The organism is Steroidobacter sp., assembly GCF_036406195.1.
In the GTDB taxonomy this organism is placed as follows: Bacteria; Pseudomonadota; Gammaproteobacteria; order Steroidobacterales; family Steroidobacteraceae; genus Steroidobacter.
Genome location: NZ_DASWVW010000016.1, coordinates 344,624 through 402,294 on the forward strand (window position 1 = coordinate 344,624; position 57,671 = coordinate 402,294).

Sequence of the window (57,671 nt, forward strand, 5' to 3'; positions counted from 1 at the left end):
CCAATCCGCTCACCAATCTGTCGCGCTCCACGCTGCAACTCTCCGGCGGCAATCCGACCCTGACTCCGGAGATCGGCGATGCGTTCACGATCGGCGCGGTGTTTTCACCTTCCTGGATGAGCGGGCTGCGCCTGTCATTCGACTACTACAACATCGAGATCGAGGATGCGATCACGGCGCTGAGTGGCCAGCAGATCGTCGATGGCTGCTTGCGGCGCGGACAGTCGAACCTCTGCCCGGCAATCACCTTCGATGGTGATGTCATCATGCGTGTCGAGGCGACGTTGATCAACGCCGCTCGGGTGAAGACCTCGGGCTTTGATGTCGAAGCGGTCTACACCGTGCCGCTCGGGGCCGGAGATTTCAGCCTGCGCGGCCTCGTCACCCACGTCGATGAGCTTTCGGTCACCAACGACGGCGACACGGTCGACTATGCGGGGCAGGTGGGAACGAGCAGCGCGCTGGGGCCAGCGAGCGGCGCGCCGGAATGGCGCGCGACCCTGAGCACAGCGTACCGCACCGATCGGTTCGCAGTCGGCGCGCAGGCTCGATATATCGACGGTGGAATTCGCAACGCTGCATGGATCGAGGGTGTCGATATCGACAGCAACACCATCAGCAGCCGCACCTATGTAGATCTCAACGGTAGCGTCAACTTGAACGAGAACTTCGAGATCTACGCGGTCATCGACAATGTGTTCAACCGGACACCGCCGCTGACGCCCAACTCCATCACCGCGCCGAGTTATGCCTCCTCGGCTTTCTATGACCGCATCGGCCGCTTTTACGCGATGGGGGCGCGCTTCAAGTTCTAGCTGTTCGGCTCGAAGCGCATCGCAGCCGCTTCGTTCGCACGCCGGCTTACTCGTGATCGATCGATTGCTCGTTCGGGAGGCCGGAGCGCGAGGCCGGGTCGAGGCACCGGCGCATCCAGTTTGATGCGGCAGCTCGACGCCAGTACAGTATCAGCCCTGCTGATCAACTGGAGCCAGCCGATGCAGGAGCCCGTGAGCCGCCCGAACCAGCGCATCCTTGCCGATCGATCCGTGTCCGAGATCGGGCTCGGTTGCATGAATGTCAGCCATGCCTATGGCATTCCGCTGGAGCCGGCCCAGGCCAGGCAGCTCTTCCATGCGGCGCTGGATCTTGGCATCGATCATTTCGACACTGCGGCGCTGTACGGTTTCGGGCGCAATGAGGAACTGATCGGCGACACTCTGCACACCGTTCGCCAGCGACTGTTCCTGGCCAGCAAATGCGGCATGACCGGTGTCGACGGCAAGCGCGTCATCGACGGCCGGCCCGAGACGTTGAAGCAGACCTGCAAGGAATCCCTGCGGCGCCTGCGCACCGACGTCATCGATCTGTATTACCTGCATCGCTGGGACAAGCGTGTGCCGATCGAGGATAGCGTCGGTGCGCTCGCCGATCTGGTTCGTGAAGGGCACATTCGCTCCATTGGCCTATCGGAAGTCTCCGCTCAAACGCTGCGCACGGCGCATGGCGTGCATCCGATCGCAGCTGTCCAGAGCGAATACTCTCTGTGGACGCGCAACCCGGAGATTGCTCTGCTCACCACTTGCCGCGAGCTTGGCGTCGCGCTCGTCGCTTTCTCGCCGTTAGGGCGTGGGTTCCTGGCGAATGGCATCCCGGACCCGCGGGATTTCGTGGAGAAGGACATTCGCCGCACCATGCCGCGCTTCAACCCGCCGCACTTCGGGCGCAATCGCCAATTGCTCGATCAGCTCAATCGAATTGCCTGGGAGGCAGGCTGCACGGCAGCGCAGCTGTCCATCGCCTGGCTGCTGGCGAAGGCACCATTTGTGCTGCCGATCGTCGGTACGACGTCGATCGCTCATCTCGAAGAGGACATCGCTGCGTCAAAGGTTCGGCTATCGACCGACACGATCGACAAGCTGGAACAGCTGATCAACGAAGACACGGTCAGCGGCGCACGGTATCCCGCGGAAACGCTGGCGGAGATCGACACGGAAGAGACACTGCACAATTGAGCTTGTCAGCCGACTGGCATCGCTGAGCCCGCGACAGGTCCTCACAGAGATGCGGCAACCGACGCGATCAGCTCCCGGAACCATTGTTGTGCCGGGTGCGAGTTGCCGCGTCGATGCCAGATCAGATCGAACACGACTTCGGGCAGCTCGATCGGTGGCGGCAGCATCACCAGCTTCCGGCTGGCGGGTGAATTCAGCGCCACCCGTTTCATGAGGGTGGCCGTCATCCGCGTCCGGGCAATGATCGCCGGAACGGCGAACATTTGTGGGAGCGTCAACGCCAGCGAGCGTCGCTTGCCCGTTCGCGCGAGGGCCTGATCCACCAAGCCGTATCGTTCTCCTTCAGGAGAGACGAGTACGTGCGGCAACGCCAGCCACGTTTTCATGTTCAAGCCACGTCTGGCCGCGGGATGATTGCTGGCGATGACGGTGACGAATTCATCTCTGAGGATGGGGCGGGTGAAGATCCGGCCGTCCATATGCATCGGCGGCACGCCGACCGCCGCATCGATCGTTCCAGCATCCAGTAAATCCACTGCGTGGTCGCGATCAGTGAAGGCATGCACGCTCAACGATGCGCCGGGCGCCTTTTGCCCGAGCGCTTCCAGCAGCGCAGGCAGCAGTACGAAAGCAGGGTAGTCGGACAGGCCGATGGTGAAGGTCTGCGATGCCTCTGCCGGCACGAACTCCGGCTTCTTTACCAGAGTGTGCTCTATCTGGCGAAGGGCCCGAGACAGCGGCTCGGCCATATCCCTCGCGCGAGGCGTGGGCACCAAGCCAGCGGCGCTGCGCAGAAACAATGGATCGCCGAACAGCTTGCGTAGCCGCGACAGCGCGGCGCTCATCGCCGGCTGGCTGATCCCGACACGGGCAGCGGCGCGCGTCACGTTTCGTTCGCTCACCAGCGCGTCGAACGCGACCAGCAGGTTCAGATCGATGCCATGAAAATCCATGCTGTGAATATCCACTCATTCGTCATATTTGTTGGATCGATTGTACGGGGAGTCCAGAATTTCGCCATCCAGGGGTTCCAGCAGATCGGCCAGTTCCCTGCGTCGCACTCCTGAAGCTCGAGACACATCATGAAGACAGCCCTCATTCATGCCTTTGGCGGACCGGAGCAGGTGACTCTCGGCAACGCGGATGAACCTTTGCTTCAGCCTCACGAAGTGCTGGTCCGGGTCGCGGCGGCGAGCGTCAATCCTTTGGATGTGAAGATCGTCGCTAGCTACATGCAGCAGGTCTTTCCGGTCGAGTTTCCGTATGCAGTGGGCACGGACTTCAGCGGAGTGGTTGCGGCCATTGGCAATCAAGTCACGAATGTAAAGATGGGTGACCGCGTTGTCGGCCGGAGCTCGCCGGTCCGCGGTGGCGCGTTTGCCCAAGGCGTGGTGATTCCAGCGGTGGATTTGTGCGCTCCTGCTGCGAATATGAGCTTCGAGCAGGCAGCAGCGCTACCGACGGCGTTTGGCACGGCGTGGCAGGCGCTGTTCGATGTCGGAGGTTTGCAATCCGGACAGCGGGTGCTCATTCATGCCGGCGCGGGCGGCGTTGGCAGCTTCGCCATCCAACTGGCCCGTCGTGCGGGAGCGCACGTCATTGCCACCGCATCTGCTGCGAATCTCGATCTCGTGAAGGAGCTGGGCGCGCACGAAGCGATCGACTATCGCGTGCAAGGCTTCTCGCACCTGAGCGGCATCGAGCTGGTGCTGGACACGATCGGCGGCGAGACATTGGAGAAGTCGTGGGCGGTGCTGCGGCCCGGCGGGCGCATTGCCACGCTGGCGGATTTCGCGATCCAGGGGCAAGACGGCAAGACGGGCGAGTTCGTGTTCTTCAAGAGTGCGACCGCTGCGCTTCCGGAAGCCATGAAGATGTTCGAGGCGGGTCAGCTGCAGGTCGTCGTCGATTCGAGCTTCGCGCTGGAGGAGGTGCGTGCGGCGCTGGAGAAAGTGGCTACCGGGCACGCACGCGGCAAGGTGCTGATCCGCGCGAATCACTTGGATTGACATCGTTCACTGCACCCACCGAGCTGGCACGTCGGCAGGGCCGAGGCGGGCAGCAACGCCCAAGCCTTGTTCGCACATCTGTTGGAGTGCGAGTTGGCCTTACTCGCTGCTACTTTCCAAAATCCGCTCGTTGCGCCGCTGAGTCTCCGGCCAGTCCTCGTTCGCACGCATGATCAGATAAGCGTGGATGGCGTCGGCATCGGCTTCGCTCAGCGACTCCGAGAAGTTTCCCATGCCCATGCCGATGTAAGCGCCGCGTAGCACGATGTCTTTGAAGATCTGGTGGGTTCCGGGTGCCATGTGGCGCAGGTCGCGGATCACGCCGCCGGCGACCGCCTGCTGTCCATGACAGTTGGAGCAATGCGCCTGGTAAAGCTGGCCGCCGAGCCGGACTTGATCTGCAGTGGCCGTGGGTGGCGGCGGTGCTGCGATCGGTGTTGCGGGGGGCAGAGGAGGGAGCTCGAGTTTGGCGTCCAACTTGAACGCGAGCAGGCGCGCATCGGAGCGATGCATGTTCCTGCCGGCGCGAAACTCGCGCATCGCTGCGCCGCCGCCCCAGCCCGCATTCACGGCAATGTACTGTTCGCCATTCACGGTGTAGGTGATGGGGCCGGCAATCGGCACGTTCTGCACCGGCATTTCCCAGAGCTTGTCGCCGTTGTCGGCGCGATAGATCACCAGCTTCATGCCGACGAGACTGCCCTGCACGACCAGGTTCCCGGCCGTTGCGAGCACGCCGCCGTTGCCTGGCCGACCATACTCCACGCGCCACTTTTCTTTCTGCGTGACTGGATCCCATGCGGTGAGCCAGCCTTTCTCACGTTGGGCCGCGAGCTTCAGCAGCTCCCGGCGCTTCTCGTTCATCGGCCCGCCCCAACCGTTGGTGTTGCGCAGCTGCCGTGGTTTGTTCACGTCGAACGCCGGATCGCGCGAGTACACCAGCCAGGTTTCCTGCACTGGAAAATAGGCAAGCCCCGTGAGCGGGCTGTACGCCATCGGATTCCAGTTGTGTCCGCCGGCCGCACCAGGCGTCAGCAACACCGGCTCGTCAGTGTAGAACGAGTGAGGCTTGATCGCGGGGCGGCCAGTCTTCAGGTCGATATGCGAGGCCCATTCGTTGGGCACATATTTCTCGGCCGAGATGAGCTCGCCGGTGATGCGATCGAGCACATAGAAAAAGCCGTTCTTCGGTGCCTGCATCAGCACCTTGCGTTCCGCGCCGTCGATTTTCAGGTTGGCCAGAATCATCGGCTGCGTGGCTGTGTAGTCCCACTGCTCGCCAGGGACTTGCTGGTAGTGCCACACGTATTCGCCGGTGTCGGCGCGCAGCGCGACGATCGACGCGAGGAACAAATTGTCGCCACCGCCCGGGCTGCGATACGCCTGCACCCACGGCGAGCCGTTGCCGGTGCCTATATATATGAGATCCAGCTCCGGGTCGTAGACGATCGAATCCCACACGGTGCCGCCGCCGCCGAGCTTCCACCACTCACCGGTCCAGGTCTTCGCGGCCATTTCCATCGCGGGCGATTCGAAGCCGAGCTTCGGATCGCCGGGAACGGTGAAGAAGCGCCACAGCTGCTGGCCCGTCTCGGCATCGTAAGCGGTGACATAGCCACGTGCGCCGTAGTCGGCGCCGCCATTGCCGATCAGCACTTTGCCATCGAATACGCGCGGCGCGCCGGTGATCGAGTAGGCCCAGCTCTTGTCGAATGTTTCCTGCGACCAGACCGGTTTGCCGGTCGCTGCATCGAGTGCGATCAGGCGGCCATCGATGGTGGCGATGATGATCTTGCCGTTCCATGCGGCGAGGCCGCGGCTCACGACATCGCAACAGGCGACCGCGCCGCGCTGGCGGTCGACTTCCGGATCGAAGCGCCACAACTCTTTGCCGGTGGCGCCATCGAGAGCGATCGTGATGTTCCAGGAGCTGGTCGTGTAAAGCACGCCATCGATGGCCAGTGGCGTACCTTCGACGCCGCGGTGGGTGCTGAGGTCGTAGTACCAGGCCAGTCCGAGCCGGCCGACATTGCCGTCATTGATCTGGGTCAATGGACTGAAGCGTTGCTCGCCGTAGTCGCGACCAACGGCCATCCAGTCTCCCGGATGCTGGTCCGTTTGCAGCAGGCGCTCATGATTGACCTGCGCGGGCTGCGTTGGCTTGCTGGCGGTGCTGACGTTCTCCTTCGAGCAGCCGCTGGTGATCAGCGCAAGTGCCGCGCTCAGCAGCGCCAGCTTCGATGTCGCGGGACGACGCTGCGTGTGGCGTCGAGAATCATCGTCAAATGAACGCATGAAATCTCCAGAGGCCGCCACCCCCTGGGCCGCCCTGAGAGCCATGATCGCACATCGGGTATACAGGTTCGTTTATTCACTCTATTCGAGTGATTGCGGCACAGCCGACCCGGCCGGACATTCACCTCATGCCGCAGTTTCGAGGCGCATGGGTGGTTCCGCAAGCATAGGCTGAGCCGCGGGCGAAGCCTGATGGAGATTGAACGCGGAAATCGCCTCCAGTGCGCGACTCGACTGCTGCTTGAGTGCGGCGGCAATCTCGATCACTTGCTGGGCCAGCGCAGCGTCTTCCTGAGTGAGCCGGTCCATGTCGGCAACTGCGACGTTGACCTGCCCGATACCGGCCGATTGCTCGCGGCTGGCGGACATCATTTCTCCCATGATGTCGCTGACCCGCTGCACCGATGTGACTACTTCCTCCATCGTCGTGCCGGCGTCCGCGGCCAGGCGCGAGCCGCTCTCGACACGTTGCAGAGAGTCGTCGATCAGCACTTTTATTTCCTTCGATGCCGTGGCCGAGCGCTGCGCAAGTGCACGCACTTCCTGCGCCACGACCGCGAACCCGCGGCCGTTATCACCGGCTCTTGCGGCTTCCACGGCGGCATTCAACGCGAGCAGGTTGGTCTGAAAGGCAATGGAATCGATGATGCTCAGAATGTCTCCGATCCGGCGCGATGCCACCGCAATGTCTTGCATGGTATCTACGACCTGCTGCACCACATCTCGCCCGCGCTGTGTCACTTGCGAAGCCCGCTGGGTGAGCTGGTTGGCTTGCGTGGCATTGTTCGCATTCTCTTGAACGGTGGCGGTCAGCTCTGACATCGATTTCGCCGTTTCCTCGAGTCCGGACGCGTGACTGCTGGCGCGCCTGGAGAGCTCTTCGTTGGCATGCGCGATCTGGTTGGCGCCGTCGATCACGGCGCCCACGCCCATGCGTGTGTCTTTCAGCACGCCGATCAGCTTGGCGTTCATCTGGTTCATCAGCCGGATGACCCGATTGGTTTCGTGATCGCTGCTGGGGGCGAAAAGGCTGTTGATCTCGCCGCCGATGATTTTCACTGCGGTGTCGCAAGCGTCACGCAATGGCTTGGAGATGGTGCGGGCGACGTACGAGGCATTGCCCATGGTGAGCAGGCAGGCCGCTATGGCCGGCAGCCATGCAAGCTCGGCGTACTGACCACCCCATGCTGAGAGACTCGCGGTTGCGCAGATCGCCGTGACCAATCCCAGGGAGATCAGGTACGAGCCGGTCGCGATCGAAATGCGCGTAGCCGACTTGAGGCGTCCTAGAATTCGCGTGTCGAGAACCTCACCTTCGCGCAGGCGGATATGCGCCGCTCTGCCCAATCGCATGTTGTTATATAGCGCGGCCGCCTCGGCAATTTCCTGGGTGCTGGGTTTGACGCGTACCGACATGTAGCCGACGATGCGTCCGCCTTCGAGCATCGGCGTCACGTTGGCACGGACCCAGTAGAAGCCGCCGTACTTGCGACGATTCTTGACCAGCGCGGTCCATGCCTTGCCTGCACGGATGGTACGCCACAGGTCCTCGAATGCAGCCGGCGGCATGTCCGGGTGCCGCACGATGTTCTGGGGCTGACCGAGGCATTCCTCGAGCGAGAACTGACTGCTGTCCAGGAAGGCCTGGTTGGCGTAGACGATGCATCCCCGTGTATCGGTGCGGGTGATGATCACCTCTCCCGGAGGAAGGATGTATTCTTCGTTGGTAACGGGTCCGTTGTCTCGCATGGCTCGCCACACTCACTCGGCACTTCTTTTTCTGTTGACAGAGCCACGGTGCATGCCAATGCACAGTGACCCACCCCAGAACCGTTGGCCAGTTCCCGTGTCCTACGCAATATGTCTTACGGCATTGCGGCAGCTACCTTGAGAAAAATCATTCAACAATGTGATTTTCGTCATGATGATCGGGGGGTAAGCCGGCCGGCTCGGAGACGCAAGCAATATTTCCAAGGAATACTTTCGATGTCCTTGGCCGAATGTTTCCTGACGGCAGCTGCTGCGTTGCGACATCCGTCCAGCCAGGCACGGTCGTCGCAAGTGGGGTTCAGCTTTCCTGCCCACCCGTTCGTTTCTGTCGGGTCCTATAGGCCTTCGGCGACATGCCGGTTCGCTGGGTGAAGAAGCGGGAGAAGTACGCCGGATCGGCAAACCCGCACGCTTCGGCGATCAAGCCGACGCTCATGCCGGTATAGAGCAGCGAGCGCTTGGCTTCCAGCAGTCGGCGCGCGTTGAGCAGGGCGAGCGGTGAGCTGGCCGTGCTTCGGACGCACGCTTGCCGCAGCCGTTCAGAGCTGACGCACAGGCGCTTGGCATAGTCGGCGACCTGCATCGGGGCGCGGAAGTTTGCTTCGATCAGCGCCCGGTACTTGGCGGCAAGCACAGAGTCGGCGCCTGTCCTGCGCTGCTTGTCGGGCCGCAGCTGCAGCTTGCGCCGGAGTGCTGCAACCAGAATGCTCATCAATAACGCTTCGGCTACGGTCCGTCGCCCTGGCAGGTTGCTGCGGAACTCTTGCATCAGTGACGCGAAGTTCGTCACCAGCATCGCAGTGGTATCCGATTGCAGTGCTATGGCGTCAGGCTCCGTCAGCACGGGCCGCAACTCGGCATGCTGATCAGCGATGCGCTCGATCAAGGCGCCAGAGGCGGTGAGGATCCAGCCATTCGTTGTGGGCTTGAAATCGAAGCCGTGCACACAGGCCAGCGGTACCGACAGCAGCGTGTTTTTGTTGAATCGTTTCAAGTCGCCTTCGGCGTAGAAGGTCCCGCCACCGCGAGTGACCAGCAGGAAGTGATGCAGGTCCTGGTGCGCGTGCGGCCGGATTTTCCAATCGTGCAGGCGGCTGCGCTCGGCGATGGATTCGACGTGCAGGAAGCGCTCGTCGACGTCGTGCGTCGCCTCGCCATAGAGAAAGTATTGAGGAATCTCGCGTCGCGCCACGGTGCGCTCCCAAACCACCCCTGACCATGCTATCCCGTGCCGGGTCTCGGTGGGTTGGGAAATGTCCAAGAAGTCGTGTCATTTCTCCATCGTCACCCGAGGGCCCGGCGCGGCATCTTGTCCGTGTCTTCGGGGGGTGGGTATGCGGACACAGGTTGCGATCATCGGGGCGGGCCCGGCGGGGCTGCTGCTCGGCCAACTCTTGCACAAAGCGGGGATCGAGGCCGTCATCCTCGAACAGCGCACGCCGGAATATGTGTTGGGGCGTATCCGTGCCGGCGTGCTCGAGCAGGGCACGGTCGACATTCTCGATCTGGCCGGAGTCGCCGAGCGATTGCACTCGCAGGCTTTGATCCACGGCGGCGTCGAGCTCGCGGCCAACGGCCAACGGCTGCGCATCCCGCTGACGGATCTGGCCGGCAAAGCCGTTACCGTCTATGGCCAGACCGAAGTCACACGTGATTTGATGGATGCTCGTGCCGCCAGCGGCGCGCCGACCATTTACGAAGTGGAATCAGTCGAACTGCACGATGTCACTGCCGCGCGGCCCGGGGTGACGTTCGTTCACGAGGGCAGCAAGCAGCGGTTGGATTGCGACTTCATCGCCGGCTGCGACGGCTATCACGGGGTGAGTCGACGCTCCATTCCTGCCGAGGCTCTGTCGGTTTTCGAGCGCAGCTATCCATTCGGCTGGCTCGGCGTGCTGGCCGACGTGCCGCCGGCGTGGGACGAGCTGATCTATGCCGACTCCGAACGGGGCTTTGCGTTGGCGAGCATGCGCTCGGCGACCCGGGTGCGCTGTTACGTGCAGTGCTCGCTCGACGACAAGGTCGAGCAATGGAGCGACGAGCGCTTCTGGAACGAATTCCAGCAGCGCATCGGGGCAGACGTGGCCGCTCGCATGGTCACGGGAAATGTGCTGGAAAAAAGCATCGCGCCGCTGCGCAGCTTTGTGGCCGAGCCCATGCGCTACGGCCAGTTGTTCCTCGCCGGGGATGCCGCGCACATCGTGCCGCCGACCGGCGCCAAGGGACTCAACCTTGCGGCCAGCGATGTGTTCTATTTGTATGAGTCATTCAACAGTTACTATAAGAACGGCTCGCGCGCGGCGCTCGATCAGTATTCGCAGCGGGCACTTCGGCGGGTATGGCAGTCAGTGCGCTTCTCCTGGTGGATGACCTCGCTGCTGCACCGGTTCCCCGATGAAGATCCGTTTTGCGGACGGATTCACGGTAGCGAGCTGGAGTATCTGTTCAACTCGAGCGCCGCTCAGCGGGCCCTGGCCGAGAACTACGTCGGCCTGCCGCTTTAGCCGGCCCCTGACTCCTCATCCCTTGCAAGATCAATAGGGAAGTCCCCGGGAGCAGTTCAGGAGATATCCCATACGCAGCGCACCACGACTGGCATAGGCTTGCCAGCCGGGAGGCGTTCCCTGGTCTCGGGCCGGATCGCAGCAAACCAAGTCGAAGTGCGTAATCCGGGGGACGGGTGGGCTCATTCGAACGCGAGTTGTCGTCGCAGCCAGATCAAACTGCGGGCAACCGCTTACTAAGAACAATAATAGTGGACCTCGCGGGGTTCTCACTGCTCGCGTTGGGAATCGTGGTTTGCCTCGGCTGGGCCATCGGCGACACCACGCTGATCCAGTTGCGGCCGAACTGGGTGCCGCTGAAGTTCAATGCCGCCGTGGGATTGGGGGTAATCGGCGCGGGCGTCGTATTGCTGGTGCATGGAGCGCGCCGCTCGGCACGGGCTTGTGCGCTATTCGTGTTCGTGATCGGCGCCGCCTCGGTTGCTCAATACCTTCTGCAGATCGACCTGCACATCGATGAGGTATTCGTACGAGCGTACATCGTCGAGCCCGGTTCTGTGCCGGGGCGGATGTCGCCTGTCACGGCCCCGCTGCTTGCCGCCTGCGGTGTCGGACTGTTCATCATCAGCTTCCCGCAATCGAAGGCTCGTTCGACGCTGGTCGGGCTCATTGCCTCCCTAGTGTCCGGCATCTCGGTCACCGCCCTGATTGGCTACGCGACACAGACGCCGGCGGCCTACCTGTGGGGCGCCTTGGCCGGCGTTGCCATGCATGCCGCTGGAGCGCTGGTTGTCGCGGCCGGCGCGCTCGGCGTTCTTGCATTCCGTCCCGAAGATAAGCTGCTGCCGCACTGGGCGCCGTGGGCGGCGCTCATTTGGGGGCTTGCGTGCACTGGATCGCTCGGCGGCGCCCTGTTTCAGCATCTCGCCGACACGCCCGACTCGATGACGCCGGAGCTGACGATCCTGATCGGTTCCGTGCTCTCGATTCTGATGGCGTGGGCATTGCATTCCCGTCACCGGCTGGCCGGTGCATTGGCGGCGAGCGCCCGCTCCGAAGAAATGATGCGAGGAATTCTGCGGGCGGCTCCGGACGCGATGCTGATCGTCGACGCGCACGGGTGCGTCGTGCTGGTCAACGACATGACCGAAAAGCAGTTCGGCTACACACGCGAGGAACTGCTCGGTGAGTCGGTGGAGCTGCTGATGCCCATGAATATACGCCAGTCGCATGCCGCACTTCGCGAGGAGTTTTTGGTCGCGCCGAGCGCGCGGTTCATGGGCGAGGGCCGGGAGCTTCTCGCCCAGCGGCGCGACGGCACGCAGATTCCAGTAGAGATTGCGTTGAGCCCGGTGAGCTTCCTGGGCAGCCGCTATACCGTCGCGGCCGTGCGCGACATCACGCTTCGTCGCGAGACTGAGCAGCGACTGCGCGAGTCACTACAGGAGAAGGAACTGCTGCTGAAGGAAATCCACCATCGCGTCAAGAACAATCTGCAGGTGGTGGCGAGCATGCTGGCGCTGCAGGCCGACCAAGCCACGGAGCAGGCTCAAGCTCCGCTGGAGGACTGTCGCCAGCGAGTCATGAGCATGGCACTGGTGCACGAGAAGCTGTACGGCGCGAAGGATCTGCAGCGTATCGAGCTTGGCGAGCTGGCGCGCGAGATCGCGACGATGCTGATCAGCGAAGGGGTCGGTCCCTTGATCCGGGCCGAGTTCAACGTGGAGCCCATCGCGATCGACATCGAGCGCGCCGTGCCGGCGAGCTTGATCATGAACGAGTTGATGACGAACTCGCTGAAGCACGCCTTCAAAGGCCGCAGCTCCGGTCTGCTGCGGGTTGCCGTGCGCCGCTGCGGCAACGACGAGGTGTGCATAGAAGTGGCCGACGACGGGGTCGGCGGCGTTCAGGCGGACAGTTTTCGTACCGGTAAGACGCTGGGCATGACCATCGTGCGCAATCTGGCGAAGCAGCTGGATGCGCGGCTGGCGGTTGGCAGCGGGCCGGGCGCGACCATATCAATCACTTTTCCAATCGATCGAGGGCAGGAGCAATGACGGCGCCGAGCATACTCGTGGTCGAGGACGAGAGCCTGGTCGCGGAAGAGTTGTCCATGCGGCTGAGACAACTCGGCTACGATGTAGGCGGCGTCGTCGACAACGCGGCCGACGCCTTTTCATATGTCAGCGTCGTCAGACCGGACCTCGCGGTGGTGGACATCCACATCAAAGGAAATCTCACCGGTATCGATGTGGCGCGACGCTTCCGCACCGATTTCGATGTGCCGGTGGTATTCCTGACGGCGCATGCGGACTCGGCAACGCTCAAGGATGCGACCTCCACCGAGCCATTCGGCTACATCGTAAAGCCTTTCGACAAGCGCTCGCTGGCGGCCACTCTCGAAACCGCCGTCCGCCGCCGCCGGGCCGAGCAGAAGCTGGCCAAGATGGAGCGCTGGCTGGCCGCGACCATGAACAGCATCGGCGATGCAGTCATCACGATCGACAGTGAGCTGCGCGTGAGCTTCTTCAATCCGGTCGCCGAGCGGCTGTCCGGGTGGACGCAGGCGGATGCCATCGGCAAGCCGGCCACCGAGGTGTTCAATATACGTCTCACGTCGGGAGCGACGTTCGCCAGTATCATCGAGCAGGCCATGCGGGAAGGCATCGTGCTGAATATCGACGAGGCGACGCTTACCCGGCGTGACGGCAGCACCACGTCGATCGATGATTCCGTCGCGCCGATCCGCGATGAGAGCGGCCGCATGACGGGCCTGGTCATCGTGTTTCGCGACGCCAGCGTGCGCAAGATGCACGAGCAGCAGATTCGACAGTTGAATGGCCAGCTGGAGGAAAAGGTTCGCCTGCGCACCGCGCAGCTCGAGGCGCTGAACGACGATATGAGCTCGTTCGCGCATAGCATCGCTCACGACCTGCGTGCTCCGTTGCGTGCAATCAATGCCTTTGCCAGCCGGATCGTGAGCGAGCACAGCAGCGGCCTGTCGGGCGAGGGGCAGCGGCTGCTGCAAGTCGTGACGACTCAGGCGATGCACATGTCGACGATGGTCGATGATTATCTGCGGCTGTCGGGACTGACGCGCGTCGGACTCGCGCACGAACAAATCGATATGACGGAGCTCGCGAAAGAGGCCTGGGCTGTCGCCATCACGGGCGTGCCAGAGTCGCCTGCGCTGCATCTCCAATCGCTGCCGCCTACCTACGGCGACCGTGGGCTGTTACGACAGGTATGGGCCAATGCGTTGTCGAACGCCGTGAAGTTCACTCGCGATGCCGTCTCCCCGGAGGTTCGTATCACCGGGCGCGAGGATGACAAGGTGGTGCGCTATTGCATCGAGGACAATGGCATCGGCTTCGACCCCGCGCACGGCGGCAAATTGTTCCGGGTGTTCGAGCGCCTGCATGGTCAGGATGGCTACGAAGGCAACGGCGTCGGTTTGTGCATCATGCAGCGGATCGTTCATCGGCACGAGGGCGAAATCACGATCGATGGGCAGCCCGGGAAGGGGGCGCGATTGGAGTTCTGGTTGCCGCGACGGCGGTGATGGGCGCTGCGGACGTTCAGTTGCTCTTTGAGCGCTTTGACGACTGCCGCTTGTCGGCTACATGCGGCCCTGCGGCCCAGGTACGATCGCGTTGAGCTCGATCTGATTGGCCTGAAGCAGCTGTCTGGCGCCCTTGCCGATGGGCTCGAACAGAACAGCGGCATTGTTCACGGTGGCGCCCTCTGCACGCAGCGCCTGGGCCAACTCCAACATCTTTCTGCCTCCCGTGGTGCTGTCGTCTATGAGGATTCCGGTCCGATTCTTGAGCGACATGTGCAAGGGATAGTCGAGTATCAGGTGGCTGCGATTATTGCCGGTGGGATCGTTCCCTTTGTCGCAAACCCCGAGCACCAGTGGTTTGCGGGCAAGGACCGCAAACTCGTAACCCAGCAAGGGCGCACCCTCTTTCGGAGTGGCTACAAAATCAAAGGCAAGCAATTCTTCAGCCTCGAGATGGGTGAACAGGATCCTGGCGTACTGCCGTGCCACCTCGGGGTCGGTCGTGCTGCCAATCACATCAATGAAGGCTTCGGCGGCAAAGGTCCGGCGCTGACCTACGTCGATTTTCGCATTCAAGGTGTGTTGTATCAGCATCTCCTTCAGGCGGCTCTTGTACTCCGGTTCCTCGCCTAGTGCCGAACGGATCCTGCGCATGAACCCGTTCGGGGTGGATGGCTTGTCGGCATCCCAGGTCACCTTGACTCCAAGGCTTTTTAGGGCCCGAAGCGTGGCGTCGAGACGATTCCGGGCGAACCACTTTGCGGCCCATGGAGGGAGCAAGCCAACCGCATCCAGAATGAAGATCAAACTGGAAAATGACAGCAGACACAGGATGGCGCCGCTGATCAGTACGCCAAACATATTGTTGAAGTCGATGGTCATTTCTCTGAGGTCCAAGGTTCGGTCAGTAGATGAGACTTCTCAGTGCTCGTACCCGCGACGAAGCCGCGACCGGCGCCGGGAATCGTAGTTCCATGATGCCCTTCATTCTTGCAGAAGGTGCGCCGTGCTGTTTGCAAAGACCCGCCCATATTCTGCAAGTGCGGAGCGCATCGAGTTTGCATCCGCGTGCTCGGACACCTGGAGGCGTTGAGAAATTGGCGATGAGGGTTCGCTTGAACCGCCGCCAGGTACGAATATGTCACCCACCACTGCATCGATGCCGTGGCTGCGCATCAGGGAACCGTACAAACCTGCATCCAGGATGGTAACTCCCGGCAGCACCGGCTTCACGTACAGACAGGAACGGATGCCTGATGCTTCGCAAGCCAAGAATGACTTGAAGCGTCGTTCCGGAGGTGTCGTGCCGCGTTCGAACTTCACCCATTGAGTTATGGTGGCCGAGCTCAAATAAGCTACGACCTGCCGCCGCCAATCCGGACTCTCGATGATAGGAAGTAGATCGTCTTGGCGAATTTCCCGCTTGGTCGCGAATTGAATCCAATTGTCGAACGCCAGCAGGCTCTGGATCAATCGGATGGTCTTCGGGCGTGTTGCCGAGTCCCAGCACTCCGAGAAACAGCCGATCGAAAGGACGGTGCCATCACGCCCCCTGACGAACCGACCATCCGCCTCGAGCTGATCCAATATGTCTTCAGGTGAGCGGGCTGTGCTCGAGACGGGCCGTTTTCCGAGTTGCAACCCTTCCGTGGGAAGGTAGCAGTAGCTGCAAGAGGAACTGCAACCAAGCTCGAGGTTCAAGAACAGGCGAGAGCGGTCGCCGCTTATGAACAGGTCCTCATGGGGTCTTTGCATGAACAAAGGCTAGTAATTCCTCGTGAATATCTGCGGGCGTGCGCAGTATCCCGTCCGCACCGATGCAGTGAATGACTTTCCAATTCGCCGCTGTCGTAGCGAGAGACCGGAACTGTTCCAAGGCGGCCTGCAGGTGATCCTTGGATTCCTCCTGGAGGTCATGGGTCTTATCGGTATAGGAGCGCTTTTCCTTTAATTTGACCAGCGATTGCGATGAAGCAACCGAGGAGTCGAGAAGGAACACGATATCCGGCTTGGGGAGTCGAAAAATCTCATACTCGACATGTTGTATCCACTGGGCCAGGCTGGCGCGGTCCGCGGGGGCAACCCTGGCGCTTTGGTGCGCGACGTTCGAGGGGGTGTAGCGATCGCATATCACGGTCTTGCCCGCGGCCAGTGCGGCGGCCAGTTTGTCGCGTGCCTCAAACCGATCGAGCGCATATAGAAGTGCCGAGAACTTGGGGTTCACTTCGGACAAGTTGCCATAGTCGCCGTGCAGATAGCGTCCGACCTCCGCCCCAAAGAACGACGTTTCATATTGCGGAAACCGAAACAGCTCGGTGGCGATGCCAGCCTTCGTAAGCGCATCGACCAGAAGCTGGCTCTGAGTCCCTTTGCCGCTTCCGTCAATCCCCTCCAATGCGATCAGTCGACCTCGAGTCATCGTCTTGCTTGCTCTTGAAAATTGACTGTTGCCGCAGGCGAGTGTCCGCGGCAGTGAGTGGCTATTGTGACAGAGGCCGGGGGCAGGGCACGAATGCAGTGCGCCGGTACCCGAGTAGACGAACGGCAGAGGGGTGGGTTGTCGCGGGCTCGAGCCGATATTCGACTGCAGCCGCGATCAGTCGCTGCGTTGTCAGGCGAAATTTCGATAAATCAAATAGTTAACGACAGAGACCCAGCAGGGTCGGCCAGTTTGTCTGCATCCGGTCATCGCTTCATAAGCAAGCGGCCCGAGGATTGCTCCTCGGGCCGCCGTATCGAAGTCACTGCGATCAGCAGCTCAGAACTGATTCATCGTGTTGTGGATGCCGCCCGCCTTGAGGGCCGCTTCGCCAGCGAAGTACTCCTTGTGGTCATCGCCGATGTCCGAGCCGGACATGTTCTGGTGCTTGACGCAGGCAATGCCCTCGCGAATTTCCTTGCGCTGGACACCGGCAACGTAAGCCAGCATGCCGTCTTCGCCGAAATAGCCCTTGGCCAGATTGTCCGTGGACAATGCAGCCGTGTGATAGGTCGGCAACGTGATCAGGTGATGGAAAATGCCGGCATCGCGGGACGCATCGCGCTGGAAGCTTTGAATGCGGCGATCGGCTTCCTTCGCCAGCTCGGTGCCGTCGTAGTCGGCGCTCATGAGCTTGGTGCGGTCGTAGGCCGAGACATCGATGCCGTCCTTGCTCCAGGCATCGAAGACCTGCTGACGGAAATTCAGCGTCCAGTTGAACGACGGGCTGTTGTTGTAAACCAGCTTGGCATTCGGCACGACCGCGCGAATGCGATCCACCATGCCCTTGATCTGGCCGATGTGGGGCTTCTCGGTCTCGATCCACAGCAGGTCGGCGCCGTGTTGCAGGCTGGTGATGCAGTCGAGCACGCAGCGATCTTCGCCGGTGCCGCTGCGGAACTGGAACAGGTTGCTGGGCAGGCGCTTGGGGCGTAGCAGCTTGCCACCGCGATTGATGATGACGTCGCCATTTTTCATGGTGTCCGGCGTCACCTCTTCGCAATCCAGGAAGCTGTTGTACTGATCGCCCAGGTCGCCGGGCTCGCGCGTGTAGGCAATCTGTTTGGTCAGGCCGGCACCCAGGGAATCCGTGCGAGCAACGATGACGCCGTCATCCACGCCCAGCTCCATGAACGCGTAGCGCACGGCGCGAATCTTGGCGAGAAAGTCTTCGTGCGGCACGGTGACCTTGCCGTCCTGATGGCCGCACTGCTTTTCATCCGACACCTGGTTCTCGATCTGAATGCAGCAGGCGCCCGCTTCGATCATTTTCTTGGCCAGCAGGTAGGTTGCTTCGGCGTTGCCGAAGCCCGCATCGATGTCCGCGATGATCGGCACCACGTGAGTTTCGAAATTGTCGATGCGGCTCAGCACCTGCTTTTCCCTGGCCGCATCTTTCGCGCTGCGCGCCGCGTCGAGCTCCCGAAACAGACCGCCGAGCTCACGGGCATCCGCCTGGCGCAGGAAGGTGTACAGCTCCTCGATCAGCGACGAGACGGCTGTTTTTTCGTGCATCGACTGATCCGGCAGCGGGCCGAATTCCGAGCGCAACGCGGCGACCATCCAGCCGGACAGGTACAGGTAGCGACGCTTGGTCGAGCCGTGGTGCTTCTTGATGGCGATCAGCTTCTGCTGACCGATGAAGCCATGCCAGCAGCCCAGCGATTGGGTGTACTGGCTGGCATCCTTGTCATAGGCGGCCATGTCCTCACGCATGAGCTTCGCGGTATAGCGCGCGATATCCAGACCCGTTTTGAAACGGTTCTGCAGACGCATCCGCGCGACATATTCTGGGCTGATAGCGCTCCAGCTCGGACCATTCTGGGCGATGACCGCCCCGGCTTGATCCGCGGTGTTTGCATAGTTGGACACAGACCTACTCCTATCTACATGACGGACCTGGCAGCACCGGTCCCACGAGCGGGTTCCGAGCTGGCCACGGAGGAGGCAACGATAGCCGGCGGCGATCCCGACGTAAAATATATGATTAATTCTATATCGATACGTTAAATGTATCGATCAAGGGGCCGCTTGCCCTGGCGCACAGCTGCAGGGGCGTAAGGGAGGGCGTCGCGTATCCCTGCTGAGCAGGGCAGAGCGAGGAAGAAAGCAGCAGGCAGGGAGCTACACGCCGGTGGGACCGCGCGATTCCGGACTGCCGCGCAATGCTGCTTGCGCGGCGAATATGTGTGATCGCATGACGGAGGCAGCCCATTGCGGATCGCGCGCTTCGAGTGCGCTCACGATTTCGAGGTGATGTGAAGCACTCCGCAGCAGGTGCTGTGGCTCGTACCTGTTGAACGTCTTGAGCATCATCGGTACTTCGAGGAGCGCGGGCAGCAGCGCGGCGAGGCGCGAGTTGCCCGAGAAATCCTGTAGCGTTTGATGGAATGCGCTGTTCAATTTGCCAATTCGCTCGATGTAACCCTCCGCGCGCGTGGCGGACTCGTGATACTGCTCCTCGGCCAGACGGCGCAGCTGCGTGATCCCTTCGCGAGTGATGTGCTCGCAGGCACTCGATGCGCCATAGGGTTCGAGCAGAGCGCGCAGCTCGAAGACGTTGCGTGTGTCTGCGTCGGTCCATGGCGTGACGACGGCGCCGACGTTCGGCAGTACTTTGAGAAATCCTTCCGCCTGAAGACGGCGCAGTGCCTCTCGCACCGGCGTGCGACTGACGCCCAGTGAATCCGCGATCTCCTGCTCGGTGATGCGCGAGGACGAGCCATAACTGCCGCGGACAATTCCGTCCCGCACCATCGCGTACGCCCGATCAACTGCCTGTGCCATAGGTGCAGCCTGCGTGGATTCTATGCACCATAATAGTGCTAAGTAACCAAGATTGTACGCGATATACCTCAAGGGTGCCCATATAACGCCAACTATTGCGTTTCAAACAACAAATTGCATACGATTTGTCATGGACGCTGGCATAGAAATCTTAGAAGTCGGTCCACGCGATGGGTTGCAGATCGACCCGGTGATCCTGCCGACGGACACCAAGATCGAGCTCATCTCTCGCCTGCTCGCCGCAGGGCTCAAGCGCATCGAGGTCGCCAGTTTCGTCAATCCCCGCAAGGTGCCGCAGATGGCGGATGCGGAGCAGGTGCTCGCTGGCCTGACCCGGCCCGAGGGCGTGCACTTCACCGGACTGGTCCTCAATCGCCGAGGTTTCGATCGCGCCGCCGCCGCCGGCTGCAACGAGATCGGCATGGTCGTGGTCGCGAGCGATACGTTCAGCGTGCGTAACCAGGGTGTGAGTACTGAGGAGTCGATCCTCGGATGGCTCGGCGTGGCGCGCGCTGCGCAAGAGCAGGGTATTCGCGCGCAGGTCACGATCTCGGCCGCATTCGGATGTCCGTTCGAAGGCGAGGTGCCGCTGGCTCGCGTGCTGGAGATCGCGACACGCTGTGCGGAAGTCGAGCCTTTCGAAATCTGTTTCGCCGACACGATCGGAGTCGCCGTGCCGAGCCAGGTCACCGAGTTGCTGACACAGGCTCGCGCGCGTCTGCCCGGTACACGCTTGCGCTGTCACTTTCACAATACGCGCAACACCGGAATCGCCAATGCCTGGGCAGCGGTAGAGTGCGGCGTGTCGGCGCTGGATGCGAGTGTCGGCGGCATCGGCGGCTGTCCGTTCGCGCCCGCGGCGACCGGCAACATCGCAACCGAAGATCTCATCTATATGCTCGATCGCAGCGGCGTCGCCACCGGCGTCTCGCTTGCAGGGCTCATCGAAACGACGAAGTGGCTGCAACGGCAACTCGGGCGCGAGGCGCCGGGCATGTTGCACAAGGCCGGCGATTTTCCCAAGAGAGCACTCCAGTGACATACCGATTAGGCGTCGATGTCGGCGGCACATTCACCGATCTGCTTCTGGTAGACGAGGCGAGCGGCGAGACGTGGTCCGCAAAGGTGCCGAGCACGCCGGCGGATCAATCGATCGGAGTGCTCGAGGGTCTCGAGCGCGTCTGCGCCAACGCAGGAATCTCGCCGACGCAGATCGATCACGTCATGCACGGCACGACGGTTGCGACGAATACCGTGCTGACCGGGACCGGAGCGAAGTGCGGATTGGTTACGACGCGCGGATATAGACAAGTGCTGCAGATCGCGCGCTCTTACGTGCCGGGCGGCCTCGGTGGCTGGGTGATCTACAACAAGAGCCTGCCGATGGCGCCGCTGTCTTGCACGATCGAGGCGCATGAGCGCATCAGCGCCCAAGGTGAAGTTGTCGAGGAGTTGAACGAAGCGAAGCTGCGAGAGGACCTGCGCAGTCTGCGTAGCAAGAATATCGAGGCATTGACGGTCTCGCTGATCAATGCGTTCGCGAACGATGCGCACGAGCAGCGGGTGGCACAGATCGCGCACGAGGAGTTGCCGGGAATTCCGGTGTCCCTGTCGTCACAGGTCGTGCCGGAGATGCAGGAATACGAGCGAACGGTGACCACCGTCGCGAACTCGTATGTGCGACCGAAGGTCGCGAAGTACGTGCGCAACTTGACGGCGAAGCTTGCTGAGCGAACCAAGTCGGTCAAATTGCACATCCTGCGCTCCGACGGCGGCCTCGCGTCAGCAGCGTCGTCCGAAGAGTTTCCAGTCAATCTGCTGATGTCGGGGCCGGCGGGCGGCGTCACCGGTGCGCTGTGGATCGCCTCGCAGGCGGGGTTTCCGAACCTGCTGACGCTCGACGTCGGTGGCACGTCGACCGACGTCGCACTGATCCAGAACGGAGAGCCTCGGCTGCGGCGTGAGACGACAGTCGGCGATGTCACCGTGCGCGCCTCGTCGGTCGACATTCGCACAGTGGGTGCCGGCGGTGGCTCCATTGCGCACGTGCCCGAGCTGACGAAGGCGCTGCGTGTCGGGCCGCAGAGCGCAGGCGCCGATCCGGGACCGGCCGCGTACAACAGAGGTGGCCAGGAGCCGACCGTTACCGACGCGAACGTCGTGCTCGGTTACCTGCCGGAGATGCAGCGACTCGGTGGCGACATGGTTCTCGATCGCAAGCTCGCTGCAAAGGCAGTGCAGAAGGTTGCCGATGCGCTGGGGCTGTCGCTGCAGCAGGCGGCGCTCGGCATTTACAACATCGTCAACGAGAACATGACCGGCGCACTGCGCTTGGTCTCGGTCGAACAGGGCTACGATCCGCGTGACTATGCCTTGATTGCCTTCGGTGGTGCCGGGCCGCTGCACGCGAATGCACTCTCGCGTCTGCTCGGGTCGTGGCCCGCCATCATTCCACCGGGTCCGGGCGTGTTGTGCGCGCTCGGCGATTCGACCACGGCCGTGCGTGACGAACGCTCGCGCACCTTCGTGCGTACCTTCAAGTCGATCACAGCGAATGAGGTCGCGCAGATCCTGCGCGACCTCGCCACCGATGCGTCGCAGGGCTTGAAGCAGGAGGGCGTCCCGGATGCCGACATGCGCACGAGCTACCAGGTGGAGGTGCGCTATCGCGGCCAGGGTTTGCGGCTCAGCGTCGATGTGGACCTCGAAGATCTGGAGCGGCGAGGCCTGATCGCGATCAGCGAGAAGTTCGATGCCGAGCACAAGCGTCTGTTCACGTTCACGCTGGAGCTTGATCACGAGCTCGTGACGCTGCGTGCCGCCGTGCGTGGCAAAACCATCGAGATCGAGCGGCGCGCAGTCAACGGTGGCGGCGAGGATCCGAAAGGCGCGGAGGTCGGGACGCAGGCCGTGTACATGGATGGCGAAGATCTGACCGCCATCGTGTACGACCGCACGAAGCTCGAAGCCGGTAACGTCATCCCGGGTCCTGCGATCGTCATGGAGATGGACTCGACGACGGTCATCCTGCCGGCGCATCGCGGCGTCGTCGATGCCCACGGCAACATCCTCATCTACCCCGACTCGCATCCAGTGCTGTAAGGCGAGCGTCGCTCGACAACCATCCAGGAACACCGCCATGCCTGCCCAGCTCGTCCAGCGCAATAACCAGCCCTACAAAAAAGTCCCCGTCGACACGGTGACCATCGACATCATCGAAAGCGCGCTCCGCAACGCGCGCTTCGAGATGGACACGGTGCTGTTCCGCACGGCCATGTCGCCGGGCATTCGCGAGCAGCACGATGAGTTTCCGATGATTGCGAACGTCGAAGGCAAGATGGTCGTCGGCCAGTTCGGCTCGTTCATTCACGGCTTTCTGCAGGGCTACGACGGCACGATCGAAGAGGGCGATATTTTCTTCACGAGCGATCCGTACTCGGTGAACGGCGCGATCTCGCACGCCAACGACTGGTTGATGCTGATGCCGATCTTCCGCGAGGGCCGCCTGCTCGCGTGGACGGCGATGTTCGGTCACATGACGGACGTGGGCGGCAAGGTCCCGGGCAGCTTGCCGACCGACGCGCGCCAGATCTACGAAGAAGGCATATGCGTTCCGCCAGTGAAGATCTACAAAGGCGGCGAATTGCAGCAGGATGTATTGCGCATCATCTTGCACAACTGCCGGCTGCCGCATTGGAATCTCTCCGACTTCAACGCGATCGTCGCGGCGCTGCGCACGGCCTCGCAGCGTTGCTTGCAGATCTCGCAACGCTTCGGCGACGACATCTTCTATTCCGCGCTGGATGCGATGCTCGAGCGGAACAAGCGCGCGATGCGCGAGCTCATCCGGCGCACTGTCCCGGAAAAGAAACAGCACTTCGAGGACTACATCTGCGACGACGGCCGCGGCATGGGGCCGTACAAGATTGCATGCGCGATGTGGCGCGAAGGCGATAAGTGCATCTTCGATTTCGCGGGTACCGATCCGCAGTCGATCTCCTCGATCAACTTCCTGTTGAACGAAGAGATGTTCAAGATGTTCGCGGGCGTGTACATGATCATGGTGTTCGACCCGCAGATCCTGTTCAACGACGGGTTCTACGATCTGATGGAGGTGCGCATCCCGGCGGCCACGCTGCTGAAGCCGCTCAAGCCCGCCGCGCTGTCGTGCCGCACGCACGCGCTCGGGCGCATCTTCGACGTTCTCGGCGGCCTGCTGGGGCAGGGCAGTCCCGATTTCCTGTGCGCGGCCGGATTCTCCGACAGCCCGCACTTCATGTACTCGGGCTACGACAAGAACGGCGAGTGGTATCAGCTGTACCAGATCACGTTCGGAGGCATTCCCGGCAAGCCCTTCGGCGACGGGCCGGACGGTCATTCGCTGTGGCCCTCGTTCACCAACGTGCCGAACGAGTTTCTGGAAAGTTACTTTCCGCTGCGGATCGAAACGTACGAGACGATCGCCGACAGCGGCGGCCCCGGCAAATTCCGCGGCGGCAACGGTTTGCGCATCGGCTATCGGTTCCTGGAGCCCGGCGAGATCTCGATTCACGACGACCGCTGGCTCACCTATCCCTGGGGTGTGAACGGCGGACTGCCGGGCCAGCGCAGCAAGAAGACGCTGGTGCGGCGGGACGGCTCGCAGGAGTTGCTGCCGTCGAAGGTCGATCGCATCAAGGTCGACGCAGGCGATCTGCTCTTGTCGGATACGTGGGGCGGCGGTGGCTGCGGCGATCCGTTGGAGCGCGACCCTTCGCTCGTGAAGTTCGACGTTGAGGCCGGTTTGGTGACGCGTGCAGGCGCCCGTCGTTATGGCGTCGTTCTGAACGATGACGACAGCGTCGATGAAGCTGCGACCGTGGCCTTGCGTCAGCGCATGGCGTCCGAGCGCGGGCCGAAGCAGCTGTTCGACCGGGGATTCGAGTCTATCGACGAATTGAAGTCGCGCTGCAAGGCAGAGACGGGGCTTGAACCGCCGCAGCAACCACAGTTCGTCCATTGGACGCAGCGTGGTGCCGTATGACCGAGGAACGTTTCAAGAACGGCCCGCTCTCCGATCTGCGCGTCATAGAGCTAGGAACGTTGCTCGCGGGTCCGTTCTGCGGCCAGCTGCTCGGCGACATGGGCGCTGAAGTCATCAAGATCGAGCCGCCGGAGCAGGGCGATCCGCTGCGGGTATGGGGGCGCGAGAAGGCGCACGGCAAGTCGCTGTGGTGGCCGGTCGTCGCTCGCAACAAGAAATCCATCACGCTCGATCTGCGCCGCCCCGAAGGGCAGCAGGTGTTGCACGAGCTGGTCGCGAAGACCGACTTTCTGCTCGAGAACTTTCGTCCGGGCACGCTGGAGAAATGGGGCTGCGGCTACGACGTGCTCGCGAAGATCAATCCGCGGCTGATCATGATTCGAGTCTCGGGTTATGGACAGAGCGGCCCGTACTCGCGTCGCGCCGGCTTCGGAGCGATCGGCGAAGCCATGGGCGGCCTTCGCTATGTCTGCGGGGATCCGAGCACTCCGCCGTCGCGCATGGGCATCAGTATTGGCGATTCGCTTGCAGCAACATTCGCGTGTCTTGGTGCGCTGTCGGCGTTGCATCACCGTGACGTGACGGGCAAAGGCCAGGTCGTAGACTCCGCGATCTATGAAGCCGTGCTCAGCATGATGGAGTCGCTCATCACCGAGTACGACAAGACCGGGTACATCCGCGAGCGCACCGGTGCGGTCCTGCCGAACATCGCGCCGTCCAATGTCTATCCAACGAGCGATGGCTCGATGGTGTTGATTGCCGCGAACCAGGACACGGTGTTCCAGCGACTGACGCAGGCGATGGGACAGCCGCAGCTTGCGCAGCAGCCGGAGTTCGCGACGCACGTTGCTCGCGGCGAGCGGCAAAAGCAGATCGACGGGATCATCGGCGATTGGACACGCACCAAGACCTGCGCCGAAGTGCTGCGGCTGATGGAGGAGTTCGGCGTTCCTGCGGGCCTGATCTATCGGGCGCCGGAGATGCTCGAGGACCCGCATTTTCGAGCCCGCGAGGCCATCATCTCGGTGCCGCATCCGGATTTTGGCGAGCTGAAGATGCAGAACGTCGCGCCGAAGCTGTCGCTCACGCCCGGTCGTGTGCGCTCACCGAGCCCGGGTCTTGGTCAGCACAACGACGAGATATATCGCGGACTGCTCGGCATGACCGCAGATCGTTACGCGCAATTGCAGGCAACGAAGGTCATATGACTACGCATCCCGGCGGCCCGGTCGACGCACGAGGCTACGGCGGAAGTCTCCAGCCGGGCGTGCATCCCGCGTTGCTGGTGATCGACTTCGTCCAGGCGTATACGCAGCCGGACTCGCCGCTTTACGCCGGACCCGATATCGAAGGCACGCGCCAGGCCTGCCAAGACCTGCTTGCGCTGTGTCGGAGCGCGGTCGTTCCCATCGTGCACACGAACGTCGCCTACCACGATGGCGGGCGCGACGGTGGCGTGTTCTTCCGCAAGGTGCCTGCGCTGAGGATTTTCGAGCGCGGCGCGCGATCGCCACTCGCCGAGTTCGCACCGGGCCTGAGTCCGGAGCACGGCGAAGTCGTCATCACCAAGCAATACGCCAGCGCTTTCTTCGGAACCACGCTTGCTTCCACGCTGACCGCACTGGGTGTCGATACGTTGCTGATCGCGGGTGTATCCACGAGCGGCTGCGTGCGTGCGACTGCAGTGGATTGCTGCCAGCACGGCTTCGTTCCGCTCGTGGTGCGCGATGCTGTCGGCGACCGTGGCGCCGGACCGCACGAAGCGAATCTCTTCGATCTGCAGACCAAGTACGCCGAGGTCGTAACGCTCGACCACGTGCGTACTTATCTTGCTGGGCTCAACAAAACATAAGGGGAGGCTTTTATGAAGCGCCGTGCACTGCTGACACTGTCCTTGGCGACTACACTGGGAATGGGCCATGCCGATGCGCAGGAATCGGCCACCACCCTGGAGGAAATCGTCGTCACCGCGCGGCAGCGTGCGGAGAAGATCGAGGATGTGCCCGCGACGATCCAGGCATTTACGGCCCGCGATATCCAGATTGCGGGCATCGAGAGACCGACTGACTTCATCGCGCTCACGCCTGGACTGGCCCAGGTGCAGACTGCGGAGGTCGGCGATCTGCAGCTCAGCATTCGCGGCCTGAATACCGGGCGCGATGCCGAAACGAATTTCGCGCTGGTCGTCGATGGCGTGTTGCAGACAAATCCCACTGCCTTCAACCAGGAGCTCGCCAACGTTCAGCAGATCGAGGTGCTGAAGGGGCCGCAGGGCGCCACCTACGGGCGCAACGCGGTCGCGGGCGCGATCATCATCACGACGCAGAGGCCCGAGAAGGACTTTGGCGGTAGCGTCGACTTGGGTTATGGCAACAACGACACACGCAAGGCGCGCGTATATCTCACTGGCGGCAGCGATGCGGCCCAGGTCGGCGTAAGCGCCTTCTATCGAGAGACCGACGGCTTCTTCGAGAACTCGTTCCTGGGCTGCGACGATTGCGTCGACTACTTCAAGGAATACGGCGTGACGCCGCGGCTGATCGTGCCGATGGGCGACAACGGCGAGCTGGACGTCAAGGCGAAATACTCGAAGCTCGAAGGAGGCGCGATCAACTTCAACGCGACCTTCGCGCTGCCGTTCTTTGCGACGTTCACGGGCAATCCGGACTTCTTCCAGGACGTGAACGATCACCATTTCAAATACATCAACAACATCGTGCCGAAGAACGAGCAGGAGAACAAACAGATTTCGGTGAAAGGCGAGTGGAACCTCGACGTGGGTACGCTGACGGCGTGGGTTGCATACAACGATCAGACCAACTTCTTCATCACGGACGGTGCGAGCGCAGCCTTCGGGCTGTACGCGCGCACGGCTGAATGCCAGGCCGACATCGCTGCTCAAGTCGGCGGCCCGCTGCCGTCGCCGACGTTCTACGCAGGTGCGGACTCCGTGCTGCCGCCGTATGGACCGTCGCGTTGTGACGGCTATCAGTATCAGCAGCGCGATCAGGAAGACGCCTCGGTCGAGATCCGCTTGGCTTCGCCGGCAAACCAGGCGTTTCGCTGGCTGGCGGGTGCGTACTACGCGGACATCGATCGACGCGTGGTCGTCGCGCAAGGTGGTGATCTAGGCATCGGCCTCATCGAGCAACCCTTCGTGCCTGGCACCGGACCGAATCCGACGGATCTGCTCTACGACGACGACCTGAACAGCAAAGTATCGGCGGTGTTCGGCCAGATTGCTTACGACGTGGCGCCCGGGGCCGAGCTCGCGCTGGGGTTGCGCTACGACCGGGAGGAGCGCTCCGTCGACAACAATGTGCCGACAGGCGCGCAAGCGTTTGCGCAGACGCCGCTGTTCGGGCCGGGGCCGACCGCGCCATACATCAATCCTGCGTACACCGTGAATCCCGCGCTCGCGACGAGCGGCATTCCGAGTCGCGACAAGACGTTCAGTCAACTGCAGCCGAAACTCTCGTTCAATTGGAAGTTCGCCGAAGACTGGGCTGCGTTCGCGTCGTACGGTTACGGATTCCGTAGCGGCGGCTTCAATTCGACGGGCAGCAACGCGACGATTCAAACATTCCTCGGCGGCCTGCGCTTCGTCGATGGGGCCGGCAATGTAACGACGACCCCGGCACTGGTCACGGAGGGAATCAATTACGACGAATATAAGAAAGAAGTGGCGAAGGCGGCGGAGATCGGCTTGAAGGCGGAGTTGCTCGATCGCAGCCTGTCGCTGAATCTGGCCGCGTATCACACCAAGGTCGAAGACATGCAGATCTTCAACTTCCTGGTCGGTCCGTTCGGCCTGCTGCGTGTCGTGATGAATGTCGACGAGGCGACACTGCAGGGCGTGGAGGGGAATGTGCGCTGGCGTGCGAATCAGTACGTGAACTTGTTCGCGGGCTTTGGCTTGCTCGACAGCGAGATCGACCGGTATAACGGGCGCCCATACACAAAAGGCAACCGCGTCCCTTACGCGCCCGACTACACGGCGACGGCAGGCGTGGATTTCACCGTGCCGATGGGCAACTCGGGAATCTCGTTCATCGCGCGTCTGGACGCGAGCTTCACTGGTGAGACTTGGTTCAGCGCCGTGCAGGAAGAATCCGTCGTCACGCAGTTCGGCGTGCCGGGCGACTACTCGAAGACGAGTCGCGATGCTTTCACCGTGTTGAATGCACGCGCCGGAATTTCCACTGACCAGTGGCAGGTGATGGCCTGGGCCCGCAACCTGACCGACGAGGACTATCTGGCGGAGGTGATTCCCGCACCGGAGTTCGGCGGCGGGTTCGCTCACCAGGCGCCTGGTCGGGGGTTCGGACTGGATCTCAAGTATTCGTTCGGGCGCTGATCCCCGGACAGTCCAGAGAATCGAACGCCAGCCATTGAAGGCAGGATTGGAGTGGCACCGGTGCCTGTGCACCGGTGCCACTCGACGGCGCAAACTGCGGCTCGGTATCCCAATCATTCCGGGACGCGCGGGATCGGACTGTCCGCCGATGCTGCTACTGTGATCATTGCCGATGATGGGCCCGGCATCTCTGCGCATGCCGCTGCGTCCTTGTTCGAGCGATTCCGCCGCGGTCCCAATGCTTCTGGCCCCGGCGCAGGGCTCGCAATCGCGAAGTGCATCATGGAGCGACAAGGTGGACACCTGTCGCTCGACACGAAAGCGGCCCGCGGGGCGTGTTTCGTGATGGAGTTTCGGGTGGCTGAAAATCCCGGTGATGCGCGCCAGCGGCTGCGTGCTGTCATCCCTCTATGAGTTTGCGCTGTCGCGCCTGGGCGAGCGCGGCGTAGCGACTATTGACGCCGAGCTTGCCAAAAATGTTTTTCACGTTCCACTTGACCGTGTTGGGCGAGAGGTTGAGCGTCAGGGCGATGCGTTTGGTGGACATCGATTGATCGAGCATGCTCAGAACCTGCAGCTCACGCGGTGTAAGTCGCGTGTCGTCAGGTGAGTTCGTGTCGTCCCGCGTGCCTCCGCCGCCTCCGTCCGCAGATCTCGAGACAGCCACGATGTGCCGGGCGAAAGAGGCGACAGATTCTGGCAGGTCCTTCGTGCGAGAAATCTCGTCGATCTGGCGCAGCAGCGCCGGGCCGTGATCGATGAATGTTCGTAACATGCCGAGGCGCGCGCCAGCGGCGAGAGCGCTACGCAAGCTGGCGTGGGCAGCGTCGGTGTTTCCGGAGGCGGCATGAATGCGTGCCGCCAGCAGATCGCAATCCGCCAGCCGACCTGCGCGACGAAATCGCTCATACCATTCTCGCGCGATCACGCAGTGAGCCAGTGCCTCCTCATGCCGGCGCTCCGCCAGGCTCACGCTTGCGCGGGCTCTGGCAGCAATCGCAACGGTTTCGCAATCGGAGTGCGATGTTTCAGCTTGCCGGCGGACATGCTCCGCTAGCGCATCGCGCGCGGCGATGGCACCCGGCACGTTGCCAATCTGCAGTTCGAGCTCGACACGCAACCCCAGCACTGCCGCAGTCGCCCGGGCGAAACCCGCCGCGGCAAAGTGCGCATGTTGTGACTTCAGGAAGTCCATGGCGTGTCCGCGTTCGCCCTGCAAGGCATCCAGCCGCGCCTCGCAGAGCGTCGCCTGGATTGCAGTTTCGGGTGTCGAACGCCTGAGCATGTCCATGCGGTTGGCCAGCAGCTCGCGGGCACCTTCGATGCAGTTTGTTTCATAGCGCGCGGCCGCAAGCAGCGCCGCACAGATGCTGGCGGAGATAGAACGGCGGCCGTGCGCTGCTTCTGCTCGGGCGAGGAGATCGTCGCCGAAGCTGATCGTGGCGGCGCAATCGCCGCTGTACCAGTGCGCCATCAGCAGCACGGTCTCGGCGATCAGCATCATCTCGTCCGAGCGCTCATGCTGTGCGACTGGATGAGTCGAGAAAAGCTGCCAGGCCTGGTCGAACCGCCCCCGAGCAACCAGGCCGAGCAGCATGGCCGTCAGACGCGTCTGCCGCATCATTCGTTCGGTCAGCAGATTTTCGGGGATGCGATTTACGTCTTCGAGCAGATCCGCCGTGTCGTCACGCTGTGTCTTGACGATGGCGCGCACCAACTCGACGCGAGCTGCCAGCGCGGGATTCTCGATTGTCGCGCTGTGCGGCACGCGGTCGAGAATCTCGCGTGCTTGCTCGGTTCTGCCGGTCAAAGCATGGGCGAGCGCACCGAACACTGGCAGCAGCGGATGCGGAATCTGCAGCTGAGCCGGAATCTGTTCGAGCCAGCGCACGAGCGGGCCAAGGTGGCTGAGGCGGGTTTGCTCCAGTGCCAGGCGTTCGACCAGTTCGATCGCGGAGTAGGGGCGCCCGGACAGGGTACCGTGACGCAGCACTTCCGGCAGCAGGTCCTTGTCCGCGAACCAGCGGCAGGCGCGCTCATGAATCTGCGCGACAACGTCGGCGCCTCGACGTGCGAGGCGCTCGGCGAGTACGTCGGAGAACAGCGGATGAAATCGGAACCACGGTTCGCTGTCGTCAGTGTCCACGGGGAAGAGAAAGAGATTCGCACGTTCGATCTCTTCGATCGCCGTGGCGGCGTCGCTCCTGCCGGTCACATGGCTGGCAAGCGGCGCACAGAAGCGACGAAACAATGCGAGCGGTTCCATGAACTCCACCAGTGCCGGCGACAGCTGCGTCAGCACGTCTTCGGCGAGATAGCTGCGCAGATCGCGCGCCTGTAGTACCAGCTTGCGCAGATCCACGGCGTGCGGCGATCTGCCATTCAGAGCGATCGTCACGAGCTGCAGGGTTGCGGGCCAACCTTCCGTCACGTCGTGAATCAATCGCGCCTCGTCGGTGGAGAGTTTCCTCGCCAGATTGCGCTCGAGAAAATTCATCGACTCGTGAAAGTCGAACGGCAGATCGGTGCACTCGATCTCACCGAGCTGTTCCATGACGCGCGATCGGCTCAATCTCAGGGCGGGTGTGGCGCGAGCGGCAATGATCAGGTGGACGTTGTCCGTCCCCATGTCGAGAAGGCGTTGCACGAGTTGATGCGCGCGTGGGTCTTCGACGTGATGGAAGTCGTCGATGATCAGATAGAGCTCGCGCGACGCATTTCTCGCCTCGTTGATCAGAGCGCGGATGACGGCTTCGTTGCCCGCTTCGGAATCATCGAGCATCGAATCCTCGGCGTGCGCGGCAAGTCCCAGTTCCTGGGCCGCCACCAGCAGATAACTGCGAAAGGCCGGTAACAGTCGCTCGTCCGGGCTGAGCGATAGCCAGGCGACGTCGTGGCCTTCCTTGAGGAGTTCCTGGCGCCACTGGGCGAGCAGGATGGTCTTGCCGAATCCCGCGCTGCCGGTGACCAATACCAGCCGTCGCTGCCGAAGCATGCGTAGGCGCTCCAGGAGCTGGCGCCGAGGCACGATCCGCGCTCCGATACGCGGTGGCGCCAGCTTCGTCGCGAAGAGAAGAGTGTTCAGCGTCACTTTGTTCGCTTGGCTCGATTCCCCGTACCCACACCCTACCCCGCAGGTAGGGGGAGGCACAATTCACCCGCAGCTATGCTGCCACCAAAGTCAGCTGAAGGGGAGCAGCATTGTCACTGGTCATAGAACAACGAGGCCCCGTGGGTTGGTTGCGCCTCGATCGTGCCGACGCGATGAATGCATTGAACGCCGGCATATTGCGCCCGGCGATCGACCAGCTGCACGGCTGGGGAGGCGATGCGAGCGTGCGCGTCGTGGCAATCACTGGAACGGGCCGAGCCTTCTGCGCCGGCGCGGATCTCAGGGAGATCCTGCAGCCCGCGGCGGCCGACGGCAAAGATCTGCTCGATCTCGGTACGCAGTTCTATGCGGCGTTACGAAACTTTCGCAAGCCGCTCATTGGTGCCGTCAACGGGGTGGCGTTGGCGGGCGGACTGGAGATTCTGCTCGCTTGCGATCTCGTGATCGCCGCCGAGAGCGCCCGGTTTGGCGACGCGCACGCCAACTACGCGGTGCTGCCGGGTGGAGGCAGCACTGCGGTCCTGTCTCGAAGGCTCCCACCGAACGTGGCGAAGTACCTGTTGCTCACTGGAGAGACGCTCACGGCGCTGCAGCTGCACTCGTGGGGATTCGTCAATGAAGTCGTACCGGACGCCGATCTGGTCGCGCGCGTTCAGCAGCTCGGGGAGGCGCTCGCCGCGAAGAGCCCGCTGGTACTTGCTCGATTGAAGGCGTTGGCAAACGCGGCGCTCGACCGCAGCGTCGCAGATGCGCTGCTTTTCGAGCAACTGGAGTCGCGTGCCCACATGCACTCACACGATTTCCGGGAAGGTCTCGACGCGTTCGCATCGGGGCGTCAACCAAAATTCGAGGGGCGTTGAATGCAAGACATCTATGTCGTCGGGGTCGGCATGACACTGTTCGGTCGTCATCTCGACAAGTCCATCAAGCAACTGACGGCCGCGGCGGTGGAAGAGGCAGTGAATGACGCGGGGTGCGATCGACGACGCATCGGTGCAGCGTTCTTTGGCAACGTCGTGCAGGGGTACATGGGGGGGCAACAGTTCATTCGCGGTCAGGTGGCGTTGGCTCCGTTGGGGCTGCAAGGCATTCCCGTGTTCAACCTCGAGAATGCATGCGCCACAGGCAGCAGCGCGTTCAATCTGGCGATGAACTACCTGCAGGCCGGCAGTACGGATGTGGCGATCGCAGTCGCCGCCGAGAAGATGTATTCATCGGACAAGGCGAAGATGTTTTCCGTGTTCGATTCCGGCTGGGACATCGATACCCCGGAGGAGAACGAACGCACGCTGCTCGCGATGGGCCAGGGCGTCGAAGTGCCCGAGGGCACGACGTCGCCCAAGCCCTATAGCCGCTTCATGGATATCTACGCGGCCTACGGCCGCCAACTGATGCGGCTTTCCGGTGTGACTCAGCGCCAGCTCGCGATCGTCGCTGCAAAGAACCATGCACACGCGGTTCACAACGAACGCGCGCAATACCGTCAGGCAATGACGCCGGAAGAAGTGCTCGCGGCGTCGCCTATTACCTATCCCTTGACACTGCCCATGTGTGCACCGGTATCGGATGGGGCCGCCGCCATCATTCTGTGCACTGAAGAAGCGCTAAAGCGTCATGGATTCGATCGCCGTCGTGCGGTGAAGGCGCTTGCCAGCGTCATGCGCTCGGCGACCACGAGAGACGCCGACGATCTCGATAAGCACGTTACTCGCCTGGCCGCGCTGGGTGCGTATGAGCTGGCCGGCGTCGGTCCTCGAGATATCAATGTCGTCGAGTGCCACGACGCCACTGCCATCGGCGAGCTGGTACAGATGGAGGCGCTCGGCATCTGCAATCGAGGCGAATGCGGTGCGCTGGTGGAGTCGGGCGCGACCAGCCTCGGCGGACGTGTGCCCGTCAACCCGTCCGGCGGCCTGGAGTCGAAGGGACATCCGATCGCGGCGACCGGCCTCGGACAGATCTTCGAGCTGGTCCAGCAACTGCGCGGTGAATGCGGCCCACGTCAAGTGGTCGGCGCGCGGCTGGCTCTTCAAGAGAATGGTGGCGGATTGTGGGGCGTCGAGGAAGCAGCCGCCCATGTCGGTATCTTCGCGCGCGTAGTCTGATTTCGACCAGGTTGAATTCCTTAGGGTGGTTTCGAAATGAACATCACGCCTGCGACTGCCGAACAGGAAGCCATGGTGGAAAGCTTCCGCAAGTATCTGCACGCGGAAGTTCGTCCTGTCGCTCACGCCTACAAGGATCGATTGATTCCTCGGGGAACCGTGCTGGAGCTCACGCAGGCGATCGCCGATTTCGGCCTGCCAGGTGGCGCCATTGCCGAGGAGCACGGTGGCCTTGGCCTGCCCTGGGTGACCCAGGCGATGCTCTACGAGGAACTGGCTCGCACCAGCGCCGACCTGGCGCTGGTGGTGATGATCAATCTGCTCGCGGCGCCGGCGTTGCTGTCGGCACGCCCGGAGGTTCGCGATCGTTACCTGCCAGGACTGATCGCGGGCAAGTCGATCGCGTGCTTTGGCGCTAGCGAACCGGGTGTGGGGTCCAACGTCGCGGACATTCGCACCCGCGCTCGCCGCGCCGGCGATCACTTCATCATCAGCGGCGAGAAGACCTGGATAACGAACGGTAGTTACTCCGATTTTCTGATCTGCACGGCACGCACCGGCGAGCAGGAGCTGTCACACATACTGATCGACCGTGAGGAGCACGGTTACGAAGCACACAACATCGACAAGATCGGCTTCTCGTCGCAGTCGACTGCCCAGATCTTCATCAACGACGCACGTGTGCCGGTCGGCAATGTAATCGGCGAACAAGGAATGGCGCTGCGTCACACGTTGATCATGTTCGAACGCGCCCGGGCTCACGTAGGGCTCACGTCTGTAGCCATCATGCGCGAGGCGCTGGCGGCATCGATCGAGTACGCCACGCAGCGCGAGCAATTCGGAAAAAAACTGGCTGCCCACCAGCTCATCGCTGCAAAGCTCGCCGAAATGGCGACGCACGTCGATGCGTCACGGCTGCTGTGCTACCGAGCGCTTGCGTTGATCGATGCCGGCGTGCGTTGCGACGTGGAGTCTTCCATGGCGAAGTGGTATGCGACCGAAATGGCGGTCAAGGTGTGCCGGGACGCGGTTCAACTGCACGGTGGCAATGGAATCACGCGCAGCTTCAACCTCGAATCGTATCTGCGCAACGCCATCATCATGCCGATTCCTGACGGCACCACCGAAATTCAGAAGCTCATCATCTCGCGCGGGCTCACCGGCGTGGGCGCGTTCGTCTGAACTGAATCAACCTAGAGGCTGGCGATGGAACTACGGAACAAGGTAGCGGTGATTGCTGGCGGCGCGTCCGGTCTGGGCAGGCGTACCGCCGAATATTTCGTGCATGAGAAGGGCGCGCGCGTTGCGATATTGGATCTCGACGAAACCAATGGCGAGAGCCTCGCGGCCCTACTTGGTGAGCAGAATGCGATCTATTGTCACGTGGATGTCAGCGACGAGGCGTCCGTCGCCGCGGGTATCGCCAGCGTCATAGCGAAGTTCGGCGCCATCCATGCGTGTATCAATTGTGCGGGCGTACCGACTCCGATGAAAATTCTCGACAGAGAGGGCAAGCCGTCCGGCTGCGCGCGCTTTGCGAAGACGCTCGCGATCAATCTCGCGGGCACCTTCAACGTGATGGCTCACTGTATCGAGCACATGGTGAAGAACCCGCCTTGCGATAGTGGCGAACGTGGTGTCGTGATCAATGTCGCGTCCGCTGCAGCCTTCGAAGGTCAGGTGGGGCAGACGGCCTATGCATCGAGCAAGGCGGGAGTCGTGGCGCTATCTCTACCGGCGGCCCGCGAGCTCTCCGCAGTCGGCATCCGCGTCAACAGCGTGGCGCCCGGGCTCTTCAACACGCCCATGGCGCAATCCGTCAGCGCCAAGGTTCTCGACTCGTTGCTGAGCATGATCGAGTTTCCCAAGCGTTTTGGCGACATGACGGAGTTCGCCAGTCTGTGCGCGTACCTGTGCGAGAACGCCTATATCAATGGCGAGTGCATCCGGCTCGATGCAGCGACGCGCCTGCGGGCGAGGTAGTTGGATACCCTCCCGGCGGGGTGGGTTCCACGGCGCGTATTTGCGCGAAACTGCTTGCGAGTCGAGGTAGAGGACGCCGGGCCATTTCATTTGGATGACAGGAACGTCTGCAAGAAGAAACATTCAACCGATTGGCAGGGGGGTATGATGAGAGCGACAGCACGTTACGTCGGCGCTTCGGCGCTGATTGGGTTCTGCGCAGCCTCGCTGGCGCAAACCCGACAGGCTGGCGGCGAAGCGTATGGCCTCGAAGAAGTCATCGTCACTGCGACCAAACGCGAGCAAAGCGCGCAGGACGTCGCGATCTCACTGCTAGTCAGCAGTGGCGAGGAGATCGAACGAAGTGGCCTGCGGGACCTGGAGGGGCTCAGCAGCCAGCTGCCGAACGTGAATCTGGCGCGCACCGGCATCAGCGATCTGCTGGTCATTCGCGGCGTCGGCTCCGGCATCAATCTCGGGTTCGAGCAATCGACCGCGACATTCGTGGACGGAATCTATCACGGACGCTCGCGAATGGCGCGCGGCGCGTTCTTCGATCTCGAGCGTGTCGAGGTGCTGCGCGGGCCGCAGAGCACATACTTCGGTAACAATGCGATTGCAGGCGCGTTCAACATCGTTACCAGACGACCGACGCAGTCGTTCGAGGCGAACGTGCTCGCCAGTTACGAATTCGAGCAACGGGAGTCGGTCATCGAAGCCGGACTCGGCGGTCCGCTCTCTGACACCTGGAGCATGCGTCTGGCGGGACGCTGGGCCGATATGGACGGATGGATCGAGAATCTCGAGACCGGTGGCATGGAGCCGAATCGACGGGATGCCGCTGGGCGCCTCACCACGGTGTGGACGCCGAGCGAGGCGTTCACCGCGACATTCAAAGGCGAGATCCACGACACCGAGATCCAGTCCGGGGCAATCCCGAACCAGCTGATCAACTGTCCCGCCGATCCGGCGTTCGGAGCGTCGGCGCTGGCGCCGTTCCGGCCATGCAATCGCTATCAATCGCTACCGAACTTCGAGGCCGAACTGGACGATCGTCGCGCGGTCGAGCGCGACGGAGGGAGCATGCGGGGGCATGAGCTCGTGCTGACGCTCGATTGGCAGACGCGGCTGGGTATGCTCTCGTCGGTGACCGGGTACACCGGCTTCGATTTCGAGCAGGACACCGACTCGGACGGAACCCCGTTGCGTGTGCTGCAGATCGGTTACGACGAGGAGATGAAGCAGACCAGCCAGGAGTTGCGATTGACTTCTTCGGGCGAGGGGCGCGTCGAGTACCTGCTCGGTGCGTACTGGCAGAAGGAGACTCTGCAGTCCGGTGCGGTGCTCGGCCAGCACGTTCAGCAGGCGCTGCCTTTCATATTCGCTCCGCTCGGTGAGATGGGGCAGGCGCTGCTCGCCGCTTCACTGCCGACGTTGCCCTGGGGGCAGGAGACTTTCCTCGATCAGGACTCGGAAACCCGCGCGCTGTTCGGCAGCCTTACCGTCCATGTGACCGACCAATGGTCGGCAATCGCGGGCGTGCGCTGGAGTGAGACGCGGAAAGATGCGTTACAGCGCGCCGCACTCTACTCGATCGACGGTGTCAACGATCCGTACGGTCACAATCGGGGTGTGCCGCTCACGGGAATCGCGCTCGCCGCTGCGAGCGGAGTGACCGGGACCGTGCCACACACGTTTACCGGCTCGCGCAAGGATGACGATCTGCTGCCATCGTTGACGCTTCAATACTCGCCGTGGCAGGACTTGATGTTCTACGCCTCGTTCGGCCAGGGTTTCAAGGCGGGCGGATTCGACGGCACGGTCTTCAGCAACGATCGCAGCGCCTGGCAGTTCAATCCGGAAACCGTGGACGCCTACGAAGTCGGCATGAAAGCGCTGTGGCGGGACGCGGGCGTGACCTTGAACGTGGCCGCCTTTCGCAGTACCTACGATGGTCTGCAGCTAGCGGTGCCAGTGTCGGTGGGCACGGCGATCGCGGTGGTCACACGCAATGTGGCGGGGCTCGAATCGCAGGGGTTGGAGCTCGATGCGCTCTGGACTCCCAGCTCGAACTGGCGTTTCGGAATATCGGCGGCGTGGCTGGATGCGTCCTATGAGAATTTCGCCAACGGCCCGTGCACGGTGCTGCAGGGTATGCTGACGCCGCCCGGCCAGGCATGCTTTCAGAATCTCAGTGGCGAGGCGCCGCCTTATGCGCCGCGCTATAGTGGCCGCCTGTCGGTCGGTTCGAGATACCCGCTCGGATCGACCGGCCTGCAGTGGACCAGCGAGCTATCCTATAGCTTCACCGATGAGTTCGACGTGCTCACCAGTAACGAGCCCTACGTCCGTTCGCCGGCCTATGAAAAACTCGATGTACGGCTGGGATTGGGTGATCCGGGCGGGCGGTGGGAGCTCGCGGCGTTGGTCCGAAACGTGACGGACGAGCGCACGTGGAGTTGGGGCCAGCAACTCGGATTGGGGGCCGGCCATTTCCAGCTGATTGCGGATGCGCCGCGCACGGTGGCCCTGCAGGGGCAGTATCGCTGGTGACGTTCGTTACAGTTGGCTCGTGTATCAGTTGGGGATGAGGCGTGCGACTCGCGGATCACTTTGACGCTGCCGTGGCACGATGCCCGGATGAGATTGCGCTGTCGGACGGAGTGCGGAGTTTCCGGTATCGAGATGCCGCTCAGTGGGTGAACAAGGTGGCGTGCGCGCTGCGCGCCGATCCGCAGCTGTCGCCGGATATGAACGTCGCGATCTACTGTCCGAACGACGCTCGGGTGCTGTTGCTGATGTTGGCGGTGAATCGCGCCGACATGGCCTGGGTCGGGGTGCATGCACGTAACGCGGTGGCCACCAATATCGCAGTGCTCGACCAGGCTGACGTCGAAGTCGTCTTCTTTCACAGCGACTTCGAGTCGGTCGTGGGTCAACTGCGGATGGGACTGGCGAAGCTTCGCAAGCTCATCTGTATCGACCGCGAGTCGACACACGGGCCGCATCTTGAAAGTTGGCTCGCGGAGAACCAGGCGGCGCTGCAGAGCACGCCGGAGGATCCGCAGCGTCGGTCCTTCATCCAGCCGACCGGCGGCACCACCGGGCCCGCGAAGGGTGCCGAACATTCACACCGATCGCTGGAAATGGGCCTGCTGGCCATGGTCGACGGCTTCGACATCGAGCAGTCGTCGCGGCATCTCATCGTGGCGCCGCTTACGCACGCTGCCGGAGCCATGGCAATGGCGTTCCTCATCTCCGGTGCGCAAACGGTGATTCTTCCGGGCTTCGATCCCGCGCTGGTCCTCTCGACCATCGCTCGTGAGCGCATCACTCATTTGTTTCTGCCCCCAACGGCATTGTACGCGTTGCTCGCTCATGCCGACGTGCAGCGGACCGACGTATCGTCGCTGCGGGCGCTCATCGTCGGCACCGCTCCCGTGGCGCCGGAGCGCTATGCGGAAGCGATTCGCGTGCTCGGCCCGGTGATTTACGAGGCGTACGGCCAGAGCGAGTGCATGTTTCCTGTCCTGATCAAGAAGCCGGCTGATTACATACGCGCGGATGGCACATTCGATGAAGCAGTGCTGCGCGCCTCGGGGCGTCCGCTGCGGTATGCGGTCGTCGAAATCATGAGTGAGGATGGCGAAATCCTGCCGCCGGGGCACAAGGGAGAGATCGTAGTGCGATCCTCGATGGTGATGAAGGGCTATTACCAGCGCCCGCAGGAAACGGCGGAAGTCTGCAAGTTCGATTGGCATCACACGACGGACATTGGCGTGAAGGACGAGCGTTCGTTCTTCACGATCGTCGATCGCAAGAAGGACATGATCGTCTCGGGCGGCTTCAACATTTATCCGGTCGAGATCGAGGCGGTCATCCTCTCTCATCCGGCAGTGCAGGACTGCGCGGTGATTGGCGTGCCGGACCCGAAATGGGGTGAGGCCGTCAGGGCCGTGCTGCAGCTCAAGCCCGGCCGACAGGTGACGGCGGAGGAGATCATCGCGCTTTGCAAGGAGCGGCTTGGCAGCGTGAAGGCGCCCAAGGCGGTGGAAGTCTGGCCGCATCTGCCGCGCAGCGTCGTCGGCAAGGTGCTCAAGAGCGAGATTCGCAAGAGATTCTGGGAAGGTCACTGGCGTCAGGTTTGATGTTCACCCTACAGTGACGAATTTTCGACGAAGAGCATAGCGCGATGGGTATAGTGCGGCGCGCGTGTCAACAAACGCCGTTCGCATGCCCACCGTGCCGCAATACACACGAGGCCGCGACCACATCGGCCATGGCGGTGCCCACCGACTTGAAAACAGTGATGTCGGTGGAGCTCACTCGACCGGGAATCGCTTTATTGGTCAGAGCGTGCAGATCTCCGACGATCGCGTGCTCGTCGATGGCGCCCTCGGCTATCGGAATCAGTACATCGCCAGCTTCGTCGAGCACGTTCGTGGTGACATCCGCATAGACCAAAGACTTTCGAATCAGGGCCGTATCCGACTCGCGTGCTCGAGGGGAGAAAGCTCCAACCAGGTCCACATGCGTTCCGGCGCAGATGAAAGCCCCTTCGAGAATCGGCTGGGTTGCCGAAGTCGCGCAGGAAATGATATCGGACGCGCGCGCTGCCTCTGGCAGATCGCGCGCGACGCTCAGTTGCCTGGCGCCGAGCAACGGCCGCAACGCTTGCAATGCCAGCGCAGCTTTGTCGGCATCCCGGCCCCAGATCGCGACAGATTCGATCGGGCGAACCACGCAATGGGCGAGCGCTTGCGTGATAGCTTGCGGGCCGGTCCCGACAATAAGCAGACGCCGTGCATCGTCGCGGGCTAGATAGCTCGCTGCGAGCGCCGACACAGCAGCCGTCCTGCGCCGAGTCAGCTCGGTGCCGTCGAGCACGGCGGTGGGAGCGCCTGTTTGTCGATCAAAGAGAATGACCAGGGAGTGAAGATTTGGGCGGTTGCGCGCGGCGTTGCCGGGAAACACGGTCGCAAGCTTCGCTCCCAGCAAGGACGATCGGTCCCATGCCGGCATGAGTGCGAACAACTCGTCGCGGCCATTCAATGGGTCCAGGGACAGGATCGAGCGGGCTGGCGCCCTGAAATCCGCACGAAAAGCCAGTCGCAGTCCTTCGATCAGCCGCTCGAACGACAGCCGGCGAATCTGTTCAGCGTCGATGAACTGCATAGACCGGATCCGATTTGTCCTTGCGTCCGAGCACGAAATTCGAGCCCAGCAGTCCCTCGCCCCAGGTTTCATTGGTGGGGCTGTCGCGATTCCAGTCGAACACGATGTGATGGTGAGCGATGCGCCATTCGCCGGCGCGGCGCTCGAAGCGGTGCAGGTGGCGCAGCGCAATCATCGAATCGATCGGCATACCCTCGCGAGCGAGCCGATGGAAATGAACAGCATATGCTTCGCACCTGGCCTGATCTGCGTGAACTTCAACCAATGTGTTGAGGATGTGATGTGTCGTGACGCCGATGGATCCGAGCATCGTCATGGCCAACTCCACGAAGCCCGACGCCGGGCCGACGAACACACCGGCGTGATCGGCGGTGGCATCCGGGTGGTAGAGGCTGCTCAGCAAGTCCCGGTCGCAACGGTCGGCGGCTCGTGCGAACTTGTAAAGCAGCTCCTGAATGGCCAACTTGTCGATCCACTCCATCACGTTGATTTCGTGCATTGCTGCCTCCCGGGATGCGATACGACGCGAGGCACTATCGACGCACCCGGGCCCGTGGCGCGAGTCGTCGAAACAGATGACGTTGCGGCTTTTAGCGACGAGCTGCCAGGGTGCGTGCGGCGGCGATCGCTTTTGAGCGGCTGGTCACGTGGAGCTTGCGGTACAGTCGTCTGCGATGAGTGACGACCGTGCTCTCGGAGATCTCCAGATGCCGCGCCATTTCCTTGTTGGTCAGACCATCGACCAGGAACGAGAGGATCTGCGACTCGCGGGGACTGAGCGCGGATAGATCGCAGCGGTTGAGTCTTTGCTCGGCGCTTGCACGCTCGGCGGTCGACTGGGACGTGTCTAAGGCGGTCCGCAGTAGCGCGCGCTCGGTGGGTGAGAGCAGGTGCTCGGCCTCGATGCCGAGGCGATAGAGAGCTGCGGCGCCCCCTGCCGCATCGATCAGGGAGCGACGCATGCCGGCGGGCACTCCGTCCTGCAGCGCCGCGCGAAGCGATTCGAGCCCAGAGCGCGGATTTCCCAACGCGCACTGAGCCATGCCTTTCTGCAGGCGCACGCAGACAAGCAGTTGGACATGGCCACGTTTCATCAACGCGGGCTCGAGCGTCTCGAGTCCGCGCAGCGCATCGTGAAAGCGGCCTCGCGCAACAGACAGCACGGCATTCGCGTGCATGGCTTGGGCCCATAAGCCAAAGCGGAGGCTGGAGCTGGGGCCGCGAGCAGCGGTGAGCTCGATCATTCGCGGATCGCTGGCATTGTCCTCTGCGTCGGCAAGCCGGCCGGCCCGCGTGAGCAGCAGGATGCGCTCGATGAGGATCAGATCTCTCAGTCGGCTCATGCCGCGTCGATGTGCAACTTCGTCAGCCCACTTCAGGCGTGCGAGGGCGGTATCGATTCCAGACGTCGCCATTGCCAGCAATGCATCTGTGCGAACTGCCGAAGCCCAGATGTCGAACCAGGTGTCCGAACTCTCGAGCTGCGGCAGGGCTGCATCGAGCAACTCGCGGGCTTCGCTCAAGTCATCTCTGAAGTAGCGGACTTCTGCCAGGAAGACCGACAGTGGGCAAGCGAGGCCGTTGTCCGAGCCCAGCACACGCGTCGAGAGGTTCATGGCCGTCCAGAACGTCGCCTCGGCAGCCTCGATTTGCGCGCGTCCGAGAAGAGCAAGTCCGAGATTGAGGTGTCCGAAGATCTCCAGATAGTCAGCCTCGATCGAGCGGCAGCGTATCAGGCCCGCCTCGGCGTGGCATGACGCTTCCAGATAGTCGCCCGTCGCGTACGCGGCCTGCGAATGCAGCAGGTGAATGACAGCAGCGACGGCCGGATCCGCATTTGGTTCGGTTTGCAGGCCGTTTTCCAGCACTCGCAGGCGTGGGATGTCTGCAGCACGATCTTCGTAGCCGCACAGCAACAGATCGACAATGAAGCCATCGGCGGATAGGTCACGCTCGCCTTCCTCCCAGCTCGTGAAGCCTTGAGTGCGCGCGCGCAGTTCTTCGAGCGCGACGCGCGCCAGGTGAAAACGTCCTTCCTTTGCGAGCAGCATGGTGCGCGCGAGTTGCAGTTGCGAACGTTCCCCGGCAAGGTCGGCGGACAGCTGCGTGAGCTGGCGCATGGCGGGAGTTCCGCCGTTGAGAATCACGCGCCATCCGCCTGCATGCTCGATGAGACGGCGGCCGAGCTCGGCGTTCGCAGCCAGGTTCGTGTGGTAGATCGCTTCTTGAACGTACCCGGCTTCGAGAAACCATTCGCCGGCGACTCGATGCAACTGCCGGATCGACGCATCGCCGCGGCGACGCCGGTACTGCTCCTGGAGGAAGTCCGTGAACAGCTGATGCAGCGTGAACCAGGTATGTTCCGAGTCGGCCGGTGAGACGAACAGATTGCGCCGCTCCATCTCACTCAAGAGCTCCCAGCCGTCGCGGCGATCGCAGAGCCGATTCACCAGGTCGCCGTTGAAGCGCCGCGCGAAGGCAACGCTGGTCAGTACGTCCTGAAGAGCAATGGGCAGACTGGTGAATACCTGCTCGGCGAGATATGTGGTGACCTCCGGCGTCCTGCCGGTGAAGGAATCCAGACTCTGCGTCGGCCGTTCGGCCGAGAGGCAGACCTTCGCGAGTTGCAAGGCCACCGGCCATCCGTCGGCGTGATGCATCAGAGCGCGCAATTGCGGGCCCGGGATCTCCCCGAATTGTCGCTGCGCCTCGACAAAAGTGAAGCGCAGATCGTGCATGCCGAGCCGGCAGAGAGCGGAGGCGCCAGTGTACTTTGCGAGTGCCAGCGGCGGGCGCACCCGGCTCGCCAGCACTGCGCGCCAGGGTGCGGGCAAGTTATCGAGAAAGATTTGCAGGAGGGATGCGTACGCAGCGCTGTCCGCGCGGTGCAGGTCATCGATGAAGATCACGCCGGCGCTTGCCGCAGACGACATGCGATTCAGCAGAGCGGCGAGTAGGTGGCGTGGATGTGGTGCCGCATGGTGAGCGTCGCGCTCGGCGAGGACATCTCGGACATCCATACCAGCGGCGCCGAGTGCAGCGACCAGATCGCCCACGAAGGTAACCGGGTCGCTGTCCTCCTCATCGATCGACAGCCAGGCCACCATCAACGAACGGGAATGGCAATGCTCGTGCGACTGGGACATCAAAGTGGTCTTGCCGTATCCCGCCGGCGCTTCCAGGAGCGTGAGCCGGGCCTCGCCCACCGCGATCAAATCGACGAGCCGCACACGGTAGAGCAGGTTCGACGCGTAAGGCGGAGGCGCCAGTCTTGCGTGGATGACTGCCGACGTGGCGATTGGGGTTCGGCCCGATGGCAGCTGCTGCACTTGTGATATCCCCTCCGGAGAGCCTCGAGGGAGTCTGGCCTGCGGGCCTGTCTCAGGCAACACCGCTCGTGTCGCCTGTTTCGATGACTTCTGCCCGATCACGCCCGGCCGCTAGGCTCGCTGCTGGTCGAATTCAGCCAGGGCGAGGGGAGTCATGACGAAACCGGCGACAGGGGTCGAGTCCGAGGCGCAGGCGCAGAGGGAACCCTCTGGTCTGCTCGGTCAAGGCGAAGACGGGCTCTTTCACCAGAGCTGGTATCCGATCTGCCTGTCCAGCGAGGTCGAGCGCGGCGCCGTCATCGGCCGCGACTTTCTGGACGGTAAGGTCGTAGTGTTCAGGGGCGAGGATGGTGTCGTCAGCGTAACCAGCGCCTTCTGCCCGCATCTCGGTGCGAATCTCGCGTGCGGCACGGTCGTCGGCAACTCCGTTCAATGTGCCTTCCACCGCTGGGAGTTCGATCGCGACGGCGCTTGCGTACGCACTGGAGTCGGGGACCCGGCGCCGCGTGTCGCGAAGCTGTTCGCTTTCCCCACCTGTGAGCGCTATGGAATCGTGTGGGCCTTCAACGGCACCGAAGCGCTGTGGGCGTTGCCAGGCTTTGATCGTCCGGACAGCGAGCTGGTGTTTCATACCTATTCCATGCAGCCCTACACCTGTGATGGCTGGACGATCTCCTGCAATACGCCCGACATGCAGCACATCAAGGTGGTGCATGGATTCAACTTCCATGGCGCCGATCCGCACGACCTGGTCGAGTGGCAGCAATGGAGTCACTCCTATCCGCTGAAGGCATCCTTCGGCGAGGGCACGGAGGTCGACTGGCGCATAGGCATCCACGGCACCAGCATTTACTTGCAGCAGGGCATGGTCGGTGACTGGTGGCTGGGCATCATCGTCGGCATGTCCTCGCCGCGACCGGGACACTCCATGCCCTTCGGTTGCGTCGCTGTCGAGAAGGGCGATGGCAGTGCCGCGCGCAACCGACTCAATCAGGAGCGCGCGCTGTGGGCAGAAGCCTATGGCCAACGGATCGCAGCGGAAGACGCCGGCATCCTCAACACCATCCGCTTCCGGCCGGGGGCGCTCACACGAGCCGATCGCACGCTCGCGCAGTTCTTCCGATTCCTGCGCAACTACCCGCGCGCTCATCCCTCAGCCTCCTTCATTCGTTGACGTCAGGGTGTAACAGTGACCCCACTTACTCCTGAAAAGCTGCGCGAGGCGTACTTCCGAATGCGCCTGATCCGCGAGTTCGAGGAACGTCTGCGCACAGAGATTGCAACTGGCTGCGTGCCGGGCTTCTCGCATCTGAGTGTCGGCGCGGAAGCGGTGGCTGTCGGTGTTTGCGACACCCTGAGCGCCACCGATCAGATCAGCAGCACGCACCGTGGCCATGGACAGTGCCTGGCAAAGGGCAGCGATCCGCGGGAAGTGATGGCAGAGATCTTCGGTCGCCGTGCCGGGCTGTGCCGTGGAAAAGGTGGCTCGATGCACCTGATCGATGTCGAGCGCGGCTTCCTCGGCGCCAATGGAATCGTCGGGGCGGGCGTTCCGCTCGCGGCGGGCGCGGCGCTGGCCCACAAAGTGCTCAAACGAGATGGCGTCGCGGTCGCTTTCGCCGGTGATGGGGCGTCGAACCAGGGGGCCGTCTTCGAGACGCTGAACCTCGCCGTGGTGTTCAAGCTGCCGATGCTCTTCGTGTTTGAGAACAATGGCTTCAGCCAGTTCACATCCGCCGAGTACGGCTTGGGCTGCGGCGACCTGCTGGCACGCGCGCAGGCTTTCGGAATGCCGGGTACACGGGTGGATGGGACGGACTTCTTCGCCGTTCAGGACACGGCCGCCATGGCGATTCGCCGCCTGCGCGGCGGCAGCGGACCGAGCGTGATCGAGGCGACGATACCGAGGTTTCTGGGGCATTACGAAGGCGATCCACAGGCGTATCGGATTCGCGGGGAGATCGCTGCCGAGCGCGCCCAGCGCGATTGCCTCCAGCACTTTCGTGAGCGCGTGCTGCGAGAAGACTTGTTGAGCGAGTCGGCTCTGGCCGAGCTCGATACCCAGGCGTCGGACGCGATCGAGCAGGCGGTCCACTTCGCCAAGCAATCGAGTAGTCCAGATCTCGAAAGCGAGGTCCTCTCGGACGTGTACGTCTCCTACTGAGTGCAGCCACGATGCCACTGAAAACCTATCGCGAGGCCATCACCACCGCACTACGTGAGGCTATGCGCGACGATGCTCGCGTTTGTGTACTAGGCGAGGACGTTTCCGGCGGCGCGGGATGCGCCACCGGCAGACAGGATGCGGTTGGCGGCGCATTCGGCGTCACCAAGGGACTGCTGACCGAGTTCGGTCCGCTGCGAGTGATCGACATGCCGATCTCGGAGACGGCGTTCGTCGGCGCGGCCATTGGCGCTTCGCTGACAGGCCTGCGACCGGTGGTCGATCTCATGTTCGCGGACTTCGCGGGAGTCTGCTTCGACCAGATCTTCAATCAGGCCGCCAAGATCCGTTACATGTCTGGCGGCAAGGCCGCCGTGCCGATCGTCATTCGCATGGCTATGGGCGGCGGGCTGACCGCCGGTGCGCAGCATTCGCAAACGCTGTATCCGCAGCTCACGGGAATTCCAGGACTCAAGTGCGTCGTTCCCTCGAACGCATACGATGCGAAAGGACTGCTGGCAAGCGCCATCGCCGATGAAGACCCCGTGATCTTCCTCGAGCACAAGGCGCTCTACTCGACCCAGTGTGAGGTGCCCGATGAGCCGTATCGAATCCCGCTCGGCAAGGCGAGCGTGGTGCGCGCGGGCACCGACGTGAGCCTGGTGACGCTCGGCGCCATGGTCCAGGTGGCGGAGGCCGCTGCGACATCCCTGGCGCTCCGTGGCATCAGCTGCGAGATCATCGATCTGCGTACGACGTCGCCGCTCGATGAGGTAACGATACTGCAAAGCGTTAGGCGCACCGGACGCTTGGTCGTGATCGACGAAGCGCCGCCGCGTTGCAGCATAGCGTCGGACATAGCGGCTCTGGTCGCGCAGCGCGCGTTTGCTTCGTTGCGCGCGCCGCTCGTGAAGCTTACGGCGCCGCATTCGCCCGTGCCATTCGCGCCGCAGCTGGAGAAGCTCTACGTTCCCGATGCCCATCGTGTCGGGGCGGCCGTGGATCACTTGATGAATGAGGGTGGATGAAACATGTCGGAACCGCTGTGTGCAGTGGCGATGCCGAAGTGGGGTATCGAGATGCAGGATGGAACCATCGCCGACTGGCATGCCCGAGCAGGTCAACGAGTTGCGAAGAACGATCCGCTGCTCGAGGTGGAGACCGCCAAGGTTGTCAACGTGATCGAGGCGCCAGCATCCGGCGTCCTGCTTCGTATGCTCGTCGGCAAGGGAGAAGTGCTGCCGGTCGGAGCTTTGCTGGGCGTAATCGGCGACGCCCAGACAACGGCGTCCGAGATCGATCGTTTCATCGAAGCTTATCGGACGCGACGCTGACGTCGGCCTTCGGATGAGCGGCTCGCGTGCGACACACATAAAACGACACGAAAGAACCAGGTGGGGGGATCAGCGAATGCCTCGTCAACAATTGAACCGCGCGCCGCTCGGCGCGCTCGTACTGGCACTGCAGTCGGTCAGCGCCGCGGCACAGGCGCCGGTCGAATCGGCTATTTCCTCGGGTCTCACGCTCGAGGAGATCGTGGTGACCGCACGTGGCCGCGAAGAGAATCTTCAGGATGTTTCGGACTCGGTCTCGGCGTTCACGCGGGCCGACATCGAGGCGCGTCAGCTCACCTCGCTACAGGATTTCGCTGCGATTACGCCTGGCGTGCTGATGGTGCGCGATCAGGATCCTGGTACCAACATCATTACCGTTCGCGGCGTGAGCGCCAACCGCAATCAAGCTGCGTCCATTGCCTACGTCGTGGATGGCGTAGCGCTCGCGGACAGCGAATTCTTCACGGCCGATCTGTTTGGACTGGAGCGGGTCGAGATCCTCAAGGGCCCACAAGGCGCCCTCTACGGCAAGAACGCGATCGGCGGCGTCATCAACGTCGTGACGCGGCAGCCTTCGCGCGATCCGGGGGGACGATTGCAAGTCGGCTATGGCAACGGCAATCAATACTCGGTGGACGGCCTGGTGAGCGGCGCGCTCGGCACCGAGCGTGTGCGGGCCCTGGTTGCCGGTTCATACCGCGATTCGGACGGCTACATTCGCAATCGCACCCTGGATCGCAACGTCGATTTCCTGCGCTCCACCAATCTGCGCTTGCGACTGATGGCGGATCTCACCGAGGCGCTGTCGCTCGATCTGCGCGCCAACTACATGGACGAGGACGCCGGCGCGGCTTGGGCAACGCCATACCCGGTAACCCAGATCACCGGTGGGCGGCTCGATCCGGACATTCTCGATGCGCCGATCGCGGATTTCCTCGGCTCGGGGCGGCGTGAGTGGCGCGGTGTATCGGCGACGCTATCGTACCAGACCGCGCACGGCACCTTCGCTGCGACCAGCGGCTACGATGACTATTCGAAGTTTTGGGAAGGCGATCTGGATGGAACGCCGTTGCCGATCGTGCAGCCGGTATCGCAGCCGATCGACCTCGAGGTGTTCACCCAGGAACTGCGCTTTACCTCCAGCGGCAACGATCGCTTCCAGTGGATCGTCGGTGCGTTCTATCAGAATACCCGGCGCGATCGTCTCGACTACTTCAGCCGCGCGCTGCCGGTCCCCGACGTGCTTTATTCCTCGGATGCGGATCAGATGGCGGCCTTCCTGCAGGCCAGCTACCGATTCACGGATCGGTTGCAACTGCTCGCGGCGCTTCGTTACGACGAAGACCGCCGTGATGAGATCGCGACCATACCGGCGAGCGCCGCGGTGGTCCGCTCGCTCGATGCCAGCTTTCACAAGTGGCAGCCGAAGCTTTCGCTCTCCTACGATCTGACGCCCGAGCACATGGTCTACGCGACGTATGCCGTGGGCTTCAAGACCGGCGGCTTCAATCCGCCGGCCGGGCCCACCGATTCCTTCGCCCCCATCTACGGGCCCGAGAGCACCAAGTCCTATGAGATCGGCGCCAAGACCACATGGTTCGACAAGCGCCTGATCGCGAACGTCGCCGCCTTCCTGCTCGACTACCGGGACAAGCAGGAATTCGTGCTCACTCCGACGTTTTCGCAGGCGACCTTCAATGTGCCCGAGGTGGATGTCGAAGGTCTCGAGCTACAGCTGAGCGCTCGTGTTACCGATCATTTGAAGCTCGACGCCGCTTACGGCCGAACGGCCACGCAGATGAAGGATTTCCGTCCCTCGAATTTCCTGGGGCCGCACGATTACAGCGGCAACCACACGACCTACACACCCTCCTACAATTTCAATGGCGGCGCGGAGTACCGGGCATCGCTCGGCTCGAGCAATCTGGCCGTGAGCCTGCGGCTCGACTACAACCGCGTGGGGCGAACTTTCTGGGAGGTCGACAACGTTCTGTTCACGCCAGCCTACGACTGGCTGGATCTGCGGCTGGCGCTCGAAGGCGACGGCTGGTCGATATGCGCCTGGGGCAAGAACGTCACCGACGAGCGCTGGGCGGTCAGCGCCTATGGTCAGCAACAGGTCTCGCTGCTCAATGTGCTCGGGGTGGATGAGTATTTCATCAATCCAGGCGCCCAGTACGGCATGTCCGTGATGTTTCGTTTCGGGGCGGATCGCTGAAGCATCGCATGCGCCGGTCCAGCGCCGCGTTGCGGTGCTGGACCGGGCCTGGCTCGAGACCTCAGCTGGACGCCTTCGGAAGGCGAGCAACGAGCTCTATCTCGACCATACATTCCTTGAATGCGAGGCGTCTCACCTCGACTGCCGTGGCGGCAGGCGTGTGGCAACCATAGGCGGTGGCTCGCACGTCATTGGCTGCGAGCATCTGCTCCATATCCGTCACGTAAATCATTTCACTTAGAACGTCCTGGAAACTGGCGCCATGGGCTTCGAGCGTGCGGCGAATCCTCTCGTAGGTCTTCGTCATCTGTGCGCGCATGTCGCCTGGAAACAGCGGCACGAACTCCTCGTCCATCGCGGTCGTTCCTGCGATGAAGAGGTAGTGGCCGTCGCACGTCGCCTGGGCGTATGCAAAGTTCTTTTCGACGGACGGGACGAGATGGAAGGTCGATATCCTGGCTGGTAGATTCATTGCGGTTTCTCGTGGAAGGTTCAGGGCGTTTTCGCGCGCAGGCATGGGCGCAGATGGGCACTTTGAATTTCAGCAGCACGCTGCCGGGCATCCGGACGCCACCCATCAGGCAGCCCGAGTCAACCAGCAGCGCGCCGTACGCTACGACCGGCGTTCCACCAGCTTCCTCACGTCATTGACGTTGATCCATTCCATCTCGGTCCACAGTCGCTTGAACTCCTCTTCCGTAACGCCGATCGGTGTCACCGACACTTCGATCTTCAGGTGACAGGCCTGCGGGCCGCAGGGTGTGACTCGCAGGCAACCGACGTAATCCGTGCCGGGCAGGGCGGAGCCGTCATCGACGATTCGATAGCGATACATCATGGCCGCCTCGTCCAGCTCGAGCAGCTTGACGACGACCGGCAGGCCGGTGCACGTGTAATAGGTCTTCAGCGAGCCGACCTGGTTGCGCGGCTCGGCGAACTCGACGCGCTGGATCAGGCGTCCACCAGCCAGACACTGCATTCCTTCCCAGGAGATGTGATCCCAGACGGCGCGCGCCGGCGCCTCGATACGTGTGGCCAGTCCGACGATGCTCATGCGATCCCCTTCATGTCTGCGCGACGGACGGAAGTGATCGCATGGCCGGGCCGGCGTGGCAATTCATCGAAATAGGGGACGGACCTGGTCACGACACCCGTGCCGTCGGGTCAACGGAGTCACCGCTCGACGAGCGGCTTCGAATTCTTGGTGCTCTCTCCGTTGCTTCGCTTCGATTCGTTGTCGTGGTGATTCCCTGCCAGAAAATCGCGAAAACGTTGCCCGAAGATTGAAAGAGGCCGCTCCACGGAGCGATGCAGGTAAATGTGAAACGACCGGGACCTTTCAAGCGGCACGGCGACGAGGTTCGGAAAAGCGTTTCCCGCCATTGTGAACTCATCAACCAGCGCAATACCGCAGCCCTGTTCCGCAAGCGCGCACGCCGACTCGGCGAAGCGCGCGACGGTCAAGAAACTCGGTTTGATGCCGGCCTGCGCAAAGAGAGATTCCACTACTTCGCCGTGCGGCGTCGTGGGTTCGAAGCCTATGATTGGCTGATCAGCGATGTCCTCCGCCATCAACCGCTGCTTCTGTGCCAATGGATGCCCGCGCGGTACTGCGCATACCAGAGTACCCGCGGTGAATGCGTCGGTCTCGATCTGCGGATGAGTGATCGGGAATATCGTGCAAGCGCATTCTCCCTGACCGAAGACCAGATACTCGATCACCTGCGACACCGACAGGATATCGAGCTTTATGGGAAGCGATGGATACGCACGGCGCAGGCGTGCCAGAGTGCTTGGCACGATGAATCGACCAAGGCTGGGCGAGGAGCCGACAACGAATCTTCCCGTTTGCCCGGTCACGATACGCTGCACGAAGTCATTCAAAGAAGCGAGGTGCGAATGCAGAGACTGCACTTCGCGAAAAATTGCCACCGCCTCGGGTGTGGGTTGCACGCGCCCCTTCTCGCGGTTGAAGAGCTGAAGTTTCAGCCGCCCCTCTGTGTACTTGATCATGCGGCTGACATTGGGCTGCGACACATTCAGGATTTTCGCCGCGCCGTTGATGGAGCCTGTTTCCATCACTGCGCGGAAGTATTCGAGCTGCTTGAGAGTGAGCTGCATGGCTTTTCGTCGCAGGAGAACCGAAGTATGTAGTTAAGTGATACCAGGTAGACAAAATGGAAATGGCGCCTCGGCATGCCTAGCTCGTATTTTTTGCGAATTGCGAGCTTCCGGAACACCGAGATGCGGGAAAGTTTCAATGGTAAAAGAATTTAGCGAAGTCGAACAACAGTTGATAGATCCCATGATCGAGCGTGCTCGGGCCGCGATGCACGAAGTGAAGGATTACGATCAGGAGCGCGTCGATCGGCTCTGTCGAGCGCTCGGTTGGGCGACCGCGAACGAGAAGACCTTTTCGCGCATCGTGCAGATGAGCATCGCCGAGAGCGGCTTGGGCGACCCGGAAGGCAGGAAGGAGAAGCGTAACAAGATTATCGGCGTGCTCCGCGACGCCTTGCGGCAGAAGAGCGTCGGTGTGATCGAGGAGTTGCCCGAGAAAGGCATCGTGAAGTACGGCAAGCCGGCCGGAGTCATCGCTTCGTTGGTGCCGACGACGAACCCGGAATTGACACCGCCGTATACGGGTATCTATGCACTGAAGTGCTTGGATGCAGTGATCTTCTCGCCGCATCCGCGTTCCCGCCGTACGACGTACGAAATGGTGAACGTAATGCGCGAGGCGCTGCGTCGCCAGGGCGCGCCGGCGGATCTTTTTCAATGCATCGAGCGGCCGAGCATCCCCCTGACACAATGCCTCATGGCTAGTTGCGACTTGACGCTCGCGACGGGCGGCCAGCCCATGGTGCGTGCCGCGTACAGTTCTGGCAAGCCTGCGTACGGTGTCGGCGCCGGCAACTCGACCATGGTCATCGATGAAACCGCCGACATCGATATCGCAGCTCGAAACACTCGCATTTCGAAGACCTCGGACTTTGGTTCAGGATGCTCCGCCGACGGCAATATTCTGATCGATTCGCGCGTGTATGCGCAGATGATCGAGGCCCTCATCAGGGAAGGAGGTTATCTGGCAAATGCAGACGAGGCGGCGAGGATCGAAGAGGTTCTGTGGGACGAGCACGGACATCGCACGCCAGACACCGTCGCTTGCCCGCCGCAAGTCATTGCAACTCGCGCCGGCTTCACCATTCCAGCAGACCGACGTTTCATCATTGTCGAGAACGATCGAATTGGAAAGGAGCACAACTACTCGCGAGAGAAGCTTACGACACTATTGGCAGTCTATCGCTACGAAGGGTTCGATCAAGCACTCGAGTTCGTGCGTCGGATCTATGAGGTGGGCGGCAAAGGGCATTCTTGCGGCATCTACTCGCACAATGACGATCATATCGATCGGCTCGCGCGGCTTGCTCCCGTAAGTCGCATGATGGTTCGTCAACCGCAGTCCAAGGCCAATGCAGGCTCGTTCACCAATGGGATGCCGATGACATCGAGCCTTGGTTGCGGTATTTGGGGCGGAAACATCACGAACGAGAATATTCACCTCAAGCACTTCATGAATGTCACTTGGGTCAGTCGTCCAATCCCGATGGATCGTCCACCGGACGCGGAGCTGTTCGGTGAATTTTACAACAGTGAGACCTGGTGACCATGAAGGAAACGATCGCAAATCAGTTGGTGCGCTATCTGGAACGGCGCGGTGTTCGACACGTCTTCGGGCTGTGCGGTCACACGAACATCGCTGTGCTTTCTGCCATGAAGGACAGCAAAGTCGAGTTCGTGAATGTCAGACACGAACAGGTGGCTGCACATGCCGCGGATGGCTATGCACGCGCCTCTGGGCGCGCGGCGGTTTTGTTGACGCACCTAGGTCCCGGGCTCACCAATGCAGCAACCGGAGTCGCGAACGCGGCGTTGGATTGCATCCCGATGGTGGTCATCGCTGGAGATGTTCCTTCGCACTATTTCGGCAAGCATCCACATCAAGAGGTCAACCTACATGCCGATGCTGCGCAATGGGAAATTTTCCGGCCCTTCGTGAAGCGGGCCTGGCGCGTGGATCGACCCGAGCTGCTCCCGGAAATTCTCGAGCGCGCCTTCCAGCTTGCAGAGACAGGGCAACCAGGTCCGGTTCTCATAGATGTACCGATGGATGTCTTCTCCGCTCAGATCGAGACGATGTACTTCGAGCGGCTAAATGCAGATGCTCATGCTGTCCGCAGGCCTACTCTTGATCGCCACACAGCGGTAACCATCGTCCAAATCCTTGCAGAAGCGCGCAGACCGGTTCTCTACGTCGGTGGCGGCATCCTCCTCGCCAAAGCATCGGAGGAATTGCGACAGTTCGCCGACCACATGCAGATCCCCGTGGCCCATAGCCTGATGGGCAAAGGAGCCCTCCGGGACGACCATCCGCTCGTGCTCGGCATGACAGGCTTTTGGGGGACGTCGCTGGTCAACCAGGAGTGTCTGTCTGCGGACTGGGTGATGGGCCTCGGTACTCGATTCAAGGAAGCAGACTGCAGCTCCTGGTATCGCGACTACACGTTCAATATTCCTCCGACGCGTCTGATCCACATCGATCTCGAAGCGTCTGAACTCGGGCGCAATTTTCCCACGGAGATCAGTGCAGTCGCGGATCTCAAGTCCGCCCTGGCTACGCTGAACGAAGTCGCGAGAGAGCTCTTTCCGGGCGGAAGGAAGCGCCCGGATGCGGTTCGGCGCATCGCCGAGTTTCGAGCAGAGTTCGTGGAGCGCAATCGCCCCATGGCTCAGAGCGATGCGTTCCCGATGATGCCTGAGAGGATTCTCGCGGAGGTAAGGGCGGCGTTGCCGCGCGACGCGATCATTACTACGGACGTTGGTTGGAACAAGAATGGAGTTGGACAGCAGTTTCCGATACTGACTCCCGGTAGCGTGCTGACACCCGGTGGATATGCCACGATGGGCTTTGGTCCGTCCGCTGCAGTCGGGGCAAAAATGGCTTGTCCGCAGCGAGCGGTCATTTCGCTCGTCGGAGACGGGGGATTCGGACAGAACCCGGCAGTGCTTGCAACAGCGGTTGAACAACAACTCGCAATCGTCTTTCTCGTGATGAACAACAATGCCTTTGGAACCATTGCAGGCTTGCAGAAGGCGGCGTTCGGTACCACGCACGGGACGCAGTTTCCGACGAACGTGGACGGCTGGCATGCTCAGAAGCCGGACTATGCGGAAATCGCGCGAGGCTACGGGTGCGAATCCGAACGTCTACGGAGTGCAGCAGATCTCGCGCCGGCCCTTGCGCGAGCTCTGTCTGCGCCGGGACCGTACGTCATCGACGTGCCGATGAAGAACAATCCGACGCCGACTACCGGACACTGGAACATTCTGGATATCTACTGCCCAGACAGATTGGTGGTTCACGCCGCGACAGACTGACCGTTTGTCGAACGGCGGGCGCGTTCGCCAACCAACAGGCCGGGAATCGCCCCAACTGACGATAGCAGAACCGAGGAAGCAATGAGTGCACGAGTACTGGTGATCAACGGTCCGAACCTCAACATGCTCGGCAAGCGGGAGCCAAAGACCTATGGCACCGAAACGCTTGCGCAGGTAGAGGCGAAATGCAAACGCGTGGGGGCAGAGTTGGGACTGGAGGTGACGTGTTTCCAGGCCAATTCGGAAGGACTACTGATCCGGGCGATACACGAGGCGCGCGAGACGCAGGATGGCATCGTCATCAATGCGGGTGCCTACACCCACACGTCGATTGCAATACGTGACGCGCTGTCCGCCGCGGAAAAGCCGATTGTCGAGGTGCACCTGTCGAATGTGCATGCGCGCGAGTCTTTCCGACACATCTCATATATCTCGGCAATCGCGATTGGGGTGGTGGTTGGTTTCGGATCGCTCGGCTACGAGTTTGCGCTCAAAGCTCTGGCACAACGGTTTCAGATCGGGGCGTAGCCTGCCAAGACGGTTCAATTCTCGGGTGGGTCGGGTGGATACAGGGCGCAGCGTGCGGTGACCAGACACTGGCGGGCAAACTCTTCCGGACCAAGTCGCAACTGCCGATCTCTATTGGGAAGCTCGATGGAGTATGGCATCGAAGGCATGTTGGCAAGGATGCCCGGAACATCGATGTTCCCCTCGCCAAGATATAGCCGCCCTTCGCGCGCGATGGACTTGAGCGAGGCCTCGTCAGTTGCGTAGTTCGCGGGGCCATCGCAGATCTGCGCGTAGTGAAACCACTCAGGGGGGACACTGGCTAGTTGTTCCGGTGTGCAATGGGAGCGATCAAAATGTAGCGTGTCGATGCAGATTCCAGCATTGTCGCATCGTGACGCGCTCACGATGTCTATTGCGGCGCTGAGAGTGTTGATGCTGGCGAACGTCACGAATTCCAGGTCGACAGTGATGCCAAACGGCCTGGTCAGCTCACACAGCTCAATGAACCGATCGAGCACAAAGCTGCGACCATCGCACCAGACACTGCACAATAGGTGTGCGCCACCCAGCTCGGCGGCGGCTTCGATGGCGGGTAGATAACTGCGCACATCGACGCCGGAATAGATGCGGGCCAGCTCGATGTCCAGCAAGCGCACACCGGTCGACGCGAGCGCGGCCTTCGTTCGCCGAAATAGGGCTCGATCCTTGCCGAGTGCATACGTGATTTCGTTTGGCAATCCAAGGGGAATGGCTCGCAAACTGACATAGTCATAGCCCGCGCGCGCAGCAATCTCCGTGAGCTCCGGTGGAGCCTGATCAAGCAACGTGAGGTGCGCGAGTGAGAACCCGAAGGCGCGACTTGCTGGGCGACGCGCCACAGCGGTGTGAACTGGAGCTGGCATACATTGGACCGGCCACGCTAGGTCCAAGAAATCTACTCAGCGCCTCGGTCATGCAGAATTTCCAATTTGTCGGTCGTGCATAACGCATCGGAATGCACGACGTTGCATAACAGCTCGGCATAACCTGGCTGCGAAAGCGAAATGGCTGCACAGGCCTGTCTCGAGTACTCTCTGAGCGTGAAGCGCAGGTCAATGCTCCCCGAGTGCCCAACAACAGTCGAAGGTGCGGTGTGAAGCACGCGATCGTCAGCGCCTCGCTGGCCGGTAGTCTGCAGCGAAAGATCGAGGCTATTGCCGCCGCCCAGTACGAGGGATTCGAGCTCTACGAGCCCGATCTCACCGTATCCATGCTGACGCCAACACAGATCCGGAACTTCATTGCGTCGTGTGGTCTACGCCTGCTGTCGCTGCAACCCCTGCGAAACATCGAAGGTCTTCCGGTCGAGCAATTCAGGCTGCGACTACGGTATGCGGAGCGAAAACTCGACCTTGCAGCGGAACTCGGCGCGGAGATGGTCATTGTTGCGAGCAATACCGGGGCCGAGGCGCTCTCCGATGATGCACGTGCCGCCGATCAAATGGCCCAGCTTGCCGAGCGTGCGCAGCAACGCGGAATTCGCATC

The 57,671-nt window shown here is 62.0% G+C and carries 45 protein-coding genes (2 of these 45 running past the window's edge); 28 read left to right on the forward strand and 17 right to left on the reverse strand.

The window, feature by feature from the left end; genetic code table 11:
- Together VGE08_RS06920 and VGE08_RS06925 are read left to right on the forward strand one after the other, a co-directional pair.
- Nucleotides 1–815, forward strand: partial view of a TonB-dependent receptor domain-containing protein gene (locus tag VGE08_RS06920; protein ID WP_331067122.1) — the 3' end only. The gene continues 1,897 nt to the left of window position 1, outside the view; 815 of the gene's 2,712 nt are visible here — the last part of the coding sequence; the start codon falls outside the window, past its left edge; the stop codon is at nucleotides 813–815.
- A gap of 192 nt (nucleotides 816–1,007) precedes the next feature.
- On the forward strand, nucleotides 1,008–2,012 hold the full coding sequence (locus VGE08_RS06925) for an aldo/keto reductase (protein ID WP_331067123.1): 1,005 nt from the start codon (nucleotides 1,008–1,010) through the stop codon (nucleotides 2,010–2,012).
- A 41-nt stretch (nucleotides 2,013–2,053) separates the two neighbouring features.
- On the opposite strand, the gene VGE08_RS06930 is transcribed toward VGE08_RS06925, so the two are convergent.
- Nucleotides 2,054–2,965: a LysR family transcriptional regulator gene (locus VGE08_RS06930; protein WP_349258651.1), complete on the reverse strand. Its 912-nt coding sequence runs from the start codon at nucleotides 2,963–2,965 to the stop codon at nucleotides 2,054–2,056.
- 129 nt (nucleotides 2,966–3,094) lie between these two features.
- Between VGE08_RS06930 and VGE08_RS06935 the strand changes: the two genes are divergently transcribed.
- Complete coding sequence (locus VGE08_RS06935) at nucleotides 3,095–4,021, forward strand: NADP-dependent oxidoreductase (protein ID WP_331067125.1); 927 nt, start codon at nucleotides 3,095–3,097, stop codon at nucleotides 4,019–4,021.
- A 99-nt stretch (nucleotides 4,022–4,120) separates the two neighbouring features.
- On the opposite strand, the gene VGE08_RS06940 is transcribed toward VGE08_RS06935, so the two are convergent.
- From VGE08_RS06940 to VGE08_RS06950, 3 genes are all read right to left on the reverse strand, one after another.
- Complete coding sequence (locus VGE08_RS06940) at nucleotides 4,121–6,316, reverse strand: PQQ-dependent dehydrogenase, methanol/ethanol family (protein WP_331067126.1); 2,196 nt, start codon at nucleotides 6,314–6,316, stop codon at nucleotides 4,121–4,123.
- 126 nt (nucleotides 6,317–6,442) lie between these two features.
- A complete protein-coding gene (locus tag VGE08_RS06945; RefSeq protein WP_331067127.1) occupies nucleotides 6,443–8,065 on the reverse strand; it encodes a methyl-accepting chemotaxis protein in 1,623 nt (540 codons plus the stop codon).
- A gap of 319 nt (nucleotides 8,066–8,384) precedes the next feature.
- Nucleotides 8,385–9,278, reverse strand: coding sequence for a helix-turn-helix domain-containing protein (locus VGE08_RS06950; RefSeq protein WP_331067128.1), 894 nt, complete (start codon nucleotides 9,276–9,278; stop codon nucleotides 8,385–8,387).
- Between the two features lie 142 nt (nucleotides 9,279–9,420).
- Here VGE08_RS06950 and pobA point away from each other — a divergent pair, with 142 nt between their 5' ends.
- From pobA to VGE08_RS06965, 3 genes are all read left to right on the forward strand, one after another.
- Complete coding sequence (pobA, locus tag VGE08_RS06955; protein WP_331067129.1) at nucleotides 9,421–10,590, forward strand: 4-hydroxybenzoate 3-monooxygenase; 1,170 nt, start codon at nucleotides 9,421–9,423, stop codon at nucleotides 10,588–10,590.
- A gap of 251 nt (nucleotides 10,591–10,841) precedes the next feature.
- On the forward strand, nucleotides 10,842–12,647 hold the full coding sequence (locus tag VGE08_RS06960) for a PAS domain S-box protein (protein WP_331067130.1): 1,806 nt from the start codon (nucleotides 10,842–10,844) through the stop codon (nucleotides 12,645–12,647).
- Complete coding sequence (locus tag VGE08_RS06965; RefSeq protein ID WP_331067131.1) at nucleotides 12,644–14,152, forward strand: sensor histidine kinase; 1,509 nt, start codon at nucleotides 12,644–12,646, stop codon at nucleotides 14,150–14,152. Before VGE08_RS06960 ends, VGE08_RS06965 begins: the two co-directional genes overlap by 4 nt.
- A 57-nt stretch (nucleotides 14,153–14,209) precedes the next feature.
- On the opposite strand, the gene VGE08_RS06970 is transcribed toward VGE08_RS06965, so the two are convergent.
- The 5 genes from VGE08_RS06970 to VGE08_RS06990 all read right to left on the reverse strand — a co-directional run bounded on the left by VGE08_RS06970 (nucleotide 14,210) and on the right by VGE08_RS06990 (nucleotide 19,418).
- The gene (locus VGE08_RS06970; protein ID WP_331067132.1) at nucleotides 14,210–15,034 is read right to left on the reverse strand and encodes a hypothetical protein; all 825 of its coding nucleotides are present in this window, start codon (nucleotides 15,032–15,034) and stop codon (nucleotides 14,210–14,212) included.
- 102 nt (nucleotides 15,035–15,136) lie between these two features.
- Nucleotides 15,137–15,739: a hypothetical protein gene (locus VGE08_RS06975; RefSeq protein WP_331067133.1), complete on the reverse strand. Its 603-nt coding sequence runs from the start codon at nucleotides 15,737–15,739 to the stop codon at nucleotides 15,137–15,139.
- Nucleotides 15,740–15,890: 151 nt separating this feature from the next.
- Nucleotides 15,891–16,571: a hypothetical protein gene (locus VGE08_RS06980; protein ID WP_331067134.1), complete on the reverse strand. Its 681-nt coding sequence runs from the start codon at nucleotides 16,569–16,571 to the stop codon at nucleotides 15,891–15,893.
- Nucleotides 16,572–16,910: 339 nt separating this feature from the next.
- Nucleotides 16,911–18,503, reverse strand: coding sequence for an isocitrate lyase (locus tag VGE08_RS06985; RefSeq protein WP_331067135.1), 1,593 nt, complete (start codon nucleotides 18,501–18,503; stop codon nucleotides 16,911–16,913).
- Between the two features lie 252 nt (nucleotides 18,504–18,755).
- On the reverse strand, nucleotides 18,756–19,418 hold the full coding sequence (locus tag VGE08_RS06990) for a GntR family transcriptional regulator (RefSeq protein WP_331067136.1): 663 nt from the start codon (nucleotides 19,416–19,418) through the stop codon (nucleotides 18,756–18,758).
- Nucleotides 19,419–19,548: 130 nt separating this feature from the next.
- Here VGE08_RS06990 and VGE08_RS06995 point away from each other — a divergent pair, with 130 nt between their 5' ends.
- The 7 genes from VGE08_RS06995 (at nucleotide 19,549) to VGE08_RS26520 (ending at nucleotide 29,212) form a co-directional block, all read left to right on the forward strand.
- Nucleotides 19,549–20,457: a hydroxymethylglutaryl-CoA lyase gene (locus tag VGE08_RS06995; protein WP_331067137.1), complete on the forward strand. Its 909-nt coding sequence runs from the start codon at nucleotides 19,549–19,551 to the stop codon at nucleotides 20,455–20,457.
- The gene (locus VGE08_RS07000; RefSeq protein ID WP_331067138.1) at nucleotides 20,454–22,520 is read left to right on the forward strand and encodes a hydantoinase/oxoprolinase family protein; all 2,067 of its coding nucleotides are present in this window, start codon (nucleotides 20,454–20,456) and stop codon (nucleotides 22,518–22,520) included. The genes VGE08_RS06995 and VGE08_RS07000 overlap by 4 nt, the downstream gene beginning before the upstream one ends.
- Before the next feature lie 37 nt (nucleotides 22,521–22,557).
- Entirely contained in the window at nucleotides 22,558–24,441 is a 1,884-nt protein-coding gene (locus tag VGE08_RS07005; protein WP_331067139.1) for a hydantoinase B/oxoprolinase family protein, read from the forward strand.
- Nucleotides 24,438–25,649 (forward strand): CaiB/BaiF CoA-transferase family protein, encoded by a 1,212-nt coding sequence (locus VGE08_RS07010; RefSeq protein WP_331067140.1) that lies wholly within the window; start codon nucleotides 24,438–24,440, stop codon nucleotides 25,647–25,649. Before VGE08_RS07005 ends, VGE08_RS07010 begins: the two co-directional genes overlap by 4 nt.
- Complete coding sequence (locus tag VGE08_RS07015; protein WP_331067141.1) at nucleotides 25,646–26,293, forward strand: isochorismatase family protein; 648 nt, start codon at nucleotides 25,646–25,648, stop codon at nucleotides 26,291–26,293. Before VGE08_RS07010 ends, VGE08_RS07015 begins: the two co-directional genes overlap by 4 nt.
- A gap of 12 nt (nucleotides 26,294–26,305) precedes the next feature.
- Nucleotides 26,306–28,798, forward strand: a complete 2,493-nt coding sequence (locus VGE08_RS07020; protein WP_331067142.1) for a TonB-dependent receptor — start codon at nucleotides 26,306–26,308, stop codon at nucleotides 28,796–28,798.
- A 66-nt stretch (nucleotides 28,799–28,864) separates the two neighbouring features.
- Nucleotides 28,865–29,212, forward strand: coding sequence for a sensor histidine kinase (locus tag VGE08_RS26520; protein WP_414717467.1), 348 nt, complete (start codon nucleotides 28,865–28,867; stop codon nucleotides 29,210–29,212).
- On the opposite strand, the gene VGE08_RS07025 is transcribed toward VGE08_RS26520, so the two are convergent.
- Nucleotides 29,199–31,949: a LuxR C-terminal-related transcriptional regulator gene (locus VGE08_RS07025; RefSeq protein WP_331067143.1), complete on the reverse strand. Its 2,751-nt coding sequence runs from the start codon at nucleotides 31,947–31,949 to the stop codon at nucleotides 29,199–29,201. The genes VGE08_RS26520 and VGE08_RS07025 overlap by 14 nt on opposite strands.
- A 50-nt stretch (nucleotides 31,950–31,999) precedes the next feature.
- Here VGE08_RS07025 and VGE08_RS07030 point away from each other — a divergent pair, with 50 nt between their 5' ends.
- The 6 genes from VGE08_RS07030 to VGE08_RS07055 all read left to right on the forward strand — a co-directional run bounded on the left by VGE08_RS07030 (nucleotide 32,000) and on the right by VGE08_RS07055 (nucleotide 40,125).
- Complete coding sequence (locus VGE08_RS07030) at nucleotides 32,000–32,770, forward strand: enoyl-CoA hydratase/isomerase family protein (protein WP_331067144.1); 771 nt, start codon at nucleotides 32,000–32,002, stop codon at nucleotides 32,768–32,770.
- Nucleotides 32,771–34,015: a thiolase family protein gene (locus VGE08_RS07035; protein ID WP_331067145.1), complete on the forward strand. Its 1,245-nt coding sequence runs from the start codon at nucleotides 32,771–32,773 to the stop codon at nucleotides 34,013–34,015.
- A 36-nt stretch (nucleotides 34,016–34,051) separates the two neighbouring features.
- On the forward strand, nucleotides 34,052–35,197 hold the full coding sequence (locus VGE08_RS07040; RefSeq protein WP_331067146.1) for an acyl-CoA dehydrogenase family protein: 1,146 nt from the start codon (nucleotides 34,052–34,054) through the stop codon (nucleotides 35,195–35,197).
- A gap of 24 nt (nucleotides 35,198–35,221) precedes the next feature.
- Nucleotides 35,222–35,998, forward strand: coding sequence for an SDR family NAD(P)-dependent oxidoreductase (locus VGE08_RS07045; protein WP_331067147.1), 777 nt, complete (start codon nucleotides 35,222–35,224; stop codon nucleotides 35,996–35,998).
- A gap of 147 nt (nucleotides 35,999–36,145) precedes the next feature.
- Nucleotides 36,146–38,530: a TonB-dependent receptor gene (locus VGE08_RS07050; RefSeq protein ID WP_331067148.1), complete on the forward strand. Its 2,385-nt coding sequence runs from the start codon at nucleotides 36,146–36,148 to the stop codon at nucleotides 38,528–38,530.
- A gap of 41 nt (nucleotides 38,531–38,571) precedes the next feature.
- Nucleotides 38,572–40,125 (forward strand): class I adenylate-forming enzyme family protein, encoded by a 1,554-nt coding sequence (locus VGE08_RS07055; protein ID WP_331067149.1) that lies wholly within the window; start codon nucleotides 38,572–38,574, stop codon nucleotides 40,123–40,125.
- A gap of 67 nt (nucleotides 40,126–40,192) precedes the next feature.
- Here VGE08_RS07055 and VGE08_RS07060 read toward each other — a convergent pair whose 3' ends face one another.
- The 3 genes from VGE08_RS07060 to VGE08_RS07070 all read right to left on the reverse strand — a co-directional run bounded on the left by VGE08_RS07060 (nucleotide 40,193) and on the right by VGE08_RS07070 (nucleotide 44,481).
- The gene (locus VGE08_RS07060; RefSeq protein ID WP_331067150.1) at nucleotides 40,193–41,152 is read right to left on the reverse strand and encodes an ornithine cyclodeaminase family protein; all 960 of its coding nucleotides are present in this window, start codon (nucleotides 41,150–41,152) and stop codon (nucleotides 40,193–40,195) included.
- Nucleotides 41,133–41,651 carry a nuclear transport factor 2 family protein gene (locus VGE08_RS07065; RefSeq protein ID WP_331067151.1) on the reverse strand — a complete coding sequence of 173 codons (519 nt, stop codon included), beginning with the start codon at nucleotides 41,649–41,651 and terminating at the stop codon, nucleotides 41,133–41,135. Before VGE08_RS07065 ends, VGE08_RS07060 begins: the two co-directional genes overlap by 20 nt.
- A 91-nt stretch (nucleotides 41,652–41,742) precedes the next feature.
- Nucleotides 41,743–44,481, reverse strand: coding sequence for a LuxR C-terminal-related transcriptional regulator (locus VGE08_RS07070; protein WP_331067152.1), 2,739 nt, complete (start codon nucleotides 44,479–44,481; stop codon nucleotides 41,743–41,745).
- Between the two features lie 154 nt (nucleotides 44,482–44,635).
- Between VGE08_RS07070 and VGE08_RS07075 the strand changes: the two genes are divergently transcribed.
- The 5 genes from VGE08_RS07075 (at nucleotide 44,636) to VGE08_RS07095 (ending at nucleotide 50,197) form a co-directional block, all read left to right on the forward strand.
- Nucleotides 44,636–45,655, forward strand: coding sequence for an aromatic ring-hydroxylating oxygenase subunit alpha (locus VGE08_RS07075; protein WP_331067153.1), 1,020 nt, complete (start codon nucleotides 44,636–44,638; stop codon nucleotides 45,653–45,655).
- 60 nt (nucleotides 45,656–45,715) lie between these two features.
- Nucleotides 45,716–46,645, forward strand: coding sequence for a thiamine pyrophosphate-dependent dehydrogenase E1 component subunit alpha (locus VGE08_RS07080; RefSeq protein WP_349258652.1), 930 nt, complete (start codon nucleotides 45,716–45,718; stop codon nucleotides 46,643–46,645).
- A gap of 11 nt (nucleotides 46,646–46,656) precedes the next feature.
- On the forward strand, nucleotides 46,657–47,673 hold the full coding sequence (locus VGE08_RS07085) for an alpha-ketoacid dehydrogenase subunit beta (protein WP_331067155.1): 1,017 nt from the start codon (nucleotides 46,657–46,659) through the stop codon (nucleotides 47,671–47,673).
- A gap of 3 nt (nucleotides 47,674–47,676) precedes the next feature.
- Nucleotides 47,677–47,979 carry a biotin/lipoyl-containing protein gene (locus VGE08_RS07090; RefSeq protein WP_331067156.1) on the forward strand — a complete coding sequence of 101 codons (303 nt, stop codon included), beginning with the start codon at nucleotides 47,677–47,679 and terminating at the stop codon, nucleotides 47,977–47,979.
- Nucleotides 47,980–48,055: 76 nt separating this feature from the next.
- On the forward strand, nucleotides 48,056–50,197 hold the full coding sequence (locus tag VGE08_RS07095) for a TonB-dependent receptor (protein ID WP_331067157.1): 2,142 nt from the start codon (nucleotides 48,056–48,058) through the stop codon (nucleotides 50,195–50,197).
- Between the two features lie 61 nt (nucleotides 50,198–50,258).
- Here the strand turns inward: VGE08_RS07095 and VGE08_RS07100 are convergent, their stop codons facing one another.
- The 3 genes from VGE08_RS07100 to VGE08_RS07110 all read right to left on the reverse strand — a co-directional run bounded on the left by VGE08_RS07100 (nucleotide 50,259) and on the right by VGE08_RS07110 (nucleotide 52,318).
- A complete protein-coding gene (locus VGE08_RS07100) occupies nucleotides 50,259–50,714 on the reverse strand; it encodes a RidA family protein (RefSeq protein WP_331067158.1) in 456 nt (151 codons plus the stop codon).
- Between the two features lie 96 nt (nucleotides 50,715–50,810).
- On the reverse strand, nucleotides 50,811–51,251 hold the full coding sequence (locus VGE08_RS07105) for an SRPBCC family protein (protein ID WP_331067159.1): 441 nt from the start codon (nucleotides 51,249–51,251) through the stop codon (nucleotides 50,811–50,813).
- A gap of 119 nt (nucleotides 51,252–51,370) precedes the next feature.
- Complete coding sequence (locus VGE08_RS07110) at nucleotides 51,371–52,318, reverse strand: LysR family transcriptional regulator (RefSeq protein ID WP_331067160.1); 948 nt, start codon at nucleotides 52,316–52,318, stop codon at nucleotides 51,371–51,373.
- Between the two features lie 139 nt (nucleotides 52,319–52,457).
- Between VGE08_RS07110 and VGE08_RS07115 the strand changes: the two genes are divergently transcribed.
- The 3 genes from VGE08_RS07115 to aroQ all read left to right on the forward strand — a co-directional run bounded on the left by VGE08_RS07115 (nucleotide 52,458) and on the right by aroQ (nucleotide 56,164).
- On the forward strand, nucleotides 52,458–53,864 hold the full coding sequence (locus VGE08_RS07115; RefSeq protein ID WP_331067161.1) for an aldehyde dehydrogenase family protein: 1,407 nt from the start codon (nucleotides 52,458–52,460) through the stop codon (nucleotides 53,862–53,864).
- Between the two features lie 2 nt (nucleotides 53,865–53,866).
- Nucleotides 53,867–55,636 (forward strand): thiamine pyrophosphate-binding protein, encoded by a 1,770-nt coding sequence (locus VGE08_RS07120; protein WP_331067162.1) that lies wholly within the window; start codon nucleotides 53,867–53,869, stop codon nucleotides 55,634–55,636.
- Between the two features lie 81 nt (nucleotides 55,637–55,717).
- Nucleotides 55,718–56,164, forward strand: coding sequence for a type II 3-dehydroquinate dehydratase (aroQ, locus tag VGE08_RS07125; protein WP_331067163.1), 447 nt, complete (start codon nucleotides 55,718–55,720; stop codon nucleotides 56,162–56,164).
- Between the two features lie 14 nt (nucleotides 56,165–56,178).
- Here the strand turns inward: aroQ and VGE08_RS07130 are convergent, their stop codons facing one another.
- The gene (locus tag VGE08_RS07130; protein WP_331067164.1) at nucleotides 56,179–57,024 is read right to left on the reverse strand and encodes a sugar phosphate isomerase/epimerase; all 846 of its coding nucleotides are present in this window, start codon (nucleotides 57,022–57,024) and stop codon (nucleotides 56,179–56,181) included.
- Between the two features lie 254 nt (nucleotides 57,025–57,278).
- Here VGE08_RS07130 and VGE08_RS07135 point away from each other — a divergent pair, with 254 nt between their 5' ends.
- Nucleotides 57,279–57,671, forward strand: the 5' end (the start) of a protein-coding gene (locus VGE08_RS07135) for a bifunctional sugar phosphate isomerase/epimerase/4-hydroxyphenylpyruvate dioxygenase family protein (RefSeq protein WP_331067165.1). Its footprint extends 1,476 nt past the window's final position; 393 of the gene's 1,869 nt are visible here — the first part of the coding sequence; its start codon is at nucleotides 57,279–57,281; its stop codon lies off the right edge, out of view.

Bases quoted from the DNA above. Each gene is read 5' to 3' on its own strand.
- VGE08_RS06930 (WP_349258651.1), bottom strand. From the start codon at position 2,965: ATGGATTTTCATGGCATCGATCTGAACCTGCTGGTCGCGTTCGACGCG.
- VGE08_RS06935 (WP_331067125.1), top strand. From the start codon at position 3,095: ATGAAGACAGCCCTCATTCATGCCTTTGGCGGACCGGAGCAGGTGACT.
- VGE08_RS06940 (WP_331067126.1), bottom strand. From the start codon at position 6,316: ATGCGTTCATTTGACGATGATTCTCGACGCCACACGCAGCGTCGTCCC.
- VGE08_RS06945 (WP_331067127.1), bottom strand. From the start codon at position 8,065: ATGCGAGACAACGGACCCGTTACCAACGAAGAATACATCCTTCCTCCG.
- pobA (WP_331067129.1), top strand. From the start codon at position 9,421: ATGCGGACACAGGTTGCGATCATCGGGGCGGGCCCGGCGGGGCTGCTG.
- VGE08_RS06965 (WP_331067131.1), top strand. From the start codon at position 12,644: ATGACGGCGCCGAGCATACTCGTGGTCGAGGACGAGAGCCTGGTCGCG.
- VGE08_RS06970 (WP_331067132.1), bottom strand. From the start codon at position 15,034: ATGACCATCGACTTCAACAATATGTTTGGCGTACTGATCAGCGGCGCC.
- VGE08_RS06980 (WP_331067134.1), bottom strand. From the start codon at position 16,571: ATGACTCGAGGTCGACTGATCGCATTGGAGGGGATTGACGGAAGCGGC.
- VGE08_RS06990 (WP_331067136.1), bottom strand. From the start codon at position 19,418: ATGGCACAGGCAGTTGATCGGGCGTACGCGATGGTGCGGGACGGAATT.
- VGE08_RS06995 (WP_331067137.1), top strand. From the start codon at position 19,549: ATGGACGCTGGCATAGAAATCTTAGAAGTCGGTCCACGCGATGGGTTG.
- VGE08_RS07005 (WP_331067139.1), top strand. From the start codon at position 22,558: ATGCCTGCCCAGCTCGTCCAGCGCAATAACCAGCCCTACAAAAAAGTC.
- VGE08_RS07010 (WP_331067140.1), top strand. From the start codon at position 24,438: ATGACCGAGGAACGTTTCAAGAACGGCCCGCTCTCCGATCTGCGCGTC.
- VGE08_RS07015 (WP_331067141.1), top strand. From the start codon at position 25,646: ATGACTACGCATCCCGGCGGCCCGGTCGACGCACGAGGCTACGGCGGA.
- VGE08_RS07020 (WP_331067142.1), top strand. From the start codon at position 26,306: ATGAAGCGCCGTGCACTGCTGACACTGTCCTTGGCGACTACACTGGGA.
- VGE08_RS07035 (WP_331067145.1), top strand. From the start codon at position 32,771: ATGCAAGACATCTATGTCGTCGGGGTCGGCATGACACTGTTCGGTCGT.
- VGE08_RS07040 (WP_331067146.1), top strand. From the start codon at position 34,052: ATGAACATCACGCCTGCGACTGCCGAACAGGAAGCCATGGTGGAAAGC.
- VGE08_RS07045 (WP_331067147.1), top strand. From the start codon at position 35,222: ATGGAACTACGGAACAAGGTAGCGGTGATTGCTGGCGGCGCGTCCGGT.
- VGE08_RS07050 (WP_331067148.1), top strand. From the start codon at position 36,146: ATGAGAGCGACAGCACGTTACGTCGGCGCTTCGGCGCTGATTGGGTTC.
- VGE08_RS07060 (WP_331067150.1), bottom strand. From the start codon at position 41,152: ATGCAGTTCATCGACGCTGAACAGATTCGCCGGCTGTCGTTCGAGCGG.
- VGE08_RS07065 (WP_331067151.1), bottom strand. From the start codon at position 41,651: ATGCACGAAATCAACGTGATGGAGTGGATCGACAAGTTGGCCATTCAG.
- VGE08_RS07075 (WP_331067153.1), top strand. From the start codon at position 44,636: ATGACGAAACCGGCGACAGGGGTCGAGTCCGAGGCGCAGGCGCAGAGG.
- VGE08_RS07080 (WP_349258652.1), top strand. From the start codon at position 45,716: ATGCGCCTGATCCGCGAGTTCGAGGAACGTCTGCGCACAGAGATTGCA.
- VGE08_RS07085 (WP_331067155.1), top strand. From the start codon at position 46,657: ATGCCACTGAAAACCTATCGCGAGGCCATCACCACCGCACTACGTGAG.
- VGE08_RS07090 (WP_331067156.1), top strand. From the start codon at position 47,677: ATGTCGGAACCGCTGTGTGCAGTGGCGATGCCGAAGTGGGGTATCGAG.
- VGE08_RS07095 (WP_331067157.1), top strand. From the start codon at position 48,056: ATGCCTCGTCAACAATTGAACCGCGCGCCGCTCGGCGCGCTCGTACTG.
- VGE08_RS07100 (WP_331067158.1), bottom strand. From the start codon at position 50,714: ATGCCTGCGCGCGAAAACGCCCTGAACCTTCCACGAGAAACCGCAATG.
- VGE08_RS07105 (WP_331067159.1), bottom strand. From the start codon at position 51,251: ATGAGCATCGTCGGACTGGCCACACGTATCGAGGCGCCGGCGCGCGCC.
- VGE08_RS07110 (WP_331067160.1), bottom strand. From the start codon at position 52,318: ATGCAGCTCACTCTCAAGCAGCTCGAATACTTCCGCGCAGTGATGGAA.
- VGE08_RS07115 (WP_331067161.1), top strand. From the start codon at position 52,458: ATGGTAAAAGAATTTAGCGAAGTCGAACAACAGTTGATAGATCCCATG.
- VGE08_RS07120 (WP_331067162.1), top strand. From the start codon at position 53,867: ATGAAGGAAACGATCGCAAATCAGTTGGTGCGCTATCTGGAACGGCGC.
- aroQ (WP_331067163.1), top strand. From the start codon at position 55,718: ATGAGTGCACGAGTACTGGTGATCAACGGTCCGAACCTCAACATGCTC.